Origin of the sequence: Marinicella gelatinilytica (assembly GCF_026410405.1) — a bacterium.
Classification (GTDB): Bacteria; Pseudomonadota; Gammaproteobacteria; order Xanthomonadales; family Marinicellaceae; genus Marinicella; species Marinicella gelatinilytica.
Genome location: NZ_JAPMLN010000018.1, coordinates 1 through 57,671, shown reverse-complemented (window position 1 = coordinate 57,671; position 57,671 = coordinate 1). Strand labels below are relative to the sequence as shown.

Genomic DNA, 57,671 nt, shown 5'->3' with positions numbered 1-57,671 from the left:
GGTCACTATCGAAAAAAAGGCAATATTTATAAAGCAAAAATCACCCGCATAGAACCCTCTTTAGAAGCCTGTTTTGTTAATTACGGCTCTGAACGACACGGATTTTTACCCTACAAAGAAATTAGTCCGGTTTATTGTAAACAATCACCCAAAGGCCAGGCTCGGTTACCCATTAATAAAGCCCTGAATGAAGGTGATGAAATCATCGTTCAGGTCAATAAAGAAGAGCGTGGCAATAAAGGCGCGGCTTTGAGTACTTATATTTCACTGGCGGGTCGGTATTTGGTTTATATGCCGAATAATTCACGCGCCGGTGGTATTTCGCGTCAAATACGTGGCGAAGAACGCAGTCAATTGCAACAAATTCTTGACCGACTTGATATTCCAAGTGAAGACGGCATCATTGTCCGCACCGCCGGATTGGGTCGCAGTTATGAAGAATTGCAATGGGACTTCAACTATTTGCGACAAGTGTGGGAGGCGATATTAAAAACCTCTGACCAACAACGCGCACCTTTTTTCATCTATCAGGAAAGTGATCTATTTATTCGCGCCTTGCGAGATTACTTACAGCCCAGTATCGGTGAAATTTTAATCGATGATCGGGCTTCCTATGAAAAAGCCCGCGAGTTTATGCAACAAGTTATGCCGCATAATCTCAAGAAACTATCCTATTATAATGACACCACGCCGCTATTTTCACGATATCAGATTGAACGACAAATCCAATCGGCTTTTGAACGTGAAGTTAAACTACCATCAGGGGGTTCTTTAGTCATTGACCACACTGAAGCGTTGCTTAGTATCGATATTAACTCAGCTAAAGCCACCAAAGGTGCTGATGTCGAAACCACCGCTTTAAACACCAACTTAGAAGCCGCTGATGAAATCGCTCGCCAACTCAGAATTCGTGACTTAGGCGGTCTGGTGGTGATTGATTTTATCGATATGCGTTTGCATAAAAACCAAAGACAAGTGGAAAACCGCTTACGAGATGCCACCGCCATTGACCGTGCTCGGGTACAAATTGGTCGTATCTCTAAATTCGGCTTGCTGGAAATGTCCCGTCAAAGATTACGCTCATCGATTGCCGATTCCAGCCAAATCACCTGTCCCACTTGTGCCGGATTTGGCGCCATTCGCAGCATGGAATCGCTGATTATTTCCATCATTCGAATTACCGAAGAAGAAATGATTAAACCCAAAACCGGACGCGTTATTATTCAAGTACCGGTAGAGGTTAGTAATAAACTATTGAATGAAAAACGTGAAGAGTTAACTGAATTAGAACAACGTCATCATGTCCAGTTAAATGTTATCTCAAATGAAAACTTAAGTTCACCAAACTATCACGTACAACGCTTAAATGTCAGTGAGTCCAAAATTGACATTAACCAAATTAAACTGGTTGAGCCCGAAGATTGTCAAAAACCAATGGATCTCGATCCACCAACACCACAAAAAGAGCAAGCCGCGCTGCAAATGGTCAAACCGGAAAAACAGGCACCCAAACGATCCGTTGCTTTATTGGTCACATCTTGGTTTAAATCTTTATTTGCCGGTTCCGAAAACCATAAGAATAAGAAATCACAACGGCAGAACCAACAAAAAACCCGTGGCAAATACCAAAAATCCACTAACCAGAAGCAATCTAACCAGAAGCAATCTAATCAGAAGCAGTCTAACCAGAAGCAGTCTAACCAGAAGCAGTCTAACCAGAAGCAATCTAACCAGAAGCAATCTAACCAGAAGCAATCTAATCAGAAGCAATCTAATCAGAAGCAATCTAATCAGAAGCAGTCTAATCAGAAGCAGTCTAATCAGAAGCAATCTAATCAGAAGCAATCTAATCAGAAGCAATCTAATCAGAAGCAATCTAATCAGAAGCAATCTAATCAGAAGCAATCTAATCAGAAGCAATCTAATCAGAAGCAATCTAATCAGAAGCAATCTAATCAGAAGCAGTCTAATCAGAAGCCGTCTAATCAGAAGCCGTCTAATCAGAAGCAGACTGATAACAAGCAATCTAATCAGAGTCTGCCTGATCAGCAGCAGGCCAATAAAAAACAGACTAACCAGAATCAAACTAACCAAAAACAGCCTGATAACAAGCAGAGTAATCAAAAACAAGCTAATCAGAACCCAAACACTTCAGAAAAAAACCAAAACTCTGATAAGCCAACTAATAGGAAGCCTGCACAGAAAAAACAAAATCAATCCAGTAAACAGGATGATAAATCGCTTGAAAACAAACAAGACAATGGCTCACAAGATAAACAAACAAAGATTTCAGGCACCACTGCCAATAAAATGAAAAGACCCTTAGGCAGTGTCGCTGATTTGGTCGCCAAAAAAGATCCGATTGTGCCATCAGGTGCACAAATCAAGAAAGAAAAAGCTCAAAAGCAAGCCGCTCAAGGCCAGTCTAAGGGTGCCAGGCCTGAGGACACTAAACTTAAGGACACTAAACTTAAGGATACTAAACCTAAGGATACTAAACCTAAGGATACTAAACCTAAGGATACTAAACCTAAGGATACTAAACCTAAGGATACTAAACCTAAGGATACTAAACCTAAGGATACTAAACCTAAGGATACTAAACCTAAGGACACTAAACCTAAGGATACTAAACCTAAGGATACTAAACCTAAGGATACTAAACCTAAGGATACTAAACCTAAGGATACTAAACCTAAGGATACTAAACCTAAGGATACTAAACCTAAGGATACTAAACCTAAGGATACTAAACCTAAGGATACTAAACCTAAGGAGAATAAACCTCAGGAGAATAAACCTCAGGAGAATAAACCTCAGGAGAATAAACCTCAGGAGAATAAACCTCAGGAAAACACATCAAAAGAAAACCAGCCCAAAACTGAATCTGGATCAGTTAAAGCGGATAATCACAAAGACAATGCTTAACGAAGCTGTCCACGGTAGATAACCAAGTTATCTCTGATAAGACTAATCCGCCTTAAAAACTGCGTCATGAACTTTGCTTTGTGTCGCAGTTTTTTTTGGCCATTCATAGACGCTTGTTTATGCTAAAATTTATGGCATGCACGATAACTCATCTTCTTTAAAATTAATTCTAATTGCTGTTTCTATACTAATTGCAGCGGCTTTTGTAACCACCTATGCTCAAAATAACACCCCCAGTTCAAAATCTTTAAAACAAGAATTTGAGCGTCTCCAGCAAAAATACCAACAACAGACCTCAACAAAAACCAATCTAAACCAAATAGATGCTGACAGCGTTAACTTAATGCAACGCTTAAAAGCGTGTGAACAACACCATGAAAATGAGTTAAATCTGCTAACCCGAGCCCGTGACATCGATGCCTTGGATGGCAGTTCAATTCAATCAAGTTCGCCGGATGAAGTCAAACCGGAACCTGATTATCCGGGTACTGAAGAAATTGACGAGCAAATCAAAACCGTCACCAAAGAACTGATTGACTGTCGCCTACTGTCATCGAGATTAGATCAAATTCGCCAAGAAATATTTAACAAGAAACGTAATTTGTGGATTCAGGGCATAAAGGTTCGTCATAAAATTTGGCACTTTGTTAAAGAACCACTGGATTTCAGTCAATTACAATTACCACGTATTATTCCCACACAATTGGCCGCCATTGGACTTACTGTAGCTGCGCTCTTGTATTATTTCTTTCTTATTTTCAAACACCGGGTTCACTATTTCAAAAGCTATGATAAAAAACCACAACTGGATACCCTAAAAAAACAATTTAAGAGTTTAGCCCTCATCTTCTGGTTCCCATTGATAGCCGGCGGTATCTTTACATGGTGGGTTGAACCACCGTTTCAATGGTTGTTGTTATTAATGATTTTGGCACTTCTGATTCGTGATGGCTGCTTATTTTTATCACTGCCTTTATTACCTAAATCTTTTTCTCCAAAGAACATTAAGCGTTTCATTTGGATGTCTACAGCATTAATTATTCTGGCTTCCTTTGGCTGGAATGCCATTGATTACCGTCAATATAATTTTGATCAGTGGCTCAGTTCCCAATCATTATTTATTACGCCTTTATTTATCGTTATAAATGGTCTTTTTATTGCTGCCAGTTATTATTGGTACTTAGTTTTAAAACCTTATAAAGACCGTTTTATTGCCGCTTTGAGTTGTGGCGTTGCATTTTTAACATTAATATTTTATGTCGCCACCTATGCAAAATTGGCCCAATATCTATTGGTCTTAAACCTGGGTGGTTTTATGCTTCATTTAGCAGCAAAAAACATCAACGGCTTGCGCAAAATACTGTTGGTGCATCATATTCGTCGGCTTAAAAAAGACGTAGAAGAAAGTGACAGAGATGAGGAAGAAGACGAACAAGAGGACGTTATTTATGCGTTCCCTTTTTGGGTAAGCTTATTAATCAGTATCGTGGTTGGCATCGCCGGTCTTGCATTTATGATTTGGTTAGGTGGAGCCTTTAAAGAAACCTATCAACAATTAAAACTGGTATTTACCGATGGCTTTGAACTGGGTTCCTTAAAAATCGTTCCCAGTAGTTTAGTCATCGCTATTTTAATTTCAATCGTTCTCATTATTATACTCAGTCGAATTCGTCATGGCATTGAATACCAATGGTTTAATAAAAGTCGTCTAAAAAAAGGCCCGCGAGAAGTGGTATCCATGTTGTTTTGGTATATAGGTACCACCATCGTGGTATTTATCGGACTCTCAATCGCCGGCTTTGATATTTCAAACTTAACCGTAATTGCCGGTGCTTTATCCGTGGGTATTGGTTTTGGTCTTAAAAACATTGTCAGCAACTTTGTTTCCGGTATTATTTTACTGTTTGAACGGCCTGTAAAACCAGGTGATTGGGTTGAGGTCGGCGATACCATCGGCTTTATTCAGAAAATCAAAATGCGCGCCACCAACATCAAAACTTTTGACAACTCTGAAGTACTCGTGCCTAATTCTGAATTACTTTCTCATCATGTTACTAACTGGAATCTCAGTAATTCCATTGGTCGACTCATCATTAAAGTTGGCGTGGCTTATGGTTCAGATACAGAACAGGTCAAAAACTTACTCATGGATGTTGCCAAAAACCACAATCAGGTGGTTAAACGCTCCGGTTACAAACCACAAATTCATTTCAGATCCTTTGGTGACAGTAGTTTAAATTTTGAACTCAGAGTCATGATTTACAACATTAAAAACATTTACCAGGTGGAAAGTGATCTTAATTTTGCCGTAGATAATGCCTTCAAGGAAGCAGGGATTACCATACCCTTCCCACAACGGGATCTTCATATTATTGAACCACTTCAATTTGACAACTTGAAAGATAATAAAAATGAATCAGAACCTGATCAAACCAACCAAAGTGATTCTCAATCCAATGACGACACCCAGGAAGGCGAAGATCAACAACGGCCTGCTGAAGCTGATATAGGGCAATCTGAGGAACAACAGTTAGAGAACAGGGATAAAAGTGACCAATAAAGACAGAAAATTTGAGTTTATTGGCTATTGAATAGTATTTGGCTATCTTGAAAAACTTCATCCAGCACATGAAAAGAGCCAAACACAATAACGCGATCCTTCTTTCGACTGGTACCGACGGCTTGTTGATAAGCTGTTTGTCCATTCTCACAGACTGATAACATGCAACCGGCATCTGCCATTTGCTTTTTTAAAGATTGAATATCGGTGGCGCGCTCTCCTTCCATGGCAAAAATAAACCAATGATCAATGTGTTTATTAATGGCAGATAACCATGTTTCGGCTTGTTTGTCTTTTAACACTGAAAAAACCGCACGGGTGTGACCTTGGATTGGATTATGATCTAACCAATCAATGAGCGCCTGAACTGATTGCCGATTATGAGCAACATCCGCTATCACTTGAGGGGCTGTCTGGAGACATTGAATACGTCCGGGTATTCGCCATTGCTTAAGTGCTTGGTCAATGACAGCTTGCTTAACTTCAGGCTCAAATTGTAAAAAAGCAGTCAAAGCGGTGGAAAAATTGCGTATTTGAAAATCACCCAACATAAGAGGCATGGTCAGGTCATTAAATCTTTTTTTATCACATTGATAATCAAAGCTTGTGGGATGTACGGTGGCATTAAAATCAATTTGCCACTGTAATAACCGCACATCTTCATCTAGAGCACGCTTTTTAATGGCCACCGGACAGTTAGCATCACCATAAATCATGACACAACCAGATCGCATGATGGCGGCTTTTTCTGCGGCAATGGTTTCAATATCATCACCCAGCCAATGGCTGTGGTCAATATCCACAGTGGTAATAATACTTAGGTCAGATTGCAAAGCATTAACCGCATCCAAGCGCCCACCGAGACCCACCTCCAACACCATGTAGTCAACTGAATGATGGTGAAAAATCCACAGTGCGGCTAATAAAGAAAACTCAAAGTAGCTTAAGGGCGTGTCTGCCCGAATAACTTCTATGGCTTCAAAAGCCGCCACAATCTCATTATCTTGTGCGGGCCGACCATTAATTTGAATGCGCTCATTGTAATTAAACAAATGAGGTGAAGTAAAGACACCGACTCGCTGTTGATTAGTTTCAATCAATGTCCCTAATGCGGTCACGGTTGAGCCTTTACCGTTGGTGCCGCCGACGGTAATAATCGGTGTTGTTATTTCATTAAAGGGCGATCGAGATAAGACTGTTTTAACACGGTCTAAGCCTAAATCAATTTTATGTTGATTCAGCGATGCAAGCCACTGATCAAGACTCTTTTGCATCTTCAGCGGTTATTATTTCGTCAGGCTCGAGCGTTTCTACTATACCCTCAAGTTCTGCCTCAGGTAATAGTAAATTTAATAGTTGCGTAATTTTTTGGCCCATTTTATGGCGCGGCACAATCAAATCCAAAGCACCATGCTCTAACAAAAACTCACTACGTTGAAAACCTTCAGGTAATGTTTCTCTCACCGTTTGCTCGATAACCCGAGGTCCTGCAAAGCAAATTAAGGCGTTGGGCTCTGCAATGTTTACATCACCGAGCATCGCTAAAGATGCCGAAACACCACCAGTGGTGGGATTGGTTAACACCGAAATATAAGGCAGTCCGGCATTTTTCATTTTCTTTAGGGCAGCAGCGGTTTTTGACATTTGTAACAAAGAGAATAAAGACTCTTGCATGCGGGCACCGCCGGAAGATGCAAAGTTAATCAACGGTAAACGATGCTCTAAAGCGTGGTGAGCCGCGCGTACAAATTTTTCTCCAACCACAGACCCCATTGAACCACCCATAAAATCAAAGTCAAAAGCAGTGACCACCACATCTCGGCCATTGAGTTGACCTTGAACCGCTACCAGCGCATCGTTTTCTCCGGTTTTTTTCTGAGTGGCAACCAAGCGATCTTTATATCTTTTGGTGTCTTTAAACTTAAGCGGATCTTCTGGTTTAACATGTTCCCCAATTTCCAGCCAATCACTGTTGTCTAAAAAATACACCAAACGCTCGCGTCCCGTTAAGCGCTCGTGGTGGCCGCATTTAGGGCAAACCTTTCCCTGTTTTTCATTTTCAGGTTGATAGAGTACGGCTTGGCATTGGCTGCATTTTCCCCAAAGGCCTTCAGGTATATTTTTTTTCTTGTGACCACCCTCGGTTCTAATCCGGGATGACATGATTTTTTGAAACCAACTCATTTCAGGTCAACTCCTGTTGTTTGCGTGTTTGTTTTATGGGTGTACATTATAACGAATCTAAAGCATTGCGGATAGGACACATAAAATCTGCGACTTTCTGCAATGTTTCCTGTGCGTCTTGACTACCTTCTAAGGTTTTTATTAAAGCGCTTCCAATGACCACCCCATCCGCTTCAGCTGCCACCGCAACCGCTGATGAAGCATCTTTTACACCAAAACCAACAACGATGGGTAATTCACTTAACTGTTTTAATTGTTGAATATGACTATTTACGGTTTCAGGGTTTAAATCTGCTGAACCTGTCACACCTTTTAAAGCCACATAATAAATAAAGCCGGCAGCTTGTTGGCAAATCAGTTGTTGCCTGGCATGTGATGTGGTCGGTGCCACCAAAAATATTTGTTGTAAGTGATGTTTTCTTAATTGATTTTGTAACTCAGCTGACTCTTCAGGCGGGCTATCCACTAAGAGCACGGCATTGACACCCGCTTTTGCAGCATCCTTAATAAAAACCTCATATCCCATACTCTCCACCGGATTAAGGTAACCCATTAACACCACGGGAGTATGCTCATTAGTTTCTCTAAATTCCGCCACCATGGTAAGGGTTTTCCGTAAATCAACACCTTGTTTGATTGCCGCTTCAGATGCTTTTTGAATCACCGGACCATCGGCCATCGGATCTGAAAAAGGCATGCCTAACTCAATAACATCAGCACCATTTTCAACCAAGCAATGCATCATCGGAACCGTCAACTGTGGCGTCGGATAACCCGCTGTTATAAATGGGATTAAGGCCTTTTTAGCATGCAATCGTTTGAATGTATCTGACAGCAGCGTCATACCGATACCCCTTCAATTTCAGCCACAGTGTGGACATCTTTATCGCCTCGCCCGGACAGGTTAATGACAATGTGTTTATCAGGAGACATGGTTTTTGCTAATTGCAGGCCATAAGCAATGGCATGGGCACTTTCCAGTGCCGGCATAATGCCTTCTTTGCGTGTTAAGGTGTGGAAAGCAGCCAAAGCCTCATCATCGTTTACGGTAACGTATTTCGCACGACCAATGTCATTTAAATAAGCATGTTCAGGGCCCACGCCCGGATAATCTAAGCCGGCTGAAATCGAGTGGGTTTCAGTCACTTGCCCGGCATCATCACTCATGACATAGGTGCGGTTACCATGTAAAACGCCTACTTTACCGGCATTTATAGACGCCGCATGTTGCCCGGTTTCGAGTCCCTTACCACCGGCTTCAACACCATACATGAGCACTTCTTTGTCCTGAATAAAAGGGTAAAACAAACCCATGGCATTAGATCCACCGCCAACGCATGCCACCAGGGCGTCAGGAAAACGACCGATTTGAGCAATACTTTGTTTTCTGACCTCTTGACCTATTACTGAATTAAAGTCACGTACCATAGCAGGATAAGGTGCTGGCCCTGCCACCGTTCCGATGATATAAAAGGTGTCATCCACATGTGCCACCCAATCTCGCATGGCTTCATTTAAGGCATCTTTAAGGGTCTTAGAACCTGAATCCACTGCTCGCACATCAGCACCCAACAGCTTCATACGAAACACATTGATGGCCTGACGTTCGATATCAACTGAACCCATATAAACGATACATTCTAAACCCATTCTCGCTGCCACAGTGGCTGTTGCCACACCATGCTGACCGGCACCGGTTTCAGCGATAATGCGTTTTTTACCCATGGATTTTGCTAATAAAATTTGGCCCACCGTATTGTTGATTTTATGTGCACCGGTGTGGTTTAAATCTTCCCGTTTTAACCAAATCTGAGCACCTTGTTGCTCATGGGTTAATCGCTCGGCAAAATATAAAGGCGAGGGACGGCCCACAAATTCAGCCAGATCTTTGTTAAATTGTTGCTGGAATTCAGGGTCGTTTTTAAGTTTCTGATAAGCCGATTTCAGTTCTTCTAAACAGTGAAACAAGGTTTCAGAGGCAAAATTACCGCCAAAACGACCGAAATGTCCTGTTTCATCAGGTAAATTGTCAAATTTTTGGGTCATATTTTTTTGTGTTTTTTGTCAATGCGTGCATGAATCGTTGCATAAGAACTTGGGATTTTACGCCAGGTGTTTGTTCGATGCCACTACTGACATCAATAAATTCAATACCTGTTTTAGAAACGGCTTGTGCGACGTTAGACACTGTTAAACCGCCCGCTAATATTAATTTTTTCCGCAGTTTAGACGGAACCCTGAACCAGTCAAAAACCTGCCCAGAACCTCCGCTTTGTTTGCCGCCGTATGCATCTAATAACAAGTGATTTGCAGATTTATATTGGGCGACATAATTCAACCAGTTATCCACAGTTAACATCGGCACCGCTTTCCAGTATGGGTAGTCAAACTGATGACAAAATTCAGCAGATTCCTGTCCGTGAAATTGAATAATATCGGGCTCACAACTTTGAATTATTTTATCAACATACCCGGTATCCGCATCGGCCACCAATATCACTGATGTTAAATCTAAACTCTGCGCAAACTTGGTTAAATTTTTCGCCTGCATTAAATCGACTTCGCGACGACTGCCCGGTACCAATACAAAACCCACTGCAAAACACCCCATTTCTGAGGCAAATTCAACTTCTGATTGTTTTTTTAAACCACAAAACTTAACTTTCATAGTCATCCATGATGGGTAATTTGAATTGCTCAGGGTAAGTGACATTGATAAATCGCAGGCCATTGGCAGCGGCGGTCATCCCGGCTTGCTTACGATCTCGAGACTGTAACACCTCTGCCATCCACGACACAGGTTGTTCACCCTTGCCAATGGTCATTAAGGTTCCCGCCAGATTTCGGATCATATGATGTAAAAAACCACTGGCCGTAACATCTATAACAACTTGGTCACGGTTTCTGGAAACAGCAGCATAACTCACAGTTTTTATCGGTTGCTTAGATTGGCATTGACTTGAACGAAAAGCACTAAAATCATGAGTTCCCAAAATACACTGAATGGCTTCATTCATATGCACATGATTCAGTGGCTTCCGTTGCCAGGTTAAATAATGACGATTTAAAGCAGGTCTTACCGAACGGTTACTGATACGGTACTGATAGCTTCTTGAGATGGCCGAAAAACGCGCATGGAAATCATCACTGACAGGCTGAACCCACAAAACACTGATGGCTTTATGCAGAGAACTATTAATTCCTAACAACCATTGTCGTGGAGTTCTGGAAGCCACTGTATCAAAATGAATGACCTGCATAGCCGCACTAACACCGGTATCAGTGCGACCACAGCAAATCAAAGTCACATCATGATTAGCCACCTCACTGATGGCCTGTTCCAAACACTGTTGTACCGTCGGCTCCTGTTTTTGCCGCTGGAAGCCATAAAATGGCGATCCATCGTATTCCACCCCACAAGCAATTCGCATCATAAATTAAGCCAAGACACAGTCATAATCAGACCATGTCTTGTGGATTTAGTTACATGTCATCCAGTAATTTATCTGCTTCAGATTGTTGTGCTTCGTTGCCCTCTGCCTTAACTTCATCCAATAAATTTTTAGCGCCTTCGGTATCGCCCATTTCTATGTAAGCTTTAGCCAAATCTAATTTGGTCTCAATGACATCACCATCATTCATCAAATCATCTAAGCCTAAGTCAATTGCGTCATCATCCATATCGTCATCTTCACTATCGGTTTCAAAAACGGTCACTTGGTCATCGTCATCTAAACTAAAGGAATCTTCGAAATCATGACCATCTTCTGTGTCTTCATCCAGTGATGTGGATTCTTCGGTCAGTTCCTCATCCAAATCCTCAATGTCATCTAATTCAGATAAAAAGTCATCGTCCGAAAAGTCATCGTCTTGCTCATCTTCATCTTCTTCAGTATCCATATCAGCGATACTAAACTCATCATCGAGATCAGAAAGTTCAGATTCTAAATCAAGAACATCGTCATCATCTGACTTATCCTCAGCAACCAAATCATCCGCTAATACATCTTTGTCTTCATCAAGCGTATCTTCATCTAATTCGGATAAATCAAAATCATCTTCAAAGTCATCATTATCCTTAAAAGGAGTTGGATCAAATTCTTTGGTGGGTGTTTCGTCATCTAAATCAAGCAAATCATCTTTTGAATCGTCACTGACAGATTTTGTGCTTTCAGATACAGGTTCATCATCAGACTCGTCATCAAATCCAAAATCAAAATCATCCAAATCATCATCTTCAGCGTCATCATCGTCGTCATTAAATGCCAGAGAGCTGTCTAATTCTGCCAACACATCATCGTCATCGATGTCATCATCTTCATCAAGTAAAGAGGGCGTTTTATCGTCTTCAGCAAAATCTTCTTCATCGGTGTCATCGTCAACAGCAATGGGGGTTGTTAGGATTGTTTCATCGTCTTCTTCTAATTCAACATCATCAGCAGTGACATGTTTTTGCTCATCACGGCTTGATTTAATGTCATCCAAGAAGCTGCCTTCATCCGCCGGGTCACTATCACCGCGATTGAGCAGTCGTGGTAACAATATCAATAGGAACAACACCACCAGTCCAATGATGACCCATAAAACATTTTGTTGAATCCAGTTAATTGCTGATGAATACCAAGGTTCGCTCACTTTTATCGGTGTCACAGACGGCGCTACAGTAGCCGGCTCTTCAGCCATATCAAGATCGTTTTCGATGTTCTCAACGTCAGCAAGTGAATCTTGTTGCGCAGGTTCTTCGTCACTCATCGCATCTTGCTCATCTGCTAAATACTCGCTGTCTTCAACGGTAACATCTGTTTCATCACTCAATTCAGCATCCCATACATCATCTGTTGAATCCGATTTTTCTGAATCATCTGCCATCAAATCATCTTCAAAATCACCGTCGAGCATTGCCGCTTCATCAGACTCTACCGGATCTTGAGCCATTTGATTTTCTAGATTAGCCATGTCGTCGTCTTGTAATTCCAACACCGACTGTTGTTCGTTAACAATACTTTCCAACTCAGATACCCGGGATTTAAGCTCTTCTTTTTCCCTGGCTTCGTTGTAGGCATCTTCCTCACTCAAGCCACTGTTGCCGGATTCTGCGATATCACCCTGTGTTTGCTGACTGTCAGCATCATCACCTTCACCACCGGATAGTTGCACACCATAATCAGTGGTGTCAGCCACAGTTTCTTCGTCATCGAGTTGTGACTCTGTTTGAAAACTACTGTAACTATCGTCTGCAGTGGCCCAACGGCTATTATGAGATTCAAATTCTGCCAATGCTTGTTGGTAGCTTAAGTCATCGGCAACATCAGCATCAGGCATTTGCAAAGTACTGCCTTTTACCATCTGGTTGATATTATTGTTTAAAAAGGCATCAGGATTATTGTTATAAATGGCCATCATCATTTGATGGGTACTGACATTGTTGGGTTTGTTATTGTTGGCAATACGCCACAAGGTATCACCGGCAGCCACATACACTTCACCGGGTGTTGTTGAAAGGGTGTCGGAAACATTTTCTTCCATGGGTGTTTCAACCACGATATCTTTATTAATTTGATCAGATTCTGTGGTTTTGGTATCCATCGCCTCATAGGCTTCATTCAGATCCTGACTAACCGGCGGAATATCATCACTTTGCACGGTTACAGCATCATCTTCTACATCTGCTAAGGTTTCAGGTGTTGATGGCACTGTCGGTATGCTCACTGAACCACTTGAACTGGCTTGATAACTGGGTGGGTCTAATAACAATGTAAATTCACGCAAAATACGGCCATTGGCCCATGAAACATCTAACAACAAAGACACAATGGGCTCAGATACCGGGCCATTTGAACTGACATTGATTTGATAAGGGTTATCATTATCCACTGAAACCATGATGTTTCCGGGTACAAATGACTTATCTAAACCTACTTTTTTATAATCAGCGGCACTCGCCAGTTTAACGGACACCTGGTCAATAGATTCATTGTCATTGGCAATGATATTGATGGTGGCATTCAAGGATTCATCCAGTGCTGAATTAACCTGAATTTTCCCCATACCTAAGGACAGTGTGTTCTGTGACACAAAAACCAGACTTAAAACCAGTGTCAATATAATCAATTTGTGTTTCATAATTTACCCGTGTGTGTGCTGTTAGATACGACTTAGTGTTGTGATAGTAACTAATTCTACAATAAAATAGCAAGAATTTAACTAAAAAATAACCGCTAAGCTATTCTTATTTACAGTTTTTTTATCAATAATTCGGCAATTTGAACGCTGTTTAATGCAGCGCCTTTACGGATATTATCCGATACAATCCACATGTTAAGGCCTTTGGGGTATGAAATGTCTTCACGAATTCGCCCCACATAAACTGCATCATTCCCGGCTGCGGTAATGGCCGGTGACGGATAACTCAATTTCGCCGGGTCATCAACAATTTCAATGCCATCTGCATTTGTTAATAGCTGTCGCGCTTGTTGTGCTGTTATTTTATCTCGCGTTTCAATATGAACAGCTTCAGAGTGACCGTAAAATACCGGTACCCGAACACAAGTAGGATTAACTTGTATGCTGCGATCATCCAATATTTTCTGTGTTTCCCAAACCATTTTCATTTCTTCTCGGGTATAACCGTTATCTTGAAAGTCATCAATATGCGGTAACACATTAAAAGCAATTTGGCCGGAAAACACATGTTGTTGCAGGGGTTTAAAGTTAAGCAGGCTACGAGTTTGCAAAGCCAACTCATCAATACCCTTTTGACCGGCACCTGATACCGACTGATAAGTCGCCACGTTAATTCGCTCTATCCCCACTGCTTTATGAATCGGCGCTAATGCCAATAACATCTGAATGGTTGAACAATTGGGATTGGCAATAATGTAATTATCTTGATAGCGATTGATTTCTTCACCATTGACTTCCGGAATAACCAAAGGCACATCCTCTTCATTCCGAAAATACGAAGTGTTATCAATCACCACGCATTGAGTGTCGACTGCCCGTGATGCATATTGAGCCGATACCTGACTACCGGCAGTAAAAAATGCCAGATCATAACCTTTAAAATCGAAAGTCTCCAAAGGCTGAACAATGATGGCTTTTCCGGCAAAAGACAGACTTTCTCCGGCACTGTTGGCGCTCGCTAATAAAGTCAATTGATTCACCGGGAACTGACGAGATTCTAATAATTCGATAATAATCCGTCCCACCGCGCCGGTGGCACCCACAATCGCAATATTTAATTTTTCTTTCATTGTATGATGTAAAAGTTTTTTAAAAAGAATGTTGGCTGCTGTTGATTTGTGCTTCATGGCGCAGGCAATGATCCATTAACACCAAAGCCATCATGGCTTCAACAATGGGTGCGGCTCGGATACCCACACAGGGATCATGTCGACCCTTGGTCACAACAGTCACGGCGTGTCCGTCTTCATCCATGCTTTGTGCCGGTAAACGCAATGAAGACGTGGGCTTAAAGGCCACTTTCAAGGTGATGTCTTGTCCGGTGGAAATACCGGCCAATATACCGCCGGCATGATTGCTTTGAAATTCGCCATCGATGATTTCATCGCGATGGACACTACCTGATTGTGCCACTGAATCAAATCCCGCTCCTATATCAACACCTTTGGTGGCGTTAATGCTCATCATTCCTAATGCCAGCTCAGCATCCAACTTACCGTACACCGGTTCGCCCCATCCAGCTGGTACATTAATCGCTTTGGCACTGATACAAGCACCCACTGAATCACCGGATTTACGCAGTTTATGCATAAATTCTTCTAACTCAGGCACCCGATCCAATTGCCCGGTAAAAAATGGACTGTCATCAATTTTTGATAAATCACCGGCTTCTAAATGAATATCACCGATTTGGGATAACCAGGCAATGATGTCAATGTTATGCTGTTTTTTTAGCCATTTTTTAGCCAAGGCACCGGCGGCCACCCGCATCGTGGTTTCTCTGGCGGATGAACGACCGCCGCCACGATAATCACGAATGCCATATTTTTTCCAATAACTGTAATCGCCATGTCCCGGGCGGATTTGTTTAGCGATGTTACTGTAATCCTTACTCTTGGCATCAGTGTTTTCAATAATTAGTGCAATCGGATGGCCGGTGGTAACACCCTCAAAAACCCCGCTAACAATCTGTACATCATCCTGCTCACGTCTTTGTGAGGTGTGTTTAGAGCGACCGGTGGCACGTCGCCGTAATTCATGTTTGATTTCCTCCGGTGTAATCGGCATGCCCGGTGGAAAACCGTCCAGCACACAACCTATGGTTGATCCATGGGACTCTCCAAAGGAGGTAAAGCGTAAATTTTTACCAAATGTATTATGCGACATGGGACTCTAAAACAGCGACAAAATAAGGTTGGTACTTTATCAAATCTTGACGATTAAAAACACATATTCCTTGGCCACCATAATCAAACTCCAACCATTCAAATGGCACATCCGGTAACATCGACTGTAAGGACATGTCACTATACCCCACTTCCAAAAATAAAAACCCCGCTGAATTAAGGTAATTTGCCGCCTTCGCCAAAATCTCAATCGGCAATAATAAACCATTCATTGGACTGACCAAAGCCATGGCCGGCTCATGGCTGAATTCAGCTGGTAAATCACCATGCTCATCGGCACTGACATAGGGTGGATTACTGATAATCAGGTCATACTTTTGATCAATGTTTTGCCATAAATCTGACTCAATTAATCGGCATCTGTCTGTGAGCCCTAAGTGCTGCCGATTTTGTTCCGCTACGGCTAAAGCTGCTGCTGATAAGTCAGCCAAATCAACGCGGGTATGGGGGTAATAATGAGCCAAAGCCAAACCGATACAGCCACTACCGGTACATAAATCCAAGACCTGATCCACTTCTTGGATATTCATGTGTGGATGAAAGCCTTTATCTATTAATTCAGCAAACGGTGAACGTGGTATTAATACCCGTTCATCCACATGAAACTTTAATCCGGCAAAGATTGAAAAACCGACGATATACGCCATCGGACGTTGTAGCTCAATGCGCTTAACCATTAAATCAAGCGCTTGTGCTTGTAGCGATGCGCTAATTGCTCGATCAGCCATTTGGTTCAGCGTCTCAAAATCGACATTTAAAACCGCCATCAATAATAATATAACATCATCTTCTGCTGTGGCATTGCCTTGACCATAATGGACATCTGCAGAAGAAAGTTTGGTAAGCAGTTGGTTAAATAATTGTGTTAAGGTCATGCTTGAATTATGCGAAATAGCCAAAACATACTACAATGCCTTTTTTAAACTCAAATGGCAATCCTTTATCGCCCATGGAGAAACTTAATGCGAATATATTTAGCCCTATGTATGTTCCTGATATTAGCCGCCTGTCAATCTGATGATAACGAAAACCTGGCAAACAAAGATTTTCAAGCCTTGAAGGTTTTCCCTCAACCTTTGCTACTTGATGACATCCAATTAATCAGTAAAACCGGTAATACCGTTAGCATAGACGACTTAACGGGACAATATAGTGTGGTATTTTTCGGCTTCACGCACTGCCCTGATATCTGCCCGACCACCTTGTTGGACATGCAAAAAATCAATAAAAAACTACAAGATTCCGGCCATACACCACCCCAGTTTGTGTTTATTTCGGTAGACCCCGAACGCGATAAACCGAATACTTTAAAAGATTACATTGCTTATTTTAATCCTGATTTTAAGGCCTATACCGCTGATGACGATAACCTGAAAAAATTAGCTTCTCAATTAGGTGTTGCCTATCAAGTGGAAGACCATGAGCCAGGTGATATGAGTTACCAAGTGGACCACACCGCAGCTTGGTTTGTTCTTAATGAGGACGCGCAAAGAGTGGGCATTTTCACCACACCACATGAGGTTGAAACCATCACTGCTGACTTAGAACTACTGGAACTCTAATGAAAAAAATAGCCCTGTTTTTTCAATACATTTTACCACATCGCATGCTTTCCCGGTTGATGTATTATGTTATGCGTATTCGGGTAAACTGGATTAAAAATCTGACCATCAAGACCATGGTCAAAAAATTTAATATTGATGTGGAAGAAGCCGCCGAGTCTGACTTCAATGCCTACCCTCATTTTAATGCTTTTTTTACCCGGGCTTTAAAACCGGATGCCAGAGTCATCGATGAACGGGCAAACCACATCATTTCTCCGGTGGACGGGGTAATATCGCAATTAGGTGAAATCAAACAAGGTCGTATTATCCAGGCCAAAAACCACAGTTACAGCGTTAAAGAGCTTCTCGCCACAGAGATTGATGCTGATTACCGTGATGGTCAATTTATTACCATTTACTTATCACCCAAAGACTATCACCGGATGCACGCACCCTTAGAGTGTGGCTTAAAAAGTATGCGCCATATTCCCGGCCGTTTATTCAGTGTCGCAGACTGGACTAGCCGAGAAATACCACGCTTATTTGCTCGCAATGAACGCTTGGTCAATCATTTAGAAACAAATCTGGGTCCGGTGGCGTATGTATATGTGGGCGCTATTTTTGTCTCCAGCATTGAAACTGTGAGTAATGGTGTTATTACACCGCCGTATGCCTCTAAACCAGTGACATTACAACCCGCCGGCAAAACACACTACCAAAAAGGTGATGAGATGGGTCGCTTTAATATGGGCTCAACGATTATTTTATTATTTCCAAAAGACACGATACAGTTTCATTCCGAACTCAATGCCGGTGACGTTGTCAAATTAGGTCAATCCATTGCCATAACTAACCAATAAGCCATGATAAAAATCAGCGCCATCAAGCATTCGAAATATTTAATTATAAGTTGCTTACTCACATCATTGTTTACAGTGGTCTCGGCTCAAAACCTATTACCGGAATCAAACCCTGAATTTCAATTTGATTATGCATTACCCGAACCCATTGACTTCAACACTTTACAAGAAGCTGCAGAATGGGCTGATGTGGTGGCAGTGGCACAAGTGGTGAATGTTGATTACCAAAAAACCCGTGACTTAAATGCTAAAGGACAAGCTTTTTTAACCGTTAGAGTCCCTTACAAAGGGATAGATAAAAATGATTTATTGATCGTCAGTGCCAAGGGTTTTGAAGATTATCAGTGCTATTACCCGGATCGTTTAGGCGAAGGTCAGCGATATTTGGTATTTTTAAAACAAAGTACAGAAAATGACAGTGAATATCATGGTTTTAAACCATTTTGTCAGTTACAAGTTCTGTTAGATGATGCCGGGCTTTATAACCTCCGATATCCCACTGATACGAACATAGAATTTGAAGAAAACCTTATTAAGGATGTGACCTACCAAGACCCAAATGCCCTGATTGATGGCACTGAATGGACTTCCATCAAAAGACAAGAATTCCAGGAATCATTCAAGACGGAATTGATTACTGAAGAAGACTTATTTCAAAAATACTTTTATTTAAAATTTACCCAGGGTATACCTCTCAGTGACATTAGACCTTTATTAAATGTTAAAAGACAAGCCAAAATTGACTCCGACCAGATGTAATCAACCTGGTATTAGATTTTTCTGACTTTTTACGGTGTTTTTAACACTATCTTTAAACCGCCTTTGTTATTGTCTGACGTTCATCATTTTATTGATTTCTAACTGGAGCTTTTTATGAAAACAAGAATAATAATAACAGCATTGGTGACTTTGTTTTTAGCAGCCTGTACCACCACTGATCCGTATACCGGTGAAGATAAAGTCCGCAAAAGCGTTAAATACGGTGCTGCCGGTGCCGTGGTTTGCGGTCTGATTGGTGCCACTCGAAATTCCAAATCGGCCCGCAATGCCGCCGCCGGCTGTGGGGCTATTGGCGCCGGAATTGGTGCTTACATGGATCACCAAGAAAAAGAATTGCGTGAAGAATTAGAAGGCACAGGTGTACGGGTGGTCCGTGAGGGTGATCAAATTCAATTGATTATGCCCAGTAATATTACCTTTAACACCGATGAATATTTAATTAAAAATGAGTTTTACTCTACCTTAGATTCTGTCGGTAAAGTGTTATATAAGTACAAAGACACACAACTGGACGTCATTGGTCACACCGATTCCACAGGTAATGATAATTACAATATGACCTTATCACAACGACGTGCTAACAGTGTTGCCTCTTACTTGGAAAATAACGGTATACAGGGTAATCGTTTAACCACCATTGGTATGGGTGAAACCCAACCCATTGCTGATAACAACACAGTTAATGGTCGCGCACAGAATAGACGCGTTGAATTATACGTCACCGCGGCACCGGATTATTAAATTCACCTGACAATATAATAAGGCCTCTGGTAAGTCATGTTTATATATACCAGACTTACCTCAGGTCTCCGTTAAAATCTTGATTTAGGTCATTACTTCCATCCGAAAACCTTAAATCATCTTAGTTTAAAGGTTATAATGACCGCCTTTAACCCATTCGAGATAAGATGACAGTTGATAAACTTCACCAAGTGGTGGTTTACGGTTTAGGTGCTATGGGCCGCCCCATGGCTCGCAATTTGAATCAGCAAGGTTTATTGATAGGCGTAAAAAATCGCACGGAAGGCAAGGCTCATGCCATGCAGAAAGAACTTGGCTTAACGGCATTCTCAGATGACGCTGCCTTGTTCGCAGCGGCAGATACCGTGTTAACCTGTGTTTCTGCAGATGATGATTTAAAATCCATTATTAACAGTATCATTCCGCTTCTTAAACCAGGTTCAGTCGTCATAGACTGTTCAACTGTATCTCCGCAAACTGCGCAATCTTTAAGTGACGATCTGGCCGCCAATGGTATTGCCTTTTTAGATGCACCGGTTTCAGGTGGCGTTGAAGGCGCAAAAAAAGGCTCATTATCTATTATGGTTGGTGGCGATCGCGCCCAATATAAGCGAGCTGAAGACATTTTTTCCGCCATTGGCAGTCAAATCACCCATATGGGTAAAGTTGGCCAAGGTCAGGCAACTAAAGCAGTTAATCAAGTCATGGTCGCAGGCGTTGCTCAAGCCGTATGTTCTGCTCTGGCTATGGCAGAACAATGTAAGCTGGATGTCAAAAAAGTGGTGGAAGTCCTCAGTGCCGGTGCCGCCGGTAACTGGTTTCTGGAAAACCGCGGACAAACCATGATTAAAGATCAATTTAATCTGGGGTTTAAACTCGATTTGTTGTTAAAAGATCTGCATATATGCCAGTCCACTTTAGACAGTATGGATGCCTCCCTGCCTTTGGTACAAAATAGCATTGAAGATTACCGGCGTTTATCTGAAGCCGGTTATGGCGATGAAGACATTTCAGCCCTGATTCGTCTCAAACGTTGCTTACTCAACGACAAAGAACTAGTTCCGGACAATGAACATGACGCATAAAACCACTGATTTCGGCTACCGTCAGGTTGCCACCGAGGAAAAACAAAAACTGGTTGAACAAGTATTCACATCGGTCGCCAATCGTTATGATTTAATGAACGACCTGATGTCCGGTGGCATTCATCGTTTATGGAAACGCCATTTTGTAGCCACTTCCGGTATTCAAAAGGGTCACCGGGTATTGGATTTAGCCGGAGGTACCGGTGACATTGCTCAACTGATGATGTCACAAATTGGCGCTGATGGTCATGTGGTGTTAGGTGATATTAACCAAGCCATGTTGGATGTTGGTGAAGCAAGACTGATTGATGCCGGCTATTTTGGACGTTTTAGCTGCCAACAAATGAATGCGGAACAATTGCCATATGACGACAACAGTTTTGACGCTGTCACCATGGCTTTCGGGTTACGCAATGTCACAGATAAACAACAAGCATTAAACGAAATTTACCGTGTTTTAAAACCGGGCGGTAAAGCCATGGTTTTGGAATTTTCCAAAGTTACACAGCCTTTGCTTAACAAAATTTATCAACTTTATTCATTTAAACTTCTTCCAGAAATCGGTCATCGCGTCACCGGTGATCGTGATTCCTATCAATATCTGGTGGAATCCATTGAAAAACACCCGAATCAAGAACAGTTACAGGCCATGTTTGAGCAAGCCGGTTTAGAGATGTGCCGTTATCAGAACTTATCAGCCGGTATTGTCGCCATACATAGTGGATTTAAATTATGATGTCTCCAACTGTGTTCGTTCTCGACAAGGCCATTAACCGTGCCATACAGTATGACAAAACCGCATTAAAAAAACTTAAACCACATATCGGAAAACGAGTGGCCATTAACATACAACCCATTGGACCGCGGATACATCTTCATATCACTGAGACTGGCATCGAAGTCACCGGTGAGCAAGATACAGCGGCGGCTGATACCACCATTTCAGGAAAACCTTCCGGTTTGTTTGCCATGGCCAGTAGTCAACATATTGCCGGCTTAGATCAAGTGGTGATCAATGGAGATGCAGGCTTGGGGCAATTTATCGCTGATTTTTTGAAAAACCTGAACCCTGATAACGAAGAGGCTTTGTGCGATGTATTTGGTGAAATCCCCGGATATCACATCTCTCAAACGCTACAGAAAATTCATCAGCAAGGACAGCAATTTGGCGAAAGCCTTAAACGCAATGTTCACGACTTTCTGGTTCATGAAGACCGCAGTTTGATTGCCCCCACAGAAATGCAACAATTTCTGGATGATGTTGATGATTTACAAGCAGATGTGGTGCGAATCGAACGTCAAATTAAACAATTACTGAGCAACCATTCATGAGGCTCTTTCGTTTCATAAAAATCAGTCATACCTTAGCCGCTTACCGAATTCCTTCTTTAGTGAGTAATGGACGATTTGGTTTTTTTAATGTTGTCAATTTGTTGGCTCCGTTTGGCAAAAAGGGTATTAAAAATATGTCCGAAGGTGAACGTTTACGTTCTGCCTTAGAAGAGTTAGGTCCCATTTTCATTAAACTTGGCCAAACCTTATCTACCCGACCGGATTTAATACCGGCAGATATTGCACAGGCATTAGGCAAGTTACAGGATGATGTCGAGCCGATTACTTGGCAACAAGCCAAAGCCGTTATTCAACAACAGCTAGACGCTGATTTACGAAGTAATTTTTCGGAAGTGGATGAACAACCTTTGGCTTCCGCCTCCATTGCTCAGGTTCATGCCGCCACCTTGAAGACCGGCGAACAGGTGGTGATAAAAATCCTGCGCCCCGGGATTGAAAAGAAAATCAACCGTGATGTTCGCTTGATGCGAACTTTAGCGGGTATTGCCGGTCGTCATGTTAAAGCCGGGGTACAAGTGGATCCCAGAGAAATCGTCTCAGAATTTGAAAAAACCATTTATGACGAATTAGATCTGCAACGCGAAGCCGCTAACTGTTCATTACTGGGTAAAAATTTTCGCCATTCACAACACCTGTATGTTCCAAAAATTTACTGGGACTACAGTAAACAAAAGGTGATGGTACAAGAACGAATTAACGGTATTTCTATCAAGGATTTTGCAGCTTTGGATGCTGCCGGCATTAATCGCCAAAGATTGGCCGAAAAAGGCATCAAGATTTTTTACACCCAGGTTTTTCGTGACAATTTTTTTCATGCCGATATGCACCCGGGTAATATTTTTATTAATCCCGATAATCCAGATGATCCGCAGATTATGTTATTGGATTTTGGTATTTGTGGCTCTTTACCCAAAGGCCATCGGGTGGACTTAGCCAATAACTTTATGGCCTTTTTCGAGCAAGATTATCGCCGTATCGCTGAACTGCACATTGAGTCAGGCTGGGTACCGGCTGATACAAATTTAGAAGATTTGGAGTCTGCCACGCGCACCATTTGTGAACCTTATTTGTCACGTCCCATTGAAGAGATCTCCTTTGGTGAGGTGATGCTTAAAACTTTTCAAATGGCTAAACGCTTTAAGTTAATCATTCAGCCGGAATTGATTTTATTACAAAAAACCCTGCTTAATATAGAAGGCTTGGGTCGTCAGCTTTATCCGCAATTGGATGTTTGGAAAACCTCTGAACCCATTCTTAGAGATATAATGCGACAGCATTATGGCCCTAAAAATGCCATGGATAAATTTAAGGAGAATCTGCCGAAGTGGATTGAACAAGCGGCGGAAACACCAATGCTGATGCACCAATTGTTAAGCAAACAAGTGAAGCCATTGCCTCGTCATTTAAAACTGGAACAAGCCGAACGTCAACGACTAAATAAACAAGCCCAGCAACAATTAAAATTCAGCATCTTAACCGCCGGCGGTTTAACCGCAACCGCTGTTCTATACGCTCTGGACAGCGCTCAGGACGCCTGGCTTCCCAGTATCGGCAATTCGGTGCTGATCAGCGGCGTGATAACACTCTATCTGGCTTACCGCGCCTTTAAAAAATGAGCCCGTACCGGCGCAGGCCGGTACCCAGCGTCTTTAAAAAGTTTGAAGACCCCTAATAACCAGCCCCCTTTCGGGTACCTTCTCAGATATAACTTCTATGCAGACCTGCTAAGTCTAAACTATTTTGACTGGTATCCATTGTTTATCAGTTTTACCATCAGAATATCGGGTATAACATCCAAAATATTCTATCTCAGCTACAGGAGCAGAAAGGAATTTAGTGAGAAACTCAAAAAACGATTCAGCGTAAACATTAGATTCCAAGCCATCATGATCTTGGTAGATAATTTTACCGGCATTACTACCAGTTAATGGCATTACAAAATAGTTACCCGACGAAGGAATTTCAGCAAACACCACACAATTATTTATCCAATCTATTCCAGAATTTTCTAATTCATCTTCATCAATTAAATCGAACCAATCCATCAACTCACCATACAATTTTTCCCATTTTTCATAAGGATGAATATAAAGCGATGCTGCAAAAGCTTCTGGTTGCTCATGAAAGCTTATTCCTCCGAACTTCTTATAGAATGTAGTAAATTCTACAGAAAATTTACCCAACTTATCTTCCATAGCGTTAATAGTACTACTGCTGGCTGGTTCTAAAATCTCTGTTTTCGTATTCACAATTAATTCACCAGAATCCTCTCCCGCAACCTCACATAAAAAAGGCACTTCTATATTATCATGGATTAATTTTTCAACTTCTTTCATTGCAACTCTTTAATAGATTTTAGACCTGCGGATACAAAAAAATTTAGAGACTTTCACAACTGCAGGTTTTTGACCATCATTACTCGATATTCCTTAATAATGGTTTTCCACAAATTCTTCCAGCAAATCGATAAATTGTTGACCGATATTATCACCTTTGAGGGTGTGGGTTTTTTGGCCACGAATAAATACCGGCGCTGTCGGTGCTTCGCCGGTGCCGGGCAAGGAAATACCTATATCGGCGTGTTTGGATTCGCCCGGACCATTAACAATACAGCCCATAACCGCCACATTCATGTCTTTGACACCGGGATGGGTTAATCGCCACTCAGGCATTTTTTTATCCATGTACTGACTGACTTGTTGTGCCAGCACTTGGAAAAACTCGCTGGTGGTTCGCCCACAGCCGGGACAGGCAGTGACTTCGGGCTTAAAAGATTGTAAATCCAGACTTTGTAAAATTTGCTGCGCGATTTTCACTTCATCAGTACGCGCCTGACCCGGTTCCGGCGTTAACGACACCCGAATGGTATCACCAATGCCTTGTTGCAGTAATACCGATAAGGCAGCAGTAGATGCCACCACGCCTTTGTGACCCATGCCGGCTTCGGTGAGACCTAAATGCAAGGGATAAAGACACATGTCCTGCAGCTGTTGATAAATACGAATCAATGATTGCACACTGCTGACTTTACAGCTGACAATGATTTTATCTGCTGCCAAACCCAATTCTTCGGCTTGTTGCGCGCTTGTCAGAACTGATTCAATCAGGGCTTTTTCAATTAAGGACTGACTATCTAAAGGTTCAGCTTGACGGGCATTGTCATCCATCATTTTAGCCATGAGTTTTTGATCCAGACTACCCCAATTGCCACCAATCCTAACTGGCTTATCTAACTGCTTAGCGATGGCAATAATCTCAGCAAATTGCTGATCCTTATTTCGACCAAAACCCACATTACCCGGGTTAATTCGGAATTTAGCTAACTTTTCAGCACACTCAGGATACGCCTGTAATAAGCGATGGCCATTATAATGAAAATCACCCACCACCGGCACATGACAATGCGCTGCCGCTAAACGATCAATAATTTCAGGCACCGCTGCAGCGGAAGGTTCATTATTGACAGTAATACGAACAATTTGGGAACCGGCCTGGTGCAACTCATAAATTTGTTGTGCGGTTGACTTGGCATCCGCGGTATCTGTGTTGGTCATTGATTGCACCACCACCGGGTGGTCAGAACCAACCAACACGTCCCCAACTTTAACTGTATATCGTTTACTCTGCTTGTTGTTCATCTTGCGTAATTGCCATTAATAGTTGCGCATAGCGACTGCCACCAACATGCGACTTTATGATTAAACAATATTGTACACCTTGTTCGGATGTTAATCTTAACCATAGAAATTGCGATATGTGCCAATAGCCATTTAACCGGCATTGCATAAGCCGATCCGCCACAACCTTAAACCATTGCCTTTGTGCATTGACCATCAGCGAATGAGTCTGATTATTTAAAATTTGTCGATGATTAATGCGAATAGCTAAAATAAGTGCCAGGGTTAATAAAGACCATGGTAAAGGCACTAAAAACCATGCCGAAATAAAAATAACAGCCAATATAAACTGACTAAACCAGAGTCCATCAATGATGTTATGACTTTTGATGGTAACCGGCTTCACAAATACGACTCACCAATGACTTGATCTGCGGGTCTTCGGGTTGTTCGCGACCACTAAACCAGTACCATAGACGCATATCCTGTTGTTCCAAGATATCATCTAACAACTGTTTGTCCTGCTGACTCAAACCATCCCAACACTTATCTAAAAACCCATTTAGTACAAAATCAAGTTCCTTCATACCCCGTCGACACCGCCAACGAAAATAACCAATGCGATCGAAATTCGCTTGATTGGGCATCATTACAAAGCGTGTCGCTTGGCAATCATTTTCTTAATTTCACCAATGGCTTTACCCGGGTTGAGTCCTTTCGGGCAGGTATTGGTACAATTCATAATGGTATGACATCGGTATAACTTAAAAGGATCCTCTAAATCATCTAATCGCTCGCCGGTATGCTCATCCCGTGAATCAGCTAACCAACGATAAGCAGATAACAAAATAGCAGGTCCTAAGTAGCGATCGCCATTCCACCAATAACTTGGACATGAAGTGGAGCAACAGGCACACATAATACATTCGTATAAACCGTCTAATTTTTCTCGGTCTTCTATTGATTGCAAGCGTTCTTTATCCGGTAAGGGTACCGAGTCAGTTTGTAACCACGGTTTAATGGATGCGTATTGTGCATAAAAATGATTCAAATCAGGCACCAAATCTTTCACCACTTCCAAATGTGGCAGTGGATATATAGACACCTCCTTACCTTTCAGTTTTTTAATCGAAGTGGTACAAGCCAGGGTATTGGTGCCATTAATATTCATGGCACAAGAACCACAAATACCTTCTCGACAAGAGCGCCTGAAGGTTAAGGTTGAATCCACTTCATCCTTAATTTTTATGAGGGCATCAAGCACCATTGGACCACAATCATTTAAATCAAGCTCATAGGTGTCGGTTCGCGGATTATCGCCATCATCCGGTGACCAACGGTAAATTTTAAAGGTACTGACATCATCACTTTTACCAGATAACGGAAAATGTGTGCCTTTATTTATTTTAGAATTTTTAGGTAAACTAAACTCAGCCATGATAAACCTCTAATAAACACGTTTTTGGGGAGCAATGACTTCACACTCATCTGTGAGCGTGTGCATATGCACCGGACGGTAGTCAAAATTAACCTTATGATCGGCATCCATATAAACCAAAGTATGCTTCATCCACTCATCATCATTACGATCAGGAAAATCCTCACGGGCATGAGCTCCACGAGATTCTTTCCGGTTCTCAGCAGAGAACATGGTCACCACGGCCTGACTCATTAAATTACGCAATTCCAAAGACTCAACCAAATCACTGTTCCAAATCATGGATCGATCAGACACATGGATATCATTAATTTTTGCGGCTGTGGCCATTATTTTTTCACAACCTTCTTTTAAAACTTCTTCAGTTCTAAACACAGCCGCATTATTCTGCATCACTTTCTGCATTTCTAAGCGCAAATCTGCAGTTTTAATGGAGCCTTTAGCATGTCGCACTTTATCAAAATCAGCGAGCGATTGATCTAAAGCGTCTTTGGGTAATTCACTGTGTGACTCACCGGGCTTAACGATTTCCGCACAGCGGTTTGCCACGGCTCGACCAAATACAATCAAATCTAATAAAGAATTAGAACCCAGACGGTTAGCGCCATGAACTGACACACAAGCGGCTTCACCAATGGCAAACAAGCCTGGCACAACCTTATCGGGGTTGCCGTCTACTTTGTGCACAACTTCACCATGATAATTGGTTGGAATACCGCCCATGTTATAGTGAACGGTAGGTAACACCGGAATCGGTTCTTTATCGACATCGACACCGGCAAATATTTCAGCGGAATCTGCAATCCCGGGTAACCGACTGTGAATCACATCGGCACCCAAGTGATCTAAATGTAAGTTAATGTGATCTTTGTTGGGACCTACTCCACGGCCTTCTCGAATTTCGATGGTCATGGATCTGGAGACCACGTCACGAGAAGCCAAGTCCTTGGCATTGGGTGCATAACGCTCCATAAATCGTTCGCCTTCTGAGTTGGTTAAGAAACCACCTTCACCACGCACACCTTCTGTAATTAAACAGCCGGCACCATAAATACCTGTTGGATGAAATTGTACAAACTCCATATCTTGTAAAGGTAAGCCGGCACGCTGAACCATGGCATTACCATCACCGGTACAGGTGTGGGCAGAAGTACAAGAAAAATAAGCACGGCCATATCCTCCGGTGGCCAATATAACCGATTTACCGCGGAATAAGTGTAAGGTACCATCGGCTAAATTCCAGGCCAAAACGCCTTTACACTCGCCATTTTCCATCACCAAATCAATGGCGAAATATTCAATGAAAAATGAGGCGTCATGTTTTAAAGATTGCTGATACAAGGTATGCAAAATGGCATGACCGGTTCTATCTGCTGCCGCACAAGTCCGTTGCGCTGTACCTTCGCCGTAGTTGGTGGTCATTCCGCCAAAAGGACGCTGATAAATTTTCCCATCTTCCGTACGCGAAAACGGCACTCCATAATGTTCTAATTCGATCACTGAAGGTACGGCTTCACGACACATGTACTCAATGGCATCCTGATCACCCAGCCAATCAGAACCTTTAATGGTGTCGTACATATGCCAACGCCAATCATCCTCACCCATGTTACCCAACGAGGCACTCATGCCGCCTTGTGCAGCCACGGTATGCGATCGGGTCGGGAATACTTTGGTGATACAGGCTGTTGCCAAACCTTTGGTGGCTAAACCCATGGTGGCACGTAAACCGGCACCACCGGCACCCACTACAACGGCATCAAATTTATGTTCTGTAATTTTATAAGCTTGTGACATTATTTATCCGAATAAAAGTTTAAAAACAGCATAACAGCTGAAATAAATTAGACCCACCAAAGTCCCGTAGACTAAGGTTCTCAGTGTCAATAACAAGGCTTTATTGGGTACATAGTCTTCAATAATGACCTGTAATCCCAAAGCACCATGGTAAGCGGCAGCCAGCACAAATATCAGTAATATTCCGGCGTTGACAGGGTGTTGAATCCATTGCACAAGCTGAACGGCTGCCAAACTGTCCAGTGATAAAAACTGCCATAAGACATAGACACCGGTGGGCAGCAAGAGCACTGCTGACATCCGTTGCAACCACCAGTGGGAAAAGCCGCTTTGCGCACTGCCATGGCCTTTGGCTTTGGCTAAATCTGTTTGGTATCTCATTATCTTCTCCTTATTGCGCCAAAACGTATGTCCCGATTGTCAGTAACAATGGAACAATTAACACCACCATCGCAGAACGTCGGGCCTGTTCGTTGCTAAAGCCTTTACCAACATCCCAAAACAAGTGTCGAATACCATTACAAAAATGATAGAAAAAAGTGTACAGCCACAGATAAACAAGGATTTGTCCCGGCACCGACAGTAACCAGCTGCGCAGTTGATCTGCGGCTGCCACATCTGTTGCCAGGGCATACAACCAATAGACGAAAATCACCAAACCAAAAGCCAACAACATGCCGGTGATGCGGTGAAGGATTGACGTTTTAACAGTCAACGGAAATTTGTACACCTGTAGATGGGGTGACAAAGGTCGGTTTGAGCTACTCATGAGTATTCCTGTGTTAAATTAATTAATTATATTACAAGTAAATTGTACCGACTTAAAAGTCAATACAACGACCATTTTTTTCCCAATCACCGTAACGTGTGGGTTCCAAACCCTGTTTACGACCACCGAACTCCTTAGGATAGATGTCTTTATCCGACTCTTGGGTCGAAGCACTTTTGTTGTCTTTACGATTGGGTTTAGGTGTTTCTTTGTGTGTCATGTTAGTGGTCATTGATTCAATGAATTAACAAAACGAAATTATAACATCACCAAACAGCAAATAACAGTGACCGTTCATTTGCGTCAGTCCTCAATCATCAGACAAAACCACAAACTAACTGATAAGTCAGCTTCGTCTTTGTTAAAATAACAAGCCTTATTATCCACTTATTAAAGTCAAAAAAATGTCAATCATGTATTCTTTAGAGCAACAACTGTCGGTGATGCAGTTAACCGGTAAAGACGCCTTGGTTTTTATCAATAACCAAATTATTAACAATTTTGAACACAACTCAAAACAACCACACTATTCAGCGATATGTAACCCCAAAGGACGAATCATATTTAGCTTACTGATGTGGCAACACGATGAAATAATTTTCATGGCTATTGATAAATCACTGTCAGAAGAATTTAAGCAATACATCAATATGCGCCGTTTTCGTATGGATGTGAAATTAACAGACGCCAACAATTACACACCTGTGGTTACTGACATCGATAATGATTTTGTAAAAGACATAACGCTATCAGCGTCACCCGATCATAAGCCACTCAGCAGTAGCAACTTTTGGCAAATATTCTTCCGCTCCAACTTGCCATGGATTACCAAAGAAAGCAGCGAGCAATTTATTCCACAACACCTTTCTTTAGACCAGCATCAATTGATTGAATACCAAAAAGGTTGCTATCCGGGACAAGAAATCATCGCTCGCTTACATTTTATTGGTCGCAACAAAAAACAGTTAGCACTAATACAACTTAATCAACAGGATAACTATAAAAATGGCGGACAAGTCACAATCAATGACATCAAGGGTCAATTGTGCTCACCGGCCATTGAAATTGATAATCAGCTGACTGCGCAAATTGTAAAAAATATCGCTGTTAAGCCCGATTTAAAAGACTGAATGTATCAAATATGGTAATATAATTGCTATCTATTGGTCTGCTTGGAGCATTTGCATGTCAAAAACAAAACAAAGTATCATGACCTTGATCCTTATATTGTGCTCTTTTCAAGGTCTAAGCCAAACAATCGATTTGACGGTAGAAGCCATTTATCCGCCACAACAAGCGGAGTTTGTCTATCAACCTTTGGCGGATTGGTTGGCTAAAAAAACCGGATACAATGTACAGATAAATTCTTCGGACAATTATTATTTCTACTGGCGTGATGCACAATTAGACAACCCGGATTTTACCTTAGATGCCCCTCATGTGGCCGCATACCGAATCACTGAGAAAAATTATGAACCCATTCTGCGAGTTGCCGCAGATCAGCGTTATTATTTAGTCACCAACCAGAATCTCGTCGCCAACGAAGACATTAACAAACAGCTGGTCGGTAAACGTGTTATCACCTTTCCCAGCCCTAACATTGGTTCTTTACTGTATGACCAATGGTTTACGGATTTATTCATTCAACCGCAAAAAGTAGTGACTGCCTTGTCATGGAAAGATGTCATAAACCAAGTGTTTTCAGGAGAAGCTGAAGCAGCCATTATTCCCGAATACCTTTATCGGCTATACCCTAATTTGATGGTCTTAAAAGAAAGCGAACCATTCCCGGGACAAATATTTTTAGTGTCGCCAACCGTCAACTCAGACATAAAATCATCGGTGATCAATGCCTTAAACGAAATTACCAACAGTGACGAAGCCTATCTGATTTTAACCGAGCTTAACGCTGAACAATTAATACCGGCTGACCCTAAAGATTATGTTGCTTTAACTAAGCTGTTAACTGATTAGATTTTCTAACTTCGTCACAGTTTTCATTAATAACTACCTTTAATATCTAACAGATATATATCGAACAAGAATTGTCTAAAACTTTGGGCTTAATACCAGTACAATAGCCGATTTTAAGTAACCACCTACTTCAGCATAATGACTGATTATTCAGAAAAACGTCAATTCACCCGCATTGCTTTATCAAAAGAAGTGACGTTATACTCAGGCGTATCCTGTTGGCAATCGCATATCCATGACATATCCCTGAAAGGCGTTCTATTGGCATGTCCTGATGATTATGTTGTTAAAATGGGCGATATATTTCGCTTACAAATCCCTTTAGAAAACTCACCCTCTATTATCATGAACATTCGTGCAGTTCACGTTCGCGACGATTCATTTGGGGCTGAATGGACCCAAATTGACATGGATAGTTTTGCCATTTTAAAGCGCACCATCGAAATGAATTTATCGAAAAAAGATGCCTTGCGCAGCGACATTAAATCCCTATCAGCAAAGAAATCCTAAGCTGATTATCTTTGCGCCACAATATAACAAATCCAACCAGCATCAGCCGTACCTTGCCGAGTAGGGGTGTAGATATTATTACCCTCCCCGCTGTCTTCATCGGTACCTTCCCAATAAACATCTACCTGTTGAAAGCCCGCTTCTGTTAACAATTCAGTAATTTCCGGCAAGGTCCATAATCGCCAATAGTATGAAAAAGCCCGATCCATACGAATACCTTCATCAGTGACAAAATGGATATAACACTGCATTTCTGAAGTAATTGGATTAAAATAGGCTTGATCCCATATATAAGTAAAACCGTCACATTCTCGCTCTTCGGTCAATTCTTTGGCCGCTTCATAACCACCAAAAGCATCCAAAAAAAACACACCATCGCTTACTAATGACTGATAAACTGCTTCAAAATAATGCCGCATTTCAACACGACTCATAAATATAAAATAACTGAAATTCATCGCCAATATCATGTCCATCGGCGGGGTTTTCACGGTTAACACGTCAGAATTAAGTAGTTTGATGCGTTGTTGTTGTTCTGTTGTTAATCGTTTTACATTATTTTGCTCACCCCATTGCAAAACCAGCGGATCAAAATCAACAGCATAACTGATATGCGCCATGTCACGCTCAACCCACTCACAGCTGGTTTGTGCCGTACCGCAAAAATCTTCTCTCAATGTCACGCCATCGCGGCCACGTAGTTGCTGAAAAGTTTCGGAGACAAAATCAATTTCGGCTTCAACGCATTGAACGGATAGTTGGTAAAAGGCGTGTTTATCCATGATTCTTTTCTAATTGCGATGGGTTATACCCATGCAAATGGTCACTCATTTGCCACGGTGATCCCATATAACCTTTTGTCATAACATGCCTTAACCATTTATTGAAAAAACAATTTAAACTATACCGTCGTTGCGCTTTTAAGCGACAATCAGCACGACCACCCAGCTGTTGAAATAAACGATCGAACTCATGGGCTTGCCATAATTCAGCTAAGTGCATGTCATGATAAATCCGTACCACCATGGTGTCCGATGACTCATCTTCAAACAGCAAACTCAGATGTAATTCTGATGTGTATTTAAATTCTTCAGTACGGGTTACTTGAAGGGTTGGTTGGTTATTAGGTTGAGACACATAAACCACACCCGGTTGTAACCGTTGTGGCAATAACCGCATTAACAAGCGAAAATTATCTTCATGCCAGTCCTGCAAACCTATATGTTGATTTTGCGCCCAGAGTTGGTAACGCCAATAACGACTATTTAATAGAGGCCTTTGCATTAAAACATCCGTTTATTGAGATTAAGCTCCAACAAAATTTTGCCGGAAATTTCTTCAATGGAGGTTAATGTGGTGTTTAAAAAAGGAATCCGGTATCTGTGATATAGGGCTTCAGCATCAGAAATTTCTTTTTGGCATTTTTTAATGTTGGCATAACGTGAATCGGGTCGTCTTCTGTTCCGAATTTGTGATAAACGATGTGAATCAATGGTCAAACCAAATAATTTATCTTTATGCTTTACCACGGCTTTAGGTAGTTGCATTTTTTCCAAGTCCTCATCTGTAATTGGGTAGTTGGCCGCTTTTATACCGTAATGAAGCGCTAAATATAAACATGTGGGGGTTTTACCTGATCGCGACACACCCAACAAAATGACTTCCGCCTGTTCCAAATTAAGATTCATGCCATCATCATGGGCTAATGCAAAATTAGTGGCATCAATACGGGCATTATAAGAATGGCTGTCATACATACCGTGAGCCCGACCGACACCCGGACTTCGCTCAATACCTAAGTTTTCTTCAATTTGCCTTAATAGTTGATTAAAAGGGTCGAGTTTTAAACCACCAGCTGCATGAATGATTTTCCGTAAATTGATATCCACCACAGTATTTATAACCAACGGCTGGAAGTCTGCCTTGGCTTGTCTAATCATATCAGCAGCCAAATGGGCTTTGGCCTCATTATCCACAAATGGGATACGTTTTTGGATAAACTGAATATTTTGGGGGAATTGCGTGATTAAACTTTGGCCAACGGTTTCTGCTGTAATCGCCGTGCCGTCAGAGACATAAAATATGGCGCAGGTTTTTTGTGGGATGGTTTCATTCATATATTTGGCAGTTTTTGAGTCAAATTCGTTAAATTCAAGGGTTATCCATTTCGCTTAATGGTCGCGTCATATAGAATATACCATTTTTATGCACAACGGAAACTTCATGTCAGATTACATCATTAGACTGGATCAGCTCACCTTAGCGGATTTGGATAAAGTAGGCGGTAAAAATGCCTCTTTGGGTGAAATGATAACCCATTTAACGGCTTTAGGGGTACAAGTACCCGGTGGTTTTGCCACCACCGCAAAAGCCTTTTGGGATTTTTTGAATGAATCAGGCTTAGGTACAAAAATTAATCAGCGATTAAATGATTTGGATACCGATGATTTAACGGCATTACAAAGTGCCGGTAAGGATATCCGTGCATGGATTATGGAAACCCCGTTCCAGCCCAAATTACAACAGGCCATTACGGAGGCTTATCAAGCCATGCAGCAAGAACTGGGTGATGGCTTTAGTGTCGCCGTACGTTCATCAGCCACCGCCGAAGATCTACCGGATGCTTCTTTTGCCGGCCAACAAGAAACGTTTTTAAATGTTACCGGTATCGATGATGTGCTGGCTAAAACTCATGAAGTGTTTGCTTCCCTTTATAATGACCGTGCCATTTCATACCGCGTGCATCATGGCTTTAACCATGATGATGTGGCCTTGTCAGCGGGCATCCAACAAATGGTGCGTTCTGATTTAGCCGCCAGCGGTGTGATGTTCACCATGGACACCGAATCCGGCTTTAATGATGTGGTGTTTATTACCTCATCCTACGGACTGGGTGAAATGGTGGTTCAGGGTGCGGTCAACCCCGATGAATTTTATGTTTATAAACCCGGTATAAAAGCGAACAAACCCGCTATTTTACGTCGAAACTTAGGTACCAAAGCCATCACCATGACCTATGGTGATACCGGCGTACGTACTGATCCGGTTGACGACGACCGTCAACAACAATTTTCAATCACAGACTCCGAAGCACAACAATTGGCACAACAAGCCATGATGATTGAGCAACATTACCAACGACCCATGGACATTGAATGGGCCAAAGACGGTAAAAATGGTCAGCTCTACATTGTTCAAGCCAGACCGGAAACGGTTAAATCACGCGAATCTGCTGGTCAAAAAATCGAGCGTTACCAGCTCAATGAAAAAAGCAAGGTGGTGGCTGAAGGCCGCAGTATTGGTCAAAAGATTGGCCAAGGCACCGCTAAAGTCATCAAAGGCATCGATCAGATGCATGACGTCATTGAAGGTGATGTTTTGGTGACAGACATGACTGACCCGGATTGGGAACCCATCATGAAAAAAGCCGCCGCCATTGTCACCAACCGTGGCGGCCGCACCTGTCATGCCGCCATTATTGCCCGTGAACTGGGCATTCCGGCAATTGTGGGTTGTGGTGATGCCACAAAAAAAATAAAGCATGGCCAAGAGGTGACAGTTTCTTGCAGTGAAGGAGATACCGGTTATATCTATGAAGGCTTATTAGATTTTGAGATAAAAACCACTGACTTAGCCAACATGCCCGAAGCCCCCTTAAAAATCATGATGAACATCGGTAATCCGGATCGGGCTTTTGATTTTCAGAATTTACCGGGCTTTGGTATTGGCTTAGCGCGCTTAGAATTTATCATTAACCGCATGATCGGCATCCACCCGAAAGTGTTGTTAGATTATGACAATCAACCGGAAGACGTTAAAGCCATCACCGATCCCATGGTTGCGGCCTATAACTCACCGCGCGAATACTTTGTTAAGCGTCTGGCCGAAGGGGTGTCCACCTTAGCGGCTGCCTTTAACCCCAAACCCGTCATTGTGCGCCTCTCAGATTTTAAATCCAATGAGTATGCCAACCTCATCGGTGGCAGCGCTTATGAACCTGATGAAGAAAATCCGATGCTTGGTTTTCGAGGTGCCTCACGCTATTTAGATAATTCCTTTGTGGATTGTTTTGAAATGGAATGTGAAGCCTTAAAATACATCCGTGATGAGATGGGACTGACCAATGTTTGGGCCATGGTACCGTTTGTCAGAACCGTGGAAGAAGGACAGGCTGTGGTCGATTTAATGGCCAAATTCGGCCTGAAACAGGGTGAAAATGGCTTAAAAATTATTATGATGTGTGAATTACCCTCCAATGCCTTGTTAGCCGATGAATTTTTAGATATTTTTGACGGCTTTTCCATTGGCTCCAACGACATGACCCAATTAACTTTGGGGCTTGATCGTGATTCAGGGGTGATTGCGCATTTATTTGACGAACGCGATCCGGCGGTTAAGAAAATGCTGTCCATGGCCATCCAAGCCTGTAAAAAACGCGGCAAATACATCGGCATCTGCGGCCAGGGCCCCTCAGACCACCCTGATTTAGCCCAATGGCTGATGGACGAAGGCATCGAAAGCGTGTCATTAAATCCCGATACCGTGGTCGAAACCTGGCTGAAACTGGCGAAATAAACCAAGAATTGACGCCCAATTCCGGCGTCTTTATCTCAAACCACCGCGACGTGCTCGGGCTGCCCTAAGGGGCCCTGCTTTTGGTGACCCGGGCACCCATCTTTCAGACCAGAGAAAAACTACCTGTCACGGATTCACTTTATAAATTCTCAATTTTAGCAACGACAAGGCATGCCTTGTCGCTACGATCCGATATTTAGAAAATGGCTGAATGAAAAAAAGACGCCCGGGCCGGGCGTCTTTGGCTGTCTTTATTGACGAGACCTGATTAGCTATGTTGCATCAGGGTGGGTATGGTGCTGTCAGTGAGCATGTATTTGGTGAAACCACCCATAAACCACTCGGTGAAGCGGCCGCGGGAATAAGCACCCATGAGCAACAAATCAGAGCCTGTGGCTGTGTAGGTGTCGATAATTTCATCGTGGACTTTAATTCCTTTGGTGAATTTTACGTCACTGTCGATTCCCCAAACCTTTAGATAATCTTGGAGATGTTTGGTTTTTGGTCTGGCGCGATTATCCGGCCCGGCACTTAAAATGGTGACTTGATCTGCTTCTTTTAATAAAGCCATTGAACTGATGATGGTTTGCATCACTGAATCCTGCTGGTTCCAGGCAATCAGTACCCGTTTACCGACACTTGTCAGTTTTTTCTGAGGCAACATTAACACTGGCCGACCGGTGTTAAATAAAGCGGCTGATAAAAACTGTTTGGCCTGGCCGCTACTTTTTTTCTTCGGTCGTGACACCAAAACTATATCACTCACAGGACCGGCAACAGAAAATACGCTTTGCGGATCCCCCACCATTTCGTTCCATAAAGAAGACTGTTCCATGTCTTTAGCCGCGCTCTTTTTGAACGTAAAATCATGTTTATCACTGTATTCTTTAAATAACTCAGCTGCGGCCTGACTCTCTAATTCATCATCTAAATCAGCTTTGTACCATTGAGACATGTTATTCATGGCGATTGGACTGATGATACCGTAGTCACCACCAATGGATTCCTCACGATGCGGTCTGACATGAAGACCTGATACATTGGCATCTAAGTCATCAGCCAACTGAAAGGCTGTCTCCAATAAATAATGACATTCTTTACGTTTGGCCACCGGAACAGTAATAATTTTCATAGCGCGCTACATATATGAATTAACTAATTATTGTAACTTTTTAAGCCTTTTTTTTCAATCAATTTGCACAGGAGGATATTCACAACTCCTACAATGAACGAGGTGTGGGTTAAGAAATTAACCCTTACTGCCCTTGGTTCGGGTTCGGTGTCGTTTCGCCGTATTTTCAATAAATTCAATGATTAAGTTAGCCACATCTTTGCCTGTGGCGCGTTCAATGCCCTCTAAACCGGGTGATGAATTAACCTCCATCACCACCGGACCGCGTTCCGCACGCAATAAATCCACGCCGGCCACATTGAGCCCCATAATTTTAGCCGCACGAACCGCCGTTTGCCGTTCTTCAGGTCGTAATTTAATCAGCGAAGCGCTGCCGCCACGGTGTAAATTAGAGCGGAATTCACCATCAGCGCCTTGGCGTTTCATGGCTGCCACCACTTTACCACCTACCACAAAACAGCGAATATCAGCACCACCGGCTTCTTTAATAAACTCTTGGACCATGATGTTGGCGTTTAATCCCAAAAAAGCCTCAATAACGCTCTCTGCGGCTTGTTTCGTCTCGGCCAATACCACGCCAATACCTTGAGTGCCTTCTAATAATTTAATCACCAAAGGCGCGCCGCCAACCATTTTAATCAGGTCAGGAATATCATCGGGTGAGTTAGCAAATCCGGTGATTGGCATACCAATACCCTTACGAGATAACAACTGTAGTGAACGTAATTTGTCACGCGATCGAGTGACGGCCACACTTTCGTTCAGTGGATAAACACCCATCATTTCGAACTGACGAAGTACGGCTGTTCCGTAAAAAGTAATAGACGCGCCAATGCGTGGAATGACGGCATCAAAATCCAACAAATCCTCACCGCGGTAATGCAGCACCGGTTTATTAGAGGAAATATTCATATAACAACGCAAGGCGTCCACCACCCGTACTTCATGACCACGTTTTTGAGCAGCCTCAACCAGACGGCGAGAGGAATAAAGACGCGCATTGCGCGATAGTAAAGCAATTTTCATAAGTATGCCGGTTTATAAGAATTTAAATTAATCATAAATCATGCCAAAAAGTTTTAAAAGACGTCGATTAACTTAATGGTTTTGATTTAATAAGATGTGCTTTATCGGGCTTAACCAATATATCAGACATTGCCTGACGACCCAAAAGCATACGAAACTTCATTTTTCTGCGACAAGCCAAAGTCAATTCAATGCGACGTTGGCTGTTGCCGATTTGTAACAGCGTTTCCACCACGATACGGTGGCTTTTAATACCACCGGAATTGGTGACTGTGCGTTTATCTTGTACCGGTAAGTGACACTCAACGGTGGTGTCATCATCATCTTGAATCGGCGCCACCACAAACCGCACCCATTCTTCATTGTGTTTTTCATACAATGCATAATCTACGGTATGAATGGCACTGGTTTTTGCGCCGGTATCGGTTTTCATGTGAATATGATCAATACCCAACTCAGGTAAAGCGCCCCACTCTTTCCAGCCAATGGTTAGTTGTTTTTGTTCAGTCATATCAGTCTATGTGTGTTGAGATGCACAGTTTATCCCAAACAGCAGCCGGTTCGCTTGGAAAATAGTGATGGCCACCGGAATAAACATCGAACCAAACATTATAACCCGCTTGCCAACCATGCTGTTGAAACAAATTATAATCATTAACCACACTGGGGTAACGTGGGTCGCTTTGGCCAACAGACAACACCACCGGCAACTTGCGCGAAGCCGTGGATGGATAAACCCCACCACTAATCGCATGGCTTAAATCTGCACCACTGATTGCATAGCCGGCAAATTCACCGGCATTGTATAAAGCCAACTCATGTAACACATTACCTCCGGCTGAGTAACCCCAGGCATAAATACGGCGCTTTTCAATGTTATATCGGGCTTCCATATCATCTAAGATCTTTATCAATATAGGCACCATATTACTCTGTATCCAGCCACCCTGAGAACCTGTAGCAACCTGTGCCACAATTATAAAACCACTGGCTTGAGACTCGTTAAGCCACATATCTCGGCTATATTTAGCCCCAGCAGGTGCTGTTCCAGCACCACCAGCACCATGAAATAAAAACATGATGGGCATAGCATGTCCGCTTTGGTAGCTTGAGGGGATGTGATAATAAAAAGTTCGATTGCCCAATTGACTGTTAATGTATATCGAACGAAAGCCGGTATTGACCGGCCCGCCGCTGCCATTCGACGGCCAAGATTCAGATACAAAACCATCCACAAAAATCATATCATCACAGTCCATTAAACTTGGCACGGTGCTAATGGCCCATAATGTTGTGACATGGCTCATCCATATTAAAAAGATGAGCCAACGCATTATGTTATTCGGTTTCCAGTTCAAGACGATCTACGTTTCTAAAACCTTGCGGTAACACTTGACCACGGTGTGCCCGTTTGCCGAGATAGTTAGGCAAATCTTTCCATTTAAAGCGAATATAACGTTGTCCGGCGTGCACCAAAAAAGACTCTTCGGGTGTGATCACCAGGGTCGCCATTAAATATTCCTCACCATCTTTAAGACGTTTACCCGGAATATTAATCATCTTATTGCCTTTGCCTTTAGCTAATTCAGGCAATTCAGCCAATGGGAACACCAGCATATAACCGGCATTGGTGACACACACCACATGGGCGTCAGCCATTTTACGGATTCTACGCGGTTTTAAGGCAGCAAAACCTTTAGGAACAGTTAGCACCAGTTTACCGGCTTTCATTTTACTGTACAGATTTTCCATCTGGCCGTGGTAACCATAACCGGCGGTGGAAGCCATCAGTATCGCCGCTTTTGGCGGGAAACAACTGACCGCGACAGGCAATGCATTATTTTTAAATGTAAATTTAGTGGCCAATGGTTCACCTTGCCCACGGGCTGAAGGTAACGTGTGGGTGGCCAAAGTGAACGATCGTCCGGCATTATTCAAGAACACCGAATTATGTTGGCTGCGACCATAACTATGATCCAAATAAGCATCACCGGATTTATAAGCCATGGTCACCGGATCGACTTCATGACCTTTGGCCGCTCTGATCCAACCCGCTTTAGATAAAATAACCGTCATCGGTTCGCTTGGCACTAATTTGGTTTCATCGAACACTTCAGCGGCATCTCGCTCAGCTAATATGGACTGCCGCTCATCGCCATATAAATCACGGTCCTCAGTGATTTCCTGCTTAATCAGGGTTTTCATTTTAGCCCGTGATTTTAAGGTGCTTTCCAAATCCACTTTTTCGGCTTGTAATTCAATTTGCTCAGTGCGGATTTTCATTTCTTCCAAACGGGCTAAATTGCGCAGACGGGTGTCTAAAATGGCATCGGCTTGAATCTCACTCAATTTAAATGCCGTCATTAATGCCTGTTTAGGTTCATCTTCTTCACGAATAATGCGAATCACTTCGTCAAGATTCAAGTAAGCAATCAATAAGCCGTCTAAAATATGTAACCGGGCATCAACTTTATCTAAACGATGTTGTAAACGACGACGCACCGTTTCCGTTCTGAATCGCAGCCATTCCTTAATGATATCCTTTAAGTTTTTTACCTCAGGACGTTGATCCAGGCCAATCATATTGAGATTAAGCTTGTAGGTTTTTTCCAAATCCGTGGTGGCAAATAAATGCAACATCAAGGCATCAAAATCAATGCGATTAGAACGACCGGTGATAACCAAACGCACCCGGTTCTGATGATCGGACTCATCACGTAAATCACTCACCATGGGTAATTTTTTGGCGCGCATTTGGCTGGCAATTTGATCCAAAATTTTACTGCCTGATGCTTGATGCGGTAACGCAGAAACAATTATGTCGTTGCCTTCTCGCTCATAGATAGCCCGCATACGAATACTGCCGTGACCGGTTTCATAGGCTTGGATAATATCTGCACGGGGCGTAATAATTTCCGCATTGGTGGGATAATCCGGCGCTGTGATAAATTCACATAAATCAGCCACTTCAGCATTTGGGTTTTCCAATAAATGCAAAGTGGCATTGGCCACTTCAGTGAGGTTATGGGGCGGGATATCGGTGGCCATTCCCACCGCAATACCGGCAGCACCGTTCAGTAATACATTCGGCAAACGCGCCGGTAACCATATAGGCTCATCCATGGTGCCATCAAAGTTAGGCCCCCACTCCACCGTGCCATGTGGCAATTCAGCCAGCAGTGTTTTGGCGTATGCGGTTAGTCTCGATTCTGTGTAACGCATGGCAGCAAAAGACTTTGGATCATCCGGCGAACCAAAATTACCCTGACCATCAATCAAAGGATAGCGGTATGAAAAGTCCTGTGCCATGTGTACCATGGCTTCATAACAAGCAGAGTCACCATGAGGGTGGAATTTACCGATGACATCACCAATGGTACGCGCCGATTTTTTGTGTTTAGATTGCGCCGATAAACCCAGCTCGCTCATGGCATAGACGATGCGTCGTTGAACCGGCTTTAAACCATCACCAATAAAGGGCAAAGCCCGATCCAAGACCACATACATGGAATAGTCCAAATAAGCACGCTCAGCATACTCACCCATGGATAAAGTTTCAAAATCCATTAGTCATCCAAATTAAAAAAATCAATTTTAACATCCCCGCTTGAGAATTAAATGCTTTTCAATGTTCTGACAGGTATCTTTGAACTATTTAGACAACCAATCTCGTGGCTTTAGATATTCTTGTAGCTTAGCTTCCTGGCTACCGGCTTGAGGTTGGTAATTGTAGCGATAAGAAACTTCCGGAGGTAGCGACATGAGAATGGACTCGGTTCGACCGCCGGATTGCAGTCCAAATAAAGTACCACGGTCATACACCAAATTAAACTCCACATAACGACCACGGCGGTATTTTTGAAATTGCTTATGGCCATTATCCCAGAACATGGATTGACGTTTTTTCACAATGGGAATATAGGCTTGGGTGTAAGCCTCTCCAACTGCCTGAATAAAAGCAAAGGATTTGTCAAAACCCCAATCATTCAAATCATCGAAAAATAAACCACCCACACCACGGGTTTCACCCCGATGTTTGAGGTAAAAATAATCATCACACCACGCCTTAAACCGTGGATAAACATTCTTACCAAAAGGTCGGCAGGCTTCATAAGCCACTTGATGCCAGTGCTTAATATCTGCATCAAACGGGTAATAAGGCGTCAAATCAAAACCACCGCCAAACCACCAAAAATCTTTGTCGTCTGGCGATTTTGGAATGGTTCGAAAAACCCGGACGTTGGCATGTGATGTTGGGATAAAAGGATTGTCGGGGTGTACCACCAAAGAAACGCCCGAAGCCTCAAAACCCTGACCGGCCATTTCCGGGCGTTTGGCGGTGGCCGCAACCGGTAAAGCGTCACCTTTTACATGAGAAAAATTCACCCCGGCTTGTTCAAAAACTTGACCATTTAAAATGCGGGTTCGCCCGCCACCGCCATTTGTGTGCTGCCATTGATCTTCACGAAAAGGCTGCTGATTATCCACAGCACTGAGCTGCTGACAAATGTCATCCTGTAAACCTTTGAAGTAATCAATTACTTGTTGGAACTGAGTTGCATTCATGAAGAAACCGACATAAATCTGCATTATAAACCCCGATGCCAAACAGTTAAAGCCAACACTGACAAACCTATAAATAAGCATTTAACTAATATTTGTTTAAAATAACCATTGTTATTATTGGCCAATGCCTATATTTTATTTACTCATCATTTAACAACCCTGTATGTTATTACTGTTAATTTACGTTTTTGGCGCGCTGTTTTTCTCTTTCTTATGCTCCATTGCGGAGGCTGTTTTACTGAGTATAACACCTTCATATATTGAAAACCTCAACCAGGAAGATCCCGCCAAAGCACAACGTATTCGGCGTTTGCGATTCGTTCAAATTGATCGGTCTTTGGCAGCCATTTTGACGTTAAACACCATCGCACATACAGTGGGCGCCATTGTTGCCGGTGCGAAAGCCACTTATGTGTTTGGAAACCAGTGGATTGGTCTATTTTCAGCGATTATGACCTTCATGATTCTATTCTTCTCAGAAATCATTCCCAAAACCATCGGTGCTGTTTATTGGAAGTCGCTGGCCAATCCCACCGCTTTTTTTGTCGCCTTTTTAATTAAAATTTTGTATCCCTTTATCTGGTTATCCGAACAGGTCACGCGTCTGATATCAAGGGGTAAGCAACACCATATTTTTAACCGCGATGAGTTTTTAGCCATGGCCGGATTGGGTCATCGAACCGGTCACATCAACGAGCATGAATCAAGGATTATTGATAACCTGTTTCGACTCAATACCCTGAAAGCCAAAGACATCATGACGCCTCGCCGCGTTATTGTTAGCTTTGACGAAAATGAATGGGTTGAAGATGTGTTTGAAGACGTTATCAACACCAATGTTTCCAGATTGCCTGTTTACAGCAAAACTGTTGATGACATCACTGCTTTCGTACTTAAAAATGATGTGCTCATGGCACAAGCCAAAGAAGACAACAAACAACTCAAAGATTTAAAACGTGATTTATTGTGCGTCATCGAAGACACCAGTTTGCCACTGTTATTGGAATCTTTACTTAACGAGCGCCAGCACATTGCACTGGTGGTCGATGAATATGGTGATACCCGTGGTCTGGTGTCTTTGGAAGATTTGGTGGAAACACTGTTGGGCTTAGAGATTATGGATGAGGTGGATCAAGTGCAAAATATGCAAAAATTTGCGCGTGAGCAATGGCTTAAAAGGGCGTCTTCTCGCGGATTATTGGTTGATGATGAGACCCATAATCAACCCGACAGCCAACAAGCCGGTAAAACCGGCTCAAAAAATTACCCAGATAAACCCAACCAACGCCACCAGCAAACTCAACAGGATTAATAAACCATCCCGGCCGGTAAAACCCAGCGCCATAATTACCAATACCCAAGCAGGAATACCGGCTCCCAAAGGCACCAGCTCCAACGGCACCATACTCAAACCCAGTAAAGTGGTTATCACTGCGATAATCCGTTGTGCCTTATCAGTGGTCAACACCTTTAACCTTGGCTTTATCAGATAATCCACTCGCTTGGCCCAAGGCAAGGCTTTAGGAACAATTTTCTGAATTCGCTGACTATCAAGCTCCATATCAGCTATTTTTCTTGGCAACCACGGATGTGTTTTTCCCCAGATTAATTGCATCGAAATTAAAGCCACACTAAGACCACACAAACTAGGCACCCCGGGAAAGGCACCGGTGGGTAAACCCGCAATTAACGCCGGAAACATAATCAACGGCCCAAAACCGCGACTTTGAAAATGGGCCACCAAATCATCAATACTAACAGCAGAAGACTGCTCACTCTCTTCATCAATTTGTTTTAAAACTTCACATAATGTTAATTGTTCAGCCATATCAATAGAAATCCGCGGTAAACTGTTTATTTACAAGACAAGATATTATAATAAGGGATTCGTAGAATTGTGAGAATTATGAAGTTTTTAGTCAGCAATGATGATGGTATAAACGCCCGGGGCATTAACACCTTGGCCACCATGCTCAGAGAACTCGGCGATGTGGTTATTTTTGCCCCCAACCGTGACCGCTCCGGTGCCAGTAATTCATTGACATTAGACCGTCCCATTAGAGTTGATCAAATAGGTGATGATGCTTTTAGCGTCCATGGCACACCCACTGACTGTGTTCACTTGGCTGTCACCGGTGTCTTGGATTATGAACCCGATATGGTCATTTCCGGTATTAATGATGCCGCTAACTTGGGTGATGATGTGCTTTATTCAGGCACCGTAGCCGCAGCCATTGAAGGCCGTTATCTGGGGTTGCCGGCGATTGCGGTGTCGATTGTATTAGATTCCTGTAAAGACAATCATCGTAAACGTGACTATAAATCAGTGGCCCACTACCTGCGTCGTATCATTGAACACCTGGATAATAATCCATTACCTAAAGACACCATTTTAAACATTAATGTCCCCAATTTACCCATTGACGAGATAAAGGGCTTTAAAGTCACGCGCTTAGGTAACCGTCACAAAGCTGAAAACGCCCTACCCATTACTGACCCACGGGGTTCCACCATGTATTGGATTGGTCCGGCCGGCCCTGAAGCAGATGCCGGAGAAGGCACTGATTTTCACGCCGTCAAAAATGGTTATGTGTCAATTACACCCTTACAAATTGACATGACCCGTCATGACTTTATGGGTGAATTAAATCACTGGTTCAAAGACTTATGAATGCACCGGGTATCGGCATGACCTCACAACGCACCCGACAACGCATGATAGATCGGCTGCAACAACGAGGCATTAACAACGAACAAGTGCTACAGGCCATGAACGAGGTGCCACGCCATGTTTTTGTTGATGAAGCATTGGCCCATCGCGCATATGAGGACACCGCTTTACCCATAAAATTTTCCCAAACCATTTCTCAGCCTTATATCGTTGCTCGTATGACCGCTGAAGTATTGAGTCATCCGGCACCTAAAAAAGTATTAGAACTGGGCACCGGTTCCGGCTACCAAGCGGCTGTTCTCAGTCGCTTGATTCCGGAGGTCTTCAGCATTGAACGTATTGACAAATTAACCCGCATTGCCCGCCGACGATTTATTAATTTAGGCTACCTGAATATCCGCTGCAAAACCGATGACGGCTATTTGGGTTGGCCTTCAGAAGCCCCCTTTGATGTGATTATCATCACTGCTGCGCCACCCGAACCACCATTAAATTTATTAGAACAACTGGCTCCCGGAGGCTTTATGATTGTACCGGTTGGTGGTAAATCCAGACAAACCTTACAGAAAATCAGCCCGGGTAAAAACGGCCCGGTCATCGAAGATTTAGGTGATGTTATTTTTGTGCCATTACTGGAAGGTGTGGAGCGTTAAATGAAAATGTACTGCGCCATCATCGTTTTGCTTTTGCTCAGCGCTTGCGCATCACGCCCACCGGCTCACGTAGATGAAATCAGTATTCAACGTAAAAACCGCCAAGCCCAATCACTAAAACACAGAAAATTACCCAGGAAGCCGAATTTTTATCGGGTACAAAAAGGCGATTCCCTCTATTCCATCGGATTTCGCTATAACATTGATTACCGACAATTAGCCGCCATTAACAACATCAAACCACCTTACACCATCCACCCCAATCAACGCTTAAGCTTAACGCAGCCGAGCAAAACCACATCAACAACCGTTGCCGAATCGAATAAAGTAAAAACCAGCGCCATTGTTATACAACCCACCATGAGAGCCAGCAACGACACTAAACCGATCACTTCTAAAAAACCGGCAACAACCAGCAATAAACCGGAAAGCAAACCCAAACCGCCGGCAACCGTCACCGTTACAAAACAACCCAGCCCAAAACCACAACCCAAACCGGTGGTTAATTTACCTAAAACCGGTGACTTAAATTGGCTGTGGCCAACCCAAGGTAAAATCAGAACCACCTTTTCCGGCAGTAACCCGGCCCGTAAAGGCATCTCTATCCGCGGCCAGGAAGGTCAAGACGTGAAAGCCGCCGAAGCCGGCGTGGTGGTGTACAGCGGGGATGGCTTACTGGGTTACGGCGAACTCATTATCATTAAACACAACGACAGCTTTTTAAGTGCCTACGGCCACAACAAAAAACGCCACGTCAAAGAAGGCCAACAAGTCAAACGCGGCGAAGTCATCGCCCAACTCGGCTCCAGCGGCACCAACGTCGACAACCTACACTTCGAAATCCGCAAAAACGGCCAACCGGTGAATCCTTTAGATTATGTGAAGCCTTGACATTAGTGCGTAGGTTGGGCTAAGCGCAGCGCAGCCCAACATCAAATGTACAAACACAACATATTCTCGTCTTATACCAGTTAACATTTAATAGCATTATTGCCAAAATGAGTTCATAGCCTCATTCAAAATGTTGGGCTGCGCTGCGCTTAGCCCAACCTACCTTACTACGAATCCAGCTTGATTACCTTGTTAGGCATATGTTCTACAAATGTTGCTTTAACTATTTTTGAAATTAACATGTATGGAATCCAAATAAGACCAGTAACTAAAGAACGCATAAATTCTTTGGTTGTTTCAGGATCAAACATTGGTTCAGATGGCATTACTTTAGTTACAACCCACGCATCTAATGGAATAAACACGATAGAAAGAGTAACGATACCGATAAAGAGTTTAGGAAACAGGTAATGCTTGCTAAAAAATAAATATATTAAGTATATGGACGCTGCAACCAATACAGAATTAAACACAATTTCTCCAATCAATAATGGAGCCCATAATGAATCATACGCCTCCGAACCAGCTGTGGTTAGGATTTCCCACGTGCCGTCTTCAAATATCGGTTTATATATTGGGACAAGGCTAAATAGCAATCTAAAAGGTGAAAGAACCACCCCAATCCCTACTAAGATTAACCAACCATTAAGGCCTTTAAGTTCAATATCGTCGCTCATATTACACTCTCCTTTTTATTAATAAGTCTAACGCTTGCAGCATGCGCGCCCACGGAATGGAGCCAAAGGCGCAATGTAGTGGGCGTCGCTGTGCCTGCATTTGTTAGTGGGGCTGCGAACACCAAGTATCGAACAGTGGTTTGGCTTGCTGTCACTTCGAAAGCAGGGCCGCCACAAAATATGATGGAGCCAGCATGCCAATTCCTATAAGCGCGTACATGAAGAAATCTCCGCTGCGACAAGATCGAGCATCGATACACGACATGATATTAGACATCAACGCCATGAGCACGAGCCAGACGATGGCTCCCGCGATTACTCCCCTTTCATCAATTCTGGACACTCTTCTTCTCCCTGAAATCCAGATACGCACGGCCAAATACAGTGGACGAACCCACTAACAACTTATTAAACACGCATTATCATTTAAATAATGCCGAAAAAGCGTACTTTTGGGGCAATATTGTCCCTTTTTACTCATAATATTTGATTTTTTAACCATTTTTTGCACTTTTATCCGGCATATTCGAGTTTAAAACGCATTAATGCGCTTTTATCTGGATATATCATGATAATAACGCATTAATAAACGAAAGTGTGGGCATTTCTGTAGACTTAATTCTTTGAAGTTTCTGTGTCAAAACCCGCTTTAAAAGACAGCAGAACCTCGTCACCTTGTTTCAGCAATAATATCGTTTGTTTTATTTCGAAGTTATCGACTTTGTCTAACTGCGTGAAAAATGCTTGTTCTTGTTGCAGGAATGGGCAGGCCATTTTGGTGGCGCCGATTTTTTCGATGCTTAATTGCCGGCCGTTTTGTTCCCAGCCGGCGAAATAGCGGTTACAGGGTGCTTGTCCCGAGACTTTACCTTCTGCATCAAAGCTGATATTGACCCGATCGGTGAGTTTGTCGGTTACCGCTTTGTTGGCTATTTCCATTAACTGCCAAGTTTGATTGTTTAATTGCATCCGGACTTTCTCCAATCGGTAATGGTCGGCGAGATCACCGGTTATTTTCTGATGTTGTTGGTCTAATTGCACCAGGGCATTTTCCACCACCCAATAGTGGCTTGGATCATCATTACTTTCGCTGATAAGGGTGATGTTTCGGCCCTGGTCATCCCATTTGATTTGACCTGTTTCAGTAATCACACCGGGGGTTTCTAAATAATGGCTGTCTTGACTGTATTGACCATCACTGTGGATAACAATGCGGGTTTTGATACCGGGACAAGAAGCACAGGGTAAGGTACCGGTATAAACCCCGGACCAGTCCAGGGCATTTTTCGAGGTGTGAGCATCAGGGGCCGATGTGTCATGAGCTGGGGTTTGCTGACACGCTGATACCAGAATCATGCCAAACAAAGTTAAGGTCAATTTAAGCATGGTATACATCTTCATTTCTCCCTGGGATTGGCGAGTACGGCCGGTACCGTGTTTAATAACGCCACCAAGGTGTCTTCGCCCAGTTTTTTACAGCGTTCCGGTGACCAGCCGTATTCTTCATCGGGCCAGTCGTGGTTGTCTTTAAACGGCATTTCAAGCGTATAAGCCAGGCAGGAAAAGGTCTGTCCCACATAGTTGGTGGCCAGGCGTAAATCACCTTTACCGGGTTCATCGAGGTCGTATTTATGTTCATCCTGAAACTCAGGGGTGGCGGTAAAGTAGGCGGATTTAAACACCTCTTCTAAGTTCTTAAGACGTTCATCATAATTGGGGTTACCCTCACAACCGGCGACAAAGTTATATGGAATGGCTTCATCACCATGGGCATCCAGAAAAATATCAACGCCTTCTTTGAGCATTTTCTGGCGCACCAGATAGACTTCCGGGCTTTTCTCCATGGTCGGCTCTTGCCATTCACGGTTTAAGTTGGCACCGGCGGCATTGGTGCGTAGATTACCGCGATAAGCCCCATCGGGGTTCATATTGGGCACTAGAAAAAATCGACATTCTTGCAGCAGGGCACGCGAGGTGGCATTATCGGCATCCAATAAGGATTCGATGAACCCTTCCATAAACCACTCAGCCATGGTTTCACCGGGATGTTGACGCGCGGTGAGCCAGACGTTGAGTTTGTCATCATCATTGTCGGGCTGTTCAATTTTAAGCATATCAAAATCACGGCCGTCCACCGTTTCACCCAGGTTGATGACCTCGGTTAAGGGTGAATGTTGCGCAAAGGCCAGTAAATTTATGTGGCGCTCAAACGAATACGGCGCAAAATAAGCCAAATAAATGTCATCGGTGTCGGTGTTAAATTCAACCGACATGACTTTGCCGTCAAACTCAGTGGGCAAGCGGAACCATTCCTGACGATCGGTGGAAGCGCAGACATCATAATCCTGCCAGCCTTCGACATAGGAACATTCCGCGGCATTCATAAACTTCACCACGCAATCCTTATCTTTAACGCCATGCAGTCTAAAATAAAACCACTGGCGAAAGTCCGCATGGGAGTCTTTATCAATGTTGACTTGAATGTCATCGGCTTGATCACAGGCCACCACTTCAATGCGGCCACCATCAAATTCACTGCTGATTTTCATATTAATTCCCTGGAAAAAAACAGTCATTATAAAGCCCGCAGCGTAAAGCTCAAGTTAAGTTAATAGCGGGCTTTGCTTAATTCCTGTGGATTGGTATTTTTGACCTGTGACTGATAGAGGTTTAGTCACAGGTCTTGTTGATTAGTTATTTATTCTTTTTTAAGCGCACCAAGCCCATGGCTTTCATCACATATTTTTCAAAAATAGGCTCTGCCTGGCCTTTGCGGATTTTACGAATAAAATATTTTTCAAAAGCCACTTTGGCCCAGTGTACCCAGCGTCCGCTACCGGACCAGTTTAAGTTGCGTGGCGGCATTTGTGGTTTAGCAATAAAGGCCACACCACCATCACCAAAATCTGCCAGACATAACGCATTTAAAGTGGGTTTTGAATCCGGCTGTTTGCCGGCAATCATGGCTTCAATATTATGTGCCGTGGCAGTCACCATGGATTCAATCATATAACCGGTTTTAGGAACGCCCACCGGAACCGCGGTTTTACCAATCGGCGGTATCGCCACACAAACACCGACACCAAACACGTTTTTAAAGGTTGGGTTTTGTTGAAACTCATTGGTAAGAATAAAGCCTTTCGGATTGACCAGGCCTTCGATACCCTGTACCGCATCAATACCGGCAAAAGCGGGTAATAACATGGCATGTTTAAACGCAATTGGATCATGTTTAATGGGGTCGCGGTTAAGCTCCAGCTCAGTGACATGGATTTCATTTTCCGTAATTTCATCCACCTGACAATTGGTAATCCAGTTAATATTGGCATCCCGTAATTTAGATTCCAGCAAGCTTTTGGTGTCGCCGACACCATCTAAGCCTAAATGCCCAATATAAGGTTCTGCAGTAATAAAAGTAATTGGCACCTGATCACGGATTTTACGTTTGCGTAATTCCGTGTCTAAAATTAAAGCATATTCATAAGCCGGCCCATAACAGGACGCGCCCTGCACCGCACCCACCACAATCGGCCCCGGATTTGCGACAAAATCTTCCCATTTGTCACCGGCGGTCGCTGAATGGCCGGTGGTACAAACCGAATCGGTATATGCCGCAGGCCCAAGCCCTTTAATGGCGGCAAAGTCTAATTTAGGTCCGGTGGCAATCACCAAATAATCATAATCAATAACCCGGTCATCATCCAAGATGACTTGGTTCAGTTCTGGATTAACTTTTTTCGCGGCCACCGGAATAAAGTCGATGTCACGTTTTTTAAACATCGGCGGTAAATCCACCTTAATTTGCTCTTGTGTACGCCAGTTAACCGCCACCCATGGGTTGGATGGGGTAAATTCAAACCATTCCTTGTCACTGATAATTGTTACCTTAACACCATCACCCAAGAGTTCTTTAGCCTCTAAAGCCATGGGAATACCACCGATACCGGCACCTAAAACGACCACATGAGGCATATATCACCTTTATTAAGTTAATTGTTATTAATATTAGCACGTACTTATAGTAAAAGCAAGCGTTTATTGCCCGCCGCAGATTGAGTTCACACGCACTAAACCGTATAATGCATAGCCTTTTAAGCGCCTTTAAAACCATGTCTTTATCTGCACTCACTGCCGTTTCAGCCGTTGACGGTCGATACCAATCAAAAACCCGTGATTTATCTCCGTTCTTTAGCGAATATGGTCTTATCAAAAACCGCCTGTTGGTGGAAATTTCCTGGCTGATTCAACTCAGCGAATCTACAGACATTAAAGAGTTACCGGCTTTCAGCGCTCAACAGAAACAACAATTAATGGCTTTATATGAGGACTTCACTCCGGAGAAGGCGCAGCAGGTAAAAGACATCGAAGCCACCACCAACCACGATGTTAAAGCAGTTGAGTATTACATCAAAAACCACATGAAAAAAATTGATGGTTTATCACCCTATCTGGAATTTGTACATTTTGCCTGTACTTCAGAAGACATTAATAATCTGGCTTACGGACTCATACTTAAACAAGCCAAAGAATCTGTTTTTATCCATGAAATCACCAACCTAACGGCCCACTTACGCGCCATGGCGCATCAGTTTGCCGGTGATGCCATGATGGCAAAAACCCATGGTCAGCCCGCGACACCAACCACCATGGGTAAAGAGTTGGCCAACGTGGTGTTTCGCTTAGAGCGACAATTAGATCATTTAAAATCTGTCACCATTTACGGCAAAATGAACGGCGCTGTGGGAAATTATAATGCCCACATTTGTGCTTATCCGGAAGTGGACTGGCCGTCTTTGACCGAGTCTTTTATCGCCGATCTTGGATTACTTGTCCATCCTTACACCACCCAAATTGAACCCCATGATTACATCGCAGAAACCAACCATGTCATGATTCGCATTAACACCATCTTATTGGATTTATGCCGTGACATCTGGGGTTATATTTCTAATAACTATTTTGGTCAAAAAACCAAAGCCGGCGAGGTGGGCTCATCAACCATGCCCCATAAGGTCAATCCCATTGATTTTGAAAACGCTGAAGGCAACCTCGGTGTCGCCAATGCCTTGCTGGCCCATTTGGCCGAAAAACTACCGGTCTCAAGGTGGCAACGCGACCTCACTGACTCCACCGTTTTACGTGCCATGGGAACCGCTTTCGGACATGCTTTGATTGCCTATCAATCATTGGCCAAAGGCCTGAGCAAACTGACCTTGAACACCACTGTATTGGCAGCGGACTTGAATGCTAATTGGGCACTATTGGCGGAACCCATTCAAACCGTGATGCGGCGTTATGGTATTGATAACCCGTATGAAAAACTCAAAGAACTCACCCGCGGCCAAACCATTGATGAACAAGCCATTAAAGCCTTTGTCAAAAATCTCGATCTACCTGATGAAGCCAAACAACAACTGCTGGCATTAACGCCCGCCACTTACTTAGGCAATGCCAAACATCAAGCCAAACATATTTAATCATCAGGCGATTACTGCCGAGGTCTTTTTAAAAGACTATTGGCAACAACGGCCGTATTTATTTCGTGAAACTGACGTGCCGTTAGCTGCGGTGCCTAACCGTCAACAGCTGTTCGATTTAGCCGCACAAGACGGGGTTCAGTCACGCATTATCTACAGTGATGATCAACGCCGCTATTTCGCTGTCTATGATGAGCCAGAAGCTTGGTCATCTTTGACAGGAAAGCACCCAACTCTATTGGTTTCGGATATTGAAAAATGGTGCCCGCAAGCAATGTCAGTTTTAACTGCTTTTGCTTTTATTAAAGCCTGGCGATTTGACGATCTGATGTTGTCCTACGCCCCAAAAGGTGCTTCCGTGGGTGCCCATATAGATCAATATGATGTGTTTTTAATTCAAGTCAAAGGTCAACGCCAGTGGTCTTATGATAACCAACCTTTGACTGTTTTTAACGAGGTTGCGGACAGTGACTTGGCTGTTATTGATGGTTATCAAGCACAACAAAACCACATTCTGTCTCCCGGTGACGTGCTTTATTTACCCCCAGGCATTCCCCATCACGGCGTGTCTTTGGATGATGATTGTCTGACTTTATCGGTGGGTTTACGTGCCCCCTCTGCCGCTGAGCTGCTTGTCAGTACCGTAGATTATGTGGCTCAATCCCTGCCAGATTCAGAACGCTTAACTGATCTTGACCATGATGCAGAACCGGAAGCCTGTATTGGGCCGCAGGAAATCAACTATTTACGGCAACAACTCGCTCAACTCCAGAACCTGACTGATAATGACTTATCACAGATATTGAATCAATTGCTTACCGGCTATCGGTTACTCAATGAGGTTCCCGAATATACTGACGCCCATAACCACACGAACTGGCAAAAAAATCCGAGCGATCGATTTCTCTATCAACCAATTAATTCAGAGCAAGCACAGCTTTACATTAATGGTGAGTCTTTTCAGTGCTCATTGAATTTTGCCAAACTTTTATGCAATCACCTTTATTTGGATCGCCAACAATTACTAGCTTCTGAACAAGATCAGGGTTTATTGAATCATTTATTGGAATGCCAACATATTATTGCCGTTGACGCTTTGCTTGATTGAATTTTGTCGATACAATTAAACGCATTTAACGCACTTTAATTTATGTTATCAATAACCGGTAATTATACTGATCTTTATCAGATTAGTATGGCGCAAGTCTATTTTCATCAGCAACAGTCACAATCGGCTGTGTTTGATTATTTTTTCCGTAAAAACCCCTATCAAGGCGGTTACACGCTATTTGCCGGTTTGGATACCTTGTTGGGTATCATTGAACAATTGCAGTTCAGCCAACAAGATTTACAGTTTTTATCTGAACAAGGTTTTAAAGCTGATTTTTTGAATTATTTAGAAAATTTTCGCTTTAACGGCACCATTTACAGCTGCCGGGAAGGTGATTTGGTGTTTCCCAATGCACCGGTCCTGTCAGTTAAAGCCAACTTAATCGAGGCACAATTAATTGAAACCGTGTTGCTTAACACCCTTAACTTTCAAACATTAATCGCCAGCAAAGCTGCCCGCATACGATCCGTTGCTAAAGACGCGACACTGCTGGATTTTGGGTTACGACGTGCCCAAGGGGCTGGTGGTTATTATGCCAGTCGTGCTGCCATTGTTGGTGGATTTAACGGCACCAGTCATGTTAAAGCCGGCCAAGACTTTGGTTTATCTGTTGCCGGCACCATGGCGCATTCTTTTGTACAAAGCCATGATGATGAATTAACCGCCTTTAGAAATTTTGCCAAAGATCAACCAAATAACACTGTGCTACTGGTGGATACTTACGACACCTTAAAAAGCGGTGTACCCAATGCCATTACTGTCGGCCAGGAAATGGCGGCTCGTGGCCAGCAGTTGAAAGCCATTCGTTTAGACAGTGGCGATTTGGCTTATTTGTCGAAACAAAGCCGACAAATGCTGGATCAGGCCGGCCTGCACAAGGTCAAAATTGCCGCTTCTAATCAACTGGATGAGCATGTTATTAAAAGCTTACTGGAGCAGCAAGCACCCATCGACGTGTTTGGTGTCGGTACCAGCTTAGTGATTGGTCGCCCGGATGGTGCCTTGGACGGTGTTTATAAGCTGGCTTATTTTAATGGAAAACCCCGCATTAAATTATCGGAAAATATCAAAAAAATGACCCTACCCGGTCATAAACAGGTGTTTCGCATGACCGACAGTGAAGGTCGCTTGATTGGTGCTGATGTCATTGGGCTGGCGGATGAAGATGCACCAACAGCCATGCAGCACCCGTATGAACCTTTTAAGTCGTTGGATCTCAGCGGATTATCAGCCAAGCCGATGTTGGCTCAGGTGATGCACAAGGGCCAACGACTTGATGACAGTGTTACCTTAACGGATATTGCCAAATATGCACAAACCCAGATGGCTTTATTAGCCGATGATTACCGACGTTTTGATAACCCGCATCAATACAAAGTCGGCATCAGTGTGACTTTAAAACAACAACGGGACGAACTTATAAAAGACCTGAGGACTACCAGATGAAAGCGCTACTTTTAATTGATGTGCAAAATGATTTTATGCCCGGTGGTAACTTACCGGTGACTGAAGGCGATCAAATTGTCGCCATTGTTAATGAGCTGCAGGCTCATTTTGATTTGGTTATCGCCAGTCAGGATTGGCACCCATCTGAACATTTAAGTTTTGCCCGAAACCATTTAAGACACAAAGCATTTGAAGAAATTGAACTGAACGGCTTACCACAAACCTTATGGCCTGAGCACTGTGTACAAGACACTGTGGGGGCTGAATTTCATGCGGATTTAGATATGCGAAAGATAGCCGCCATTTTTCGCAAGGGTATGAACCCGAAAATTGACAGTTACAGTGCGTTTTATGACAATGGCCATGTTCAATCAACCGGTTTAAGCGGTTACTTAAAGGAATTAGGTGTTGAGCATCTGTACTTTACCGGTTTAGCGGCTGATTTTTGTGTGTACTTTTCCATTAAAGATGCCTTAAAAGCCGGTTTCAAATGTACCTTAATCGAAGACGCCACCCGTGCCATCGATGTCGATAATTTTAAAAAGCTCAGACAACAATTACGTGAAGATGGCGTCAGCATAATCACCAGCAATAATGTTTAGAGACCTCTGCATAAGTCTGGGTTATCGAAAAAATGATTGAAATTCTGAAGTTCAAGGAAGGAAACGCAAGTAATAGCAGGGCTATTGCTCAGTTTTCTGACGCAGAAATTCGTAACTTCAGACATTTTTACTTAATTCACGACTTATGCAGAGGTCTCGTTTAAAAAACTCAAAAAAAAGCACCCGACCATGGGTGCTCAGGCTAATGACAAACCCCTGTTTTTTTCAGGGGTTTGTTGCTTTTAGGCTTTTTTATTAATAATTGGCTGTTAGTAACCTGAACTTTTAACCGATACTTAAGTAGGCTTAAAAGTTTTTGATATGGCAGTTATTGT

The 57,671-nt window shown here is 43.0% G+C and carries 55 protein-coding genes and 1 pseudogene (1 of these 56 running past the window's edge); 23 read left to right on the top strand and 33 right to left on the bottom strand.

Annotated elements, in window-relative coordinates; translation table 11 throughout:
* From OS173_RS13435 to OS173_RS11870, 3 genes and pseudogenes are all read left to right on the top strand, one after another.
* Positions 1-1,377: pseudogene (locus OS173_RS13435) on the top strand (Rne/Rng family ribonuclease) (its annotated part extends 96 nt beyond the left edge of the window); the annotation flags it as partial.
* Entirely contained in the window at positions 1,367-2,314 is a 948-nt protein-coding gene (locus OS173_RS13430; RefSeq protein ID WP_407659822.1) for a pentapeptide repeat-containing protein, read from the top strand. The pseudogene OS173_RS13435 and the gene OS173_RS13430, both read left to right, overlap by 11 nt.
* 750 nt (positions 2,315-3,064) lie before the next feature.
* Positions 3,065-5,488 (top strand): mechanosensitive ion channel family protein, encoded by a 2,424-nt coding sequence (locus OS173_RS11870; RefSeq protein WP_267184510.1) that lies wholly within the window; start codon positions 3,065-3,067, stop codon positions 5,486-5,488.
* Between the two features lie 17 nt (positions 5,489-5,505).
* Here OS173_RS11870 and OS173_RS11865 read toward each other — a convergent pair whose 3' ends face one another.
* The 10 genes from OS173_RS11865 to prmB form a co-directional block, all read right to left on the bottom strand.
* Complete coding sequence (locus OS173_RS11865) at positions 5,506-6,762, bottom strand: bifunctional folylpolyglutamate synthase/dihydrofolate synthase (protein WP_267184509.1); 1,257 nt, start codon at positions 6,760-6,762, stop codon at positions 5,506-5,508.
* A complete protein-coding gene (accD, locus tag OS173_RS11860) occupies positions 6,746-7,672 on the bottom strand; it encodes an acetyl-CoA carboxylase, carboxyltransferase subunit beta (protein WP_267184508.1) in 927 nt (308 codons plus the stop codon). Before accD ends, OS173_RS11865 begins: the two co-directional genes overlap by 17 nt.
* Before the next feature lie 46 nt (positions 7,673-7,718).
* Complete coding sequence (gene trpA / locus OS173_RS11855) at positions 7,719-8,522, bottom strand: tryptophan synthase subunit alpha (RefSeq protein ID WP_456085717.1); 804 nt, start codon at positions 8,520-8,522, stop codon at positions 7,719-7,721.
* Positions 8,513-9,718: a tryptophan synthase subunit beta gene (gene trpB / locus OS173_RS11850; RefSeq protein WP_267184506.1), complete on the bottom strand. Its 1,206-nt coding sequence runs from the start codon at positions 9,716-9,718 to the stop codon at positions 8,513-8,515. Before trpB ends, trpA begins: the two co-directional genes overlap by 10 nt.
* The gene (locus tag OS173_RS11845) at positions 9,702-10,340 is read right to left on the bottom strand and encodes a phosphoribosylanthranilate isomerase (protein WP_267184505.1); all 639 of its coding nucleotides are present in this window, start codon (positions 10,338-10,340) and stop codon (positions 9,702-9,704) included. The genes trpB and OS173_RS11845 overlap by 17 nt, the downstream gene beginning before the upstream one ends.
* Complete coding sequence (truA, locus tag OS173_RS11840) at positions 10,330-11,106, bottom strand: tRNA pseudouridine(38-40) synthase TruA (RefSeq protein WP_267184504.1); 777 nt, start codon at positions 11,104-11,106, stop codon at positions 10,330-10,332. Before truA ends, OS173_RS11845 begins: the two co-directional genes overlap by 11 nt.
* 49 nt (positions 11,107-11,155) lie before the next feature.
* Positions 11,156-13,795: a FimV/HubP family polar landmark protein gene (locus OS173_RS11835; protein ID WP_267184503.1), complete on the bottom strand. Its 2,640-nt coding sequence runs from the start codon at positions 13,793-13,795 to the stop codon at positions 11,156-11,158.
* 110 nt (positions 13,796-13,905) lie between these two features.
* Positions 13,906-14,925, bottom strand: a complete 1,020-nt coding sequence (locus OS173_RS11830; RefSeq protein WP_267184502.1) for an aspartate-semialdehyde dehydrogenase — start codon at positions 14,923-14,925, stop codon at positions 13,906-13,908.
* A gap of 19 nt (positions 14,926-14,944) precedes the next feature.
* Complete coding sequence (aroC, locus tag OS173_RS11825; RefSeq protein ID WP_267184501.1) at positions 14,945-16,021, bottom strand: chorismate synthase; 1,077 nt, start codon at positions 16,019-16,021, stop codon at positions 14,945-14,947.
* Positions 16,011-16,916 (bottom strand): 50S ribosomal protein L3 N(5)-glutamine methyltransferase, encoded by a 906-nt coding sequence (prmB, locus tag OS173_RS11820; RefSeq protein WP_267184500.1) that lies wholly within the window; start codon positions 16,914-16,916, stop codon positions 16,011-16,013. The genes aroC and prmB overlap by 11 nt, the downstream gene beginning before the upstream one ends.
* 87 nt (positions 16,917-17,003) lie before the next feature.
* On the opposite strand from prmB, the gene OS173_RS11815 reads away from it, so the two are divergent.
* The 8 genes from OS173_RS11815 (at position 17,004) to ubiB (ending at position 24,020) form a co-directional block, all read left to right on the top strand.
* Complete coding sequence (locus tag OS173_RS11815) at positions 17,004-17,603, top strand: SCO family protein (RefSeq protein ID WP_267184499.1); 600 nt, start codon at positions 17,004-17,006, stop codon at positions 17,601-17,603.
* Positions 17,603-18,445 carry an archaetidylserine decarboxylase gene (gene asd, locus OS173_RS11810; RefSeq protein ID WP_267184498.1) on the top strand — a complete coding sequence of 281 codons (843 nt, stop codon included), beginning with the start codon at positions 17,603-17,605 and terminating at the stop codon, positions 18,443-18,445. The genes OS173_RS11815 and asd overlap by 1 nt, the downstream gene beginning before the upstream one ends.
* Positions 18,446-18,448: 3 nt before the next feature.
* A complete protein-coding gene (locus OS173_RS11805) occupies positions 18,449-19,204 on the top strand; it encodes a hypothetical protein (protein ID WP_267184497.1) in 756 nt (251 codons plus the stop codon).
* A 114-nt stretch (positions 19,205-19,318) separates the two neighbouring features.
* Entirely contained in the window at positions 19,319-19,966 is a 648-nt protein-coding gene (locus OS173_RS11800; RefSeq protein WP_267184496.1) for an OmpA family protein, read from the top strand.
* Positions 19,967-20,133: 167 nt separating this feature from the next.
* The gene (locus OS173_RS11795; protein WP_267184495.1) at positions 20,134-21,051 is read left to right on the top strand and encodes an NAD(P)-dependent oxidoreductase; all 918 of its coding nucleotides are present in this window, start codon (positions 20,134-20,136) and stop codon (positions 21,049-21,051) included.
* Positions 21,035-21,787: a bifunctional demethylmenaquinone methyltransferase/2-methoxy-6-polyprenyl-1,4-benzoquinol methylase UbiE gene (gene ubiE, locus OS173_RS11790; RefSeq protein WP_456085715.1), complete on the top strand. Its 753-nt coding sequence runs from the start codon at positions 21,035-21,037 to the stop codon at positions 21,785-21,787. Before OS173_RS11795 ends, ubiE begins: the two co-directional genes overlap by 17 nt.
* Positions 21,784-22,383 (top strand): ubiquinone biosynthesis accessory factor UbiJ, encoded by a 600-nt coding sequence (locus OS173_RS11785; RefSeq protein ID WP_267184493.1) that lies wholly within the window; start codon positions 21,784-21,786, stop codon positions 22,381-22,383. Before ubiE ends, OS173_RS11785 begins: the two co-directional genes overlap by 4 nt.
* Entirely contained in the window at positions 22,380-24,020 is a 1,641-nt protein-coding gene (gene ubiB / locus OS173_RS11780; protein ID WP_267184492.1) for a 2-polyprenylphenol 6-hydroxylase, read from the top strand. The genes OS173_RS11785 and ubiB overlap by 4 nt, the downstream gene beginning before the upstream one ends.
* 114 nt (positions 24,021-24,134) lie before the next feature.
* Here ubiB and OS173_RS11775 read toward each other — a convergent pair whose 3' ends face one another.
* The 9 genes from OS173_RS11775 to OS173_RS11735 all read right to left on the bottom strand — a co-directional run bounded on the left by OS173_RS11775 (position 24,135) and on the right by OS173_RS11735 (position 30,257).
* A complete protein-coding gene (locus tag OS173_RS11775; RefSeq protein WP_267184491.1) occupies positions 24,135-24,740 on the bottom strand; it encodes an SMI1/KNR4 family protein in 606 nt (201 codons plus the stop codon).
* Between the two features lie 93 nt (positions 24,741-24,833).
* The gene (ispG, locus tag OS173_RS11770) at positions 24,834-26,042 is read right to left on the bottom strand and encodes a flavodoxin-dependent (E)-4-hydroxy-3-methylbut-2-enyl-diphosphate synthase (RefSeq protein ID WP_267184490.1); all 1,209 of its coding nucleotides are present in this window, start codon (positions 26,040-26,042) and stop codon (positions 24,834-24,836) included.
* A complete protein-coding gene (locus OS173_RS11765; RefSeq protein ID WP_267184489.1) occupies positions 26,023-26,427 on the bottom strand; it encodes a hypothetical protein in 405 nt (134 codons plus the stop codon). Before OS173_RS11765 ends, ispG begins: the two co-directional genes overlap by 20 nt.
* Entirely contained in the window at positions 26,399-26,671 is a 273-nt protein-coding gene (locus OS173_RS11760) for an FAD assembly factor SdhE (protein ID WP_267184488.1), read from the bottom strand. Before OS173_RS11760 ends, OS173_RS11765 begins: the two co-directional genes overlap by 29 nt.
* Positions 26,671-27,459 carry a succinate dehydrogenase iron-sulfur subunit gene (locus OS173_RS11755; RefSeq protein ID WP_267184487.1) on the bottom strand — a complete coding sequence of 263 codons (789 nt, stop codon included), beginning with the start codon at positions 27,457-27,459 and terminating at the stop codon, positions 26,671-26,673. The genes OS173_RS11760 and OS173_RS11755 overlap by 1 nt, the downstream gene beginning before the upstream one ends.
* 9 nt (positions 27,460-27,468) lie before the next feature.
* Positions 27,469-29,256, bottom strand: a complete 1,788-nt coding sequence (sdhA, locus tag OS173_RS11750; protein ID WP_267184486.1) for a succinate dehydrogenase flavoprotein subunit — start codon at positions 29,254-29,256, stop codon at positions 27,469-27,471.
* Between the two features lie 3 nt (positions 29,257-29,259).
* Positions 29,260-29,637 (bottom strand): succinate dehydrogenase, hydrophobic membrane anchor protein, encoded by a 378-nt coding sequence (sdhD, locus tag OS173_RS11745; RefSeq protein ID WP_267184485.1) that lies wholly within the window; start codon positions 29,635-29,637, stop codon positions 29,260-29,262.
* A gap of 10 nt (positions 29,638-29,647) precedes the next feature.
* On the bottom strand, positions 29,648-30,025 hold the full coding sequence (sdhC, locus tag OS173_RS11740) for a succinate dehydrogenase, cytochrome b556 subunit (protein WP_267184484.1): 378 nt from the start codon (positions 30,023-30,025) through the stop codon (positions 29,648-29,650).
* Between the two features lie 52 nt (positions 30,026-30,077).
* Positions 30,078-30,257 carry a DUF1674 domain-containing protein gene (locus tag OS173_RS11735; RefSeq protein ID WP_267184483.1) on the bottom strand — a complete coding sequence of 60 codons (180 nt, stop codon included), beginning with the start codon at positions 30,255-30,257 and terminating at the stop codon, positions 30,078-30,080.
* 172 nt (positions 30,258-30,429) lie between these two features.
* Between OS173_RS11735 and ygfZ the strand changes: the two genes are divergently transcribed.
* The 3 genes from ygfZ (at position 30,430) to OS173_RS11720 (ending at position 32,509) form a co-directional block, all read left to right on the top strand.
* Complete coding sequence (gene ygfZ / locus OS173_RS11730; RefSeq protein WP_267184482.1) at positions 30,430-31,155, top strand: CAF17-like 4Fe-4S cluster assembly/insertion protein YgfZ; 726 nt, start codon at positions 30,430-30,432, stop codon at positions 31,153-31,155.
* 55 nt (positions 31,156-31,210) lie between these two features.
* Positions 31,211-31,999 carry a phosphate/phosphite/phosphonate ABC transporter substrate-binding protein gene (locus OS173_RS11725; protein ID WP_267184481.1) on the top strand — a complete coding sequence of 263 codons (789 nt, stop codon included), beginning with the start codon at positions 31,211-31,213 and terminating at the stop codon, positions 31,997-31,999.
* 138 nt (positions 32,000-32,137) lie between these two features.
* On the top strand, positions 32,138-32,509 hold the full coding sequence (locus tag OS173_RS11720) for a PilZ domain-containing protein (RefSeq protein WP_267184480.1): 372 nt from the start codon (positions 32,138-32,140) through the stop codon (positions 32,507-32,509).
* A 5-nt stretch (positions 32,510-32,514) separates the two neighbouring features.
* Here OS173_RS11720 and OS173_RS11715 read toward each other — a convergent pair whose 3' ends face one another.
* The 3 genes from OS173_RS11715 to ppsR are packed head-to-tail and all read right to left on the bottom strand — an operon-like array spanning position 32,515 to position 34,626.
* Positions 32,515-33,291, bottom strand: a complete 777-nt coding sequence (locus tag OS173_RS11715) for a hypothetical protein (RefSeq protein ID WP_267184479.1) — start codon at positions 33,289-33,291, stop codon at positions 32,515-32,517.
* Positions 33,284-33,793 carry a DUF1249 domain-containing protein gene (locus OS173_RS11710; RefSeq protein WP_267184478.1) on the bottom strand — a complete coding sequence of 170 codons (510 nt, stop codon included), beginning with the start codon at positions 33,791-33,793 and terminating at the stop codon, positions 33,284-33,286. The genes OS173_RS11715 and OS173_RS11710 overlap by 8 nt, the downstream gene beginning before the upstream one ends.
* Positions 33,793-34,626 (bottom strand): posphoenolpyruvate synthetase regulatory kinase/phosphorylase PpsR, encoded by an 834-nt coding sequence (gene ppsR / locus OS173_RS11705; RefSeq protein WP_267184477.1) that lies wholly within the window; start codon positions 34,624-34,626, stop codon positions 33,793-33,795. The genes OS173_RS11710 and ppsR overlap by 1 nt, the downstream gene beginning before the upstream one ends.
* 106 nt (positions 34,627-34,732) lie before the next feature.
* On the opposite strand from ppsR, the gene ppsA reads away from it, so the two are divergent.
* Positions 34,733-37,084, top strand: a complete 2,352-nt coding sequence (gene ppsA / locus OS173_RS11700) for a phosphoenolpyruvate synthase (protein WP_267184476.1) — start codon at positions 34,733-34,735, stop codon at positions 37,082-37,084.
* Positions 37,085-37,352: 268 nt separating this feature from the next.
* Here the strand turns inward: ppsA and OS173_RS11695 are convergent, their stop codons facing one another.
* The 6 genes from OS173_RS11695 to hemF form a co-directional block, all read right to left on the bottom strand.
* Positions 37,353-38,216: a universal stress protein gene (locus OS173_RS11695; RefSeq protein ID WP_267184475.1), complete on the bottom strand. Its 864-nt coding sequence runs from the start codon at positions 38,214-38,216 to the stop codon at positions 37,353-37,355.
* Positions 38,217-38,333: 117 nt separating this feature from the next.
* Positions 38,334-39,242, bottom strand: coding sequence for a 30S ribosomal protein S6--L-glutamate ligase (gene rimK / locus OS173_RS11690; protein ID WP_267184474.1), 909 nt, complete (start codon positions 39,240-39,242; stop codon positions 38,334-38,336).
* A gap of 67 nt (positions 39,243-39,309) precedes the next feature.
* Positions 39,310-39,753 carry an ATP-dependent zinc protease family protein gene (locus tag OS173_RS11685; RefSeq protein WP_267184473.1) on the bottom strand — a complete coding sequence of 148 codons (444 nt, stop codon included), beginning with the start codon at positions 39,751-39,753 and terminating at the stop codon, positions 39,310-39,312.
* Position 39,754: 1 nt separating this feature from the next.
* Complete coding sequence (locus OS173_RS11680; RefSeq protein ID WP_267184472.1) at positions 39,755-40,549, bottom strand: hypothetical protein; 795 nt, start codon at positions 40,547-40,549, stop codon at positions 39,755-39,757.
* A gap of 31 nt (positions 40,550-40,580) precedes the next feature.
* On the bottom strand, positions 40,581-42,809 hold the full coding sequence (parC, locus tag OS173_RS11675) for a DNA topoisomerase IV subunit A (protein WP_267184471.1): 2,229 nt from the start codon (positions 42,807-42,809) through the stop codon (positions 40,581-40,583).
* Between the two features lie 84 nt (positions 42,810-42,893).
* The gene (hemF, locus tag OS173_RS11670) at positions 42,894-43,808 is read right to left on the bottom strand and encodes an oxygen-dependent coproporphyrinogen oxidase (protein WP_267184470.1); all 915 of its coding nucleotides are present in this window, start codon (positions 43,806-43,808) and stop codon (positions 42,894-42,896) included.
* A gap of 163 nt (positions 43,809-43,971) precedes the next feature.
* Between hemF and OS173_RS11665 the strand changes: the two genes are divergently transcribed.
* Positions 43,972-45,120, top strand: coding sequence for a CNNM domain-containing protein (locus OS173_RS11665; protein ID WP_267184469.1), 1,149 nt, complete (start codon positions 43,972-43,974; stop codon positions 45,118-45,120).
* On the opposite strand, the gene OS173_RS11660 is transcribed toward OS173_RS11665, so the two are convergent.
* A complete protein-coding gene (locus OS173_RS11660) occupies positions 45,064-45,636 on the bottom strand; it encodes an exopolysaccharide biosynthesis protein (RefSeq protein WP_267184468.1) in 573 nt (190 codons plus the stop codon). The genes OS173_RS11665 and OS173_RS11660 overlap by 57 nt on opposite strands.
* Positions 45,637-45,714: 78 nt before the next feature.
* Here OS173_RS11660 and surE point away from each other — a divergent pair, with 78 nt between their 5' ends.
* From surE to OS173_RS11645, 3 genes are read left to right on the top strand one after another with little or no spacing between them, the layout of a single operon-like run.
* Positions 45,715-46,479 (top strand): 5'/3'-nucleotidase SurE, encoded by a 765-nt coding sequence (surE, locus tag OS173_RS11655; RefSeq protein ID WP_267184467.1) that lies wholly within the window; start codon positions 45,715-45,717, stop codon positions 46,477-46,479.
* Complete coding sequence (locus tag OS173_RS11650) at positions 46,461-47,132, top strand: protein-L-isoaspartate(D-aspartate) O-methyltransferase (RefSeq protein ID WP_456085716.1); 672 nt, start codon at positions 46,461-46,463, stop codon at positions 47,130-47,132. Before surE ends, OS173_RS11650 begins: the two co-directional genes overlap by 19 nt.
* Positions 47,133-48,023, top strand: a complete 891-nt coding sequence (locus tag OS173_RS11645) for a peptidoglycan DD-metalloendopeptidase family protein (RefSeq protein ID WP_267184465.1) — start codon at positions 47,133-47,135, stop codon at positions 48,021-48,023.
* 167 nt (positions 48,024-48,190) lie between these two features.
* Here the strand turns inward: OS173_RS11645 and OS173_RS11640 are convergent, their stop codons facing one another.
* From OS173_RS11640 to OS173_RS11625, 4 genes are all read right to left on the bottom strand, one after another.
* A complete protein-coding gene (locus OS173_RS11640; RefSeq protein WP_267184464.1) occupies positions 48,191-48,700 on the bottom strand; it encodes a DUF2569 domain-containing protein in 510 nt (169 codons plus the stop codon).
* Positions 48,701-49,315: 615 nt separating this feature from the next.
* Positions 49,316-50,086 (bottom strand): META domain-containing protein, encoded by a 771-nt coding sequence (locus OS173_RS11635; RefSeq protein ID WP_267184463.1) that lies wholly within the window; start codon positions 50,084-50,086, stop codon positions 49,316-49,318.
* An 11-nt stretch (positions 50,087-50,097) separates the two neighbouring features.
* Complete coding sequence (locus OS173_RS11630; protein WP_267184462.1) at positions 50,098-51,249, bottom strand: M14 family metallopeptidase; 1,152 nt, start codon at positions 51,247-51,249, stop codon at positions 50,098-50,100.
* Positions 51,250-51,394: 145 nt separating this feature from the next.
* On the bottom strand, positions 51,395-52,672 hold the full coding sequence (locus OS173_RS11625) for an NAD(P)/FAD-dependent oxidoreductase (RefSeq protein ID WP_267184461.1): 1,278 nt from the start codon (positions 52,670-52,672) through the stop codon (positions 51,395-51,397).
* Between the two features lie 137 nt (positions 52,673-52,809).
* Here OS173_RS11625 and purB point away from each other — a divergent pair, with 137 nt between their 5' ends.
* Genes purB through pncA form a run of 4 tightly spaced genes read left to right on the top strand, consistent with a single transcriptional unit; the run spans position 52,810 to position 57,336 of the window.
* Positions 52,810-54,177: an adenylosuccinate lyase gene (purB, locus tag OS173_RS11620; RefSeq protein ID WP_267184460.1), complete on the top strand. Its 1,368-nt coding sequence runs from the start codon at positions 52,810-52,812 to the stop codon at positions 54,175-54,177.
* Entirely contained in the window at positions 54,149-55,285 is a 1,137-nt protein-coding gene (locus tag OS173_RS11615) for a cupin domain-containing protein (RefSeq protein WP_267184459.1), read from the top strand. Before purB ends, OS173_RS11615 begins: the two co-directional genes overlap by 29 nt.
* Positions 55,286-55,327: 42 nt before the next feature.
* A complete protein-coding gene (locus OS173_RS11610) occupies positions 55,328-56,734 on the top strand; it encodes a nicotinate phosphoribosyltransferase (RefSeq protein WP_267184458.1) in 1,407 nt (468 codons plus the stop codon).
* The gene (gene pncA / locus OS173_RS11605) at positions 56,731-57,336 is read left to right on the top strand and encodes a bifunctional nicotinamidase/pyrazinamidase (protein WP_267184457.1); all 606 of its coding nucleotides are present in this window, start codon (positions 56,731-56,733) and stop codon (positions 57,334-57,336) included. The genes OS173_RS11610 and pncA overlap by 4 nt, the downstream gene beginning before the upstream one ends.
* The last annotated feature ends 335 nt before the right edge of the window (positions 57,337-57,671 follow it).

Excerpts from the sequence above, each read along its gene's own strand:
- OS173_RS13430 (WP_407659822.1), top strand. The coding sequence starts at position 1,367 with ATGTCAGTGAGTCCAAAATTGACATTAACCAAATTAAACTGGTTGAGC.
- OS173_RS11870 (WP_267184510.1), top strand. The coding sequence starts at position 3,065 with ATGCACGATAACTCATCTTCTTTAAAATTAATTCTAATTGCTGTTTCT.
- OS173_RS11865 (WP_267184509.1), bottom strand. The coding sequence starts at position 6,762 with ATGCAAAAGAGTCTTGATCAGTGGCTTGCATCGCTGAATCAACATAAA.
- accD (WP_267184508.1), bottom strand. The coding sequence starts at position 7,672 with ATGAGTTGGTTTCAAAAAATCATGTCATCCCGGATTAGAACCGAGGGT.
- trpB (WP_267184506.1), bottom strand. The coding sequence starts at position 9,718 with ATGACCCAAAAATTTGACAATTTACCTGATGAAACAGGACATTTCGGT.
- OS173_RS11845 (WP_267184505.1), bottom strand. The coding sequence starts at position 10,340 with ATGAAAGTTAAGTTTTGTGGTTTAAAAAAACAATCAGAAGTTGAATTT.
- truA (WP_267184504.1), bottom strand. The coding sequence starts at position 11,106 with ATGATGCGAATTGCTTGTGGGGTGGAATACGATGGATCGCCATTTTAT.
- OS173_RS11835 (WP_267184503.1), bottom strand. The coding sequence starts at position 13,795 with ATGAAACACAAATTGATTATATTGACACTGGTTTTAAGTCTGGTTTTT.
- OS173_RS11830 (WP_267184502.1), bottom strand. The coding sequence starts at position 14,925 with ATGAAAGAAAAATTAAATATTGCGATTGTGGGTGCCACCGGCGCGGTG.
- aroC (WP_267184501.1), bottom strand. The coding sequence starts at position 16,021 with ATGTCGCATAATACATTTGGTAAAAATTTACGCTTTACCTCCTTTGGA.
- prmB (WP_267184500.1), bottom strand. The coding sequence starts at position 16,916 with ATGACCTTAACACAATTATTTAACCAACTGCTTACCAAACTTTCTTCT.
- OS173_RS11815 (WP_267184499.1), top strand. The coding sequence starts at position 17,004 with ATGCGAATATATTTAGCCCTATGTATGTTCCTGATATTAGCCGCCTGT.
- asd (WP_267184498.1), top strand. The coding sequence starts at position 17,603 with ATGAAAAAAATAGCCCTGTTTTTTCAATACATTTTACCACATCGCATG.
- OS173_RS11805 (WP_267184497.1), top strand. The coding sequence starts at position 18,449 with ATGATAAAAATCAGCGCCATCAAGCATTCGAAATATTTAATTATAAGT.
- OS173_RS11800 (WP_267184496.1), top strand. The coding sequence starts at position 19,319 with ATGAAAACAAGAATAATAATAACAGCATTGGTGACTTTGTTTTTAGCA.
- OS173_RS11795 (WP_267184495.1), top strand. The coding sequence starts at position 20,134 with ATGACAGTTGATAAACTTCACCAAGTGGTGGTTTACGGTTTAGGTGCT.
- ubiE (WP_456085715.1), top strand. The coding sequence starts at position 21,035 with ATGAACATGACGCATAAAACCACTGATTTCGGCTACCGTCAGGTTGCC.
- OS173_RS11785 (WP_267184493.1), top strand. The coding sequence starts at position 21,784 with ATGATGTCTCCAACTGTGTTCGTTCTCGACAAGGCCATTAACCGTGCC.
- ubiB (WP_267184492.1), top strand. The coding sequence starts at position 22,380 with ATGAGGCTCTTTCGTTTCATAAAAATCAGTCATACCTTAGCCGCTTAC.
- OS173_RS11775 (WP_267184491.1), bottom strand. The coding sequence starts at position 24,740 with ATGAAAGAAGTTGAAAAATTAATCCATGATAATATAGAAGTGCCTTTT.
- ispG (WP_267184490.1), bottom strand. The coding sequence starts at position 26,042 with ATGAACAACAAGCAGAGTAAACGATATACAGTTAAAGTTGGGGACGTG.
- OS173_RS11760 (WP_267184488.1), bottom strand. The coding sequence starts at position 26,671 with ATGATGCCCAATCAAGCGAATTTCGATCGCATTGGTTATTTTCGTTGG.
- OS173_RS11755 (WP_267184487.1), bottom strand. The coding sequence starts at position 27,459 with ATGGCTGAGTTTAGTTTACCTAAAAATTCTAAAATAAATAAAGGCACA.
- sdhA (WP_267184486.1), bottom strand. The coding sequence starts at position 29,256 with ATGTCACAAGCTTATAAAATTACAGAACATAAATTTGATGCCGTTGTA.
- sdhD (WP_267184485.1), bottom strand. The coding sequence starts at position 29,637 with ATGAGATACCAAACAGATTTAGCCAAAGCCAAAGGCCATGGCAGTGCG.
- sdhC (WP_267184484.1), bottom strand. The coding sequence starts at position 30,025 with ATGAGTAGCTCAAACCGACCTTTGTCACCCCATCTACAGGTGTACAAA.
- OS173_RS11735 (WP_267184483.1), bottom strand. The coding sequence starts at position 30,257 with ATGACCACTAACATGACACACAAAGAAACACCTAAACCCAATCGTAAA.
- ygfZ (WP_267184482.1), top strand. The coding sequence starts at position 30,430 with ATGTCAATCATGTATTCTTTAGAGCAACAACTGTCGGTGATGCAGTTA.
- OS173_RS11725 (WP_267184481.1), top strand. The coding sequence starts at position 31,211 with ATGTCAAAAACAAAACAAAGTATCATGACCTTGATCCTTATATTGTGC.
- OS173_RS11720 (WP_267184480.1), top strand. The coding sequence starts at position 32,138 with ATGACTGATTATTCAGAAAAACGTCAATTCACCCGCATTGCTTTATCA.
- OS173_RS11715 (WP_267184479.1), bottom strand. The coding sequence starts at position 33,291 with ATGGATAAACACGCCTTTTACCAACTATCCGTTCAATGCGTTGAAGCC.
- OS173_RS11710 (WP_267184478.1), bottom strand. The coding sequence starts at position 33,793 with ATGCAAAGGCCTCTATTAAATAGTCGTTATTGGCGTTACCAACTCTGG.
- ppsR (WP_267184477.1), bottom strand. The coding sequence starts at position 34,626 with ATGAATGAAACCATCCCACAAAAAACCTGCGCCATATTTTATGTCTCT.
- ppsA (WP_267184476.1), top strand. The coding sequence starts at position 34,733 with ATGTCAGATTACATCATTAGACTGGATCAGCTCACCTTAGCGGATTTG.
- OS173_RS11695 (WP_267184475.1), bottom strand. The coding sequence starts at position 38,216 with ATGAAAATTATTACTGTTCCGGTGGCCAAACGTAAAGAATGTCATTAT.
- rimK (WP_267184474.1), bottom strand. The coding sequence starts at position 39,242 with ATGAAAATTGCTTTACTATCGCGCAATGCGCGTCTTTATTCCTCTCGC.
- OS173_RS11685 (WP_267184473.1), bottom strand. The coding sequence starts at position 39,753 with ATGACTGAACAAAAACAACTAACCATTGGCTGGAAAGAGTGGGGCGCT.
- OS173_RS11680 (WP_267184472.1), bottom strand. The coding sequence starts at position 40,549 with ATGAGCCATGTCACAACATTATGGGCCATTAGCACCGTGCCAAGTTTA.
- parC (WP_267184471.1), bottom strand. The coding sequence starts at position 42,809 with ATGGATTTTGAAACTTTATCCATGGGTGAGTATGCTGAGCGTGCTTAT.
- hemF (WP_267184470.1), bottom strand. The coding sequence starts at position 43,808 with ATGAATGCAACTCAGTTCCAACAAGTAATTGATTACTTCAAAGGTTTA.
- OS173_RS11665 (WP_267184469.1), top strand. The coding sequence starts at position 43,972 with ATGTTATTACTGTTAATTTACGTTTTTGGCGCGCTGTTTTTCTCTTTC.
- OS173_RS11660 (WP_267184468.1), bottom strand. The coding sequence starts at position 45,636 with ATGGCTGAACAATTAACATTATGTGAAGTTTTAAAACAAATTGATGAA.
- surE (WP_267184467.1), top strand. The coding sequence starts at position 45,715 with ATGAAGTTTTTAGTCAGCAATGATGATGGTATAAACGCCCGGGGCATT.
- OS173_RS11645 (WP_267184465.1), top strand. The coding sequence starts at position 47,133 with ATGAAAATGTACTGCGCCATCATCGTTTTGCTTTTGCTCAGCGCTTGC.
- OS173_RS11640 (WP_267184464.1), bottom strand. The coding sequence starts at position 48,700 with ATGAGCGACGATATTGAACTTAAAGGCCTTAATGGTTGGTTAATCTTA.
- OS173_RS11635 (WP_267184463.1), bottom strand. The coding sequence starts at position 50,086 with ATGCTTAAATTGACCTTAACTTTGTTTGGCATGATTCTGGTATCAGCG.
- OS173_RS11630 (WP_267184462.1), bottom strand. The coding sequence starts at position 51,249 with ATGAAAATCAGCAGTGAATTTGATGGTGGCCGCATTGAAGTGGTGGCC.
- OS173_RS11625 (WP_267184461.1), bottom strand. The coding sequence starts at position 52,672 with ATGCCTCATGTGGTCGTTTTAGGTGCCGGTATCGGTGGTATTCCCATG.
- purB (WP_267184460.1), top strand. The coding sequence starts at position 52,810 with ATGTCTTTATCTGCACTCACTGCCGTTTCAGCCGTTGACGGTCGATAC.
- OS173_RS11615 (WP_267184459.1), top strand. The coding sequence starts at position 54,149 with ATGCCAAACATCAAGCCAAACATATTTAATCATCAGGCGATTACTGCC.
- OS173_RS11610 (WP_267184458.1), top strand. The coding sequence starts at position 55,328 with ATGTTATCAATAACCGGTAATTATACTGATCTTTATCAGATTAGTATG.
- pncA (WP_267184457.1), top strand. The coding sequence starts at position 56,731 with ATGAAAGCGCTACTTTTAATTGATGTGCAAAATGATTTTATGCCCGGT.